This window comes from uncultured Mucilaginibacter sp., assembly GCF_903913935.1.
GTDB lineage: Bacteria > Bacteroidota > Bacteroidia > Sphingobacteriales > Sphingobacteriaceae > Mucilaginibacter.
This window is the reverse complement of the sequence record NZ_CAIWNH010000217.1, coordinates 1-43608: the sequence shown is the minus strand read 5'-3', so window position 1 is coordinate 43608 and position 43608 is coordinate 1. Positions and strand designations below refer to the sequence as shown.

Below are 43608 nucleotides of genomic sequence, written 5' to 3'. Positions count from 1 at the left end.
TTGCCTTGGCATATTTACGCCAACGCTCAACATCAACGCGTAGGTTAGCCCCTGTCACAAGTACAAATCACTTCACTTCTAACTGAATTTCTCCTAAAAGATAAAAACGCATAGTGAATCTTATGCTTTGTTCTGACATGACTTAACAAGTCTTTCGTCCATATCTCTAAAGCATCCATTACACCGTTAGGACATGGGTAATGCTCAGACTCCCAATTACACTTTGGGCAGGTGATGAAATACTTGTGTATGTGTTCCAAGTTAGTACGCAAGTTCCTCTAGCGCATCTGCTATGCGTTCTAGGACAGATAGGAAGTTTTCATCCTGCAAGAGTCTAACCACGCGTTCTAGCTCGTAATTATCTTATACTCACTACTGATAATTGTATTGGTTTCAGGTACGGTATTGCTTTACAGGACGCACCCCGAAGCGCAATTGGTGTTCATACTTCCGGGGATTTTAATCCTCGCTTTTTCCCGCATGAGCGACGATCTCAACTTCCGCACCTTCCTTCCCCGCTTTACTAAAGAAAAATAATTTCTTCAACCAGTATTGAGTTAGCCTCTTCATTTATTTTTTGAATGATCTGCGTACGCATGTTCATCAATTCATTTTTTACTACTGATGACTCCAGCCGGAGGAATAGTTTTTTATCGTGGATAAACAACTCCTTGGTGCGGTTGGCTACCGGTTTGCCCACCAGCTCGGGCCAATGCGCGATGATGCCCGTTTCATCAAACTTGCGTTTGATCTTGTAAACCTGCATCATTTGCTCAATCGCTTCTTTCAGCGATTTGTCATTGGCTTTACGCATCTATTTCTCCTCCTTTTACTTTAAACAGGTTAATCTCCACCCCAATTTCCTTAAATACGTTTTTAACCCTTGCCACATTGGTATCGGTAATAAATACCTGCCCGAAATCATGATTGGATATCATTTGCATCAGCTTGGTTATCCGCAGGTCGTCAAGCTTATCAAAAATATCATCCAGTAACAGGATGGGCTTAAAGCCGTTTTGCTGGTATAAAAAGCTGTACTGTGCCAGTTTGAGGGCGATGAGAAAAGACTTTTGCTGCCCCTGGGACCCAAACTTTTTCATCGGCATGCCATGGATGGTAAACAAAAGGTCGTCCTTATGGATGCCATAAGTGGTGCGCTCCAATACCCTGTCCCTTTCAATGCCTTTTTTTAATAAGGCGCCAAAGTCATCAGCCAGCAACTGTGATTCGTAGCTCAGTTCAACCAATTCGGCGTCTTCGCTCAAAAACGTATAATGCCTGTTAAATATTTCCGTAAAACTTTCCATAAAAGCCTTACGTTTTTCAAAGATCCTGTTGCCCGATTGGGTTAACTGCTCGTCCAGTACTTCCATTAAATGAGGATCGTACCGGCCGGTGTCAGCAATTTGTTTTAATAAGGCGTTCCTGTTAACCAGCACCCTGTTATAAGCAATCAGCTCATCCAGGTAAGAGTTATCCGTTTGCGAGATCACATTATCAATAAACTTGCGCCGCTCTTCGCTGCCTTCAATAATGATACTGATATCATAAGGCGATACCATTACCAGCGGGAACAAACCGATATGGTCTGCTAAACGCTGGTAGTCTTTTTTGTTGCGCTTAAATTGTTTTTTCTGGTTCCGCTTTACCGAACAGGCCACGGCTTCGGGATTACCGTTTTTATTAAAGTTGCCGGTGATAATAAAGAATTCTTCCCCCTGTTTGATCTGCTGGCTGTCAATCGGGTTAAAATAACTTTTACAAAGCGACAGGTAATGTATTGCATCCAGCAGGTTGGTTTTGCCGGCGCCATTGTTGCCGGTGAATACGTTAACCCCCTCACTGAATTTCAGTTCGGCCTCCGCGTAATTCTTAAAATTGATGACTGTCAGCTGCTGCAAATACATTGGTCAAATGTAGTGAATAGAATTAGTCCGGAAGTCCGGGAAGTCAGAAAGTCTGCAAGAAAAAAGCGATCGGTGGATAGTTTGCTGTTTGAAAAATGTTTTTCGGAAGTAATTTATTAAACAAAAAAAGCAGGTCAGGCCCGGCAAATACTTGCAATAAAAGCCATTACAGGCAAATTTTGCATCATTCGGACTTTATGACTTCCCGGAGTTTCGGGCTAAAATATTTAATTACAATAACCTATTGCTAAAAATTTTGAAAAACGTATTTTTGCAAACTTAATTTTACAATAGAAATGTCAAAAACCCAAACGGACACCAAGGTTGCAGGCGGCCACAACGATATTGGACAGACTGGTAAGTTTGTACGCGAGAACCAAAAAAGTTTGATATTTATTGTCGGGGCTGTTTTAGCCATGGTAATTATTTATATAGCGTACCAGCGTTTTTATATTGCACCGCGCGAAGTTACCGCGGCTAACCAGATGCATGTTGCGCAGGATTTTTGGGAGAAAAAGCAATGGGACAAAGCCATTAGCGGCGATGCAGGTTACCCTGGGTTTGCGAAAATTGCCGATGAATACAGCAATACCAAATCAGCAGACCTTGCTTATTTTTATTTAGGCATTGCTTATCTAAATAAAGGAAACTACCAAAAAGCGATTGATAACCTTACCAACTATAGCGGTAACGATTATATGGTTGCAGCAGAAGCACTTGGCGGAACCGCTGATGCCTATGTTGAACTGAAGGATTATGACAAAGCAGTAACCTATTATAAAAAAGCAGCTGATAAAGCAAATAATAAATTTTTAACCCCTATGTATCTCAAAAAACTGGGTTTAGTTTATGAAGCGCAAAACGATTATAAATCAGCTGACGATGTTTACAAAAAGATAAAAGCCGATTATTCAGACAGCCCGCAGGGCCAGAATATTGACGAATATATCGCACGGGCTGAAGCAAAAGGATAATTGAATTTCGGAATTTCTATTTCGGATTTAGGATTCGAGAAAAATAATTCCGAAATCGAAATTCCGAATTCCGAAATAAAGATATGTCGACTCAACTCAAAAATCTATCTGATTTTAGTAACACCAACGTACCTTCAGCGGTTTTGTATCGTTTTGGGATTGTGGTTGCCGAGTGGAATTCCGAAATCACCAATGCCCTTTACCAGGGAGCCTACGAAAGCCTGGTTGAACACGGGGCAATACCCGATCATATTTTCACTTATTCAGTTCCCGGCAGTTTTGAATTAACTACCGGTGCAGACTTGTTATTAAAAAATAGTAAATTAGATGCGGTTATTTGTTTGGGCTGTGTGATACAGGGCGAAACAAGGCATTTTGATTTTATTTGCAATGCTGTAGCAATCGGAATAAGCAATGTTGCTATAAAATATTCAAAACCTGTTATATTTGGCGTATTAACAACAGACAACCAGCAACAGGCTATTGACAGGGCAGGCGGAAAACACGGAAATAAAGGTGTTGAAGCTGCTGTAACTGCGATAAAAATGGCGTACCTTGCTGAAACTTTGAATAGCTAATTTTCGTTTAATATCATTAAGACCATACTCTGATGAAAAAAGTAATTTATATAGCGGTAATCGCCCTGGTATTAGGCAGCATCTCTTCATGCTCAAACAAGCTATGCGCTGCTTACGGTACTTATCCCAAAACCGGGCGCTAACAGTTTAATGTCATATTTTTTCTTTTGCTTAAAATAAGCTGGCTTTTTCCGTTGCTTTGCATTTTTTTAAGCAAATAATAAAATTTGATTTATGAAATGGATACCGCTGGAGTCAGCTGATCAAATTGACGCAATTAAACAAACTCAAGGTTATAGTTTAATATTTAAGCACAGTACCCGCTGTTCCATCAGTATGATGGTAAAAAAGCGTTTTGAATTCGACTGGGATAAACTACCTGACAACTTACCTTTATATTTTTTAGACCTGATCAAATACCGCGAGCTTTCCAATAAAATCGCTGCAGATTTCCAGGTTTACCATGAATCCCCCCAATTATTACTGATAAAAGACGGCGAGTGTATCCTCGATCTTTCGCATGGCGAAGTTTCGGTGGAGGAAGCGATGTTAGTGATTAGTTGATTAGTGATTTGAGATTAGTTAAACACAGGGCTAGTTTGTTGCGTTGATCTTTCCGTTATTTATTCCTTGTTTTAAGATAATCCCTGTATTCGTCCTCGATCATGCCTGGGTTTACAAATTTGTCTGGCTTTGCGTTGTAATTGGTCAAAGCGAATTGTAAAGCCTCTTCAACCGAGTCAAAATTGTTTAACAACTCAGGTTCGTCGGGGTGCAGATAGCTAAATGCGTACATATCGGTGAACTCTTCATGCCCATCGTCAAAATATTCAACATAGCTGGTGGTATACGTTGAGTCTCGCTCTTTACTGATCGTTAGCGTTCTGAGGGTTACATAATTGGGGAATATTGCCGAACCCAGCCACTGTTCAACAGTTCGGCCTATTGACAGGTTGGCTCTGAGTTGTTCTGGCAGTAAATATCTCATCCTTGTGACTATAAACGATAATGGGATACATCCCTTAATATCCAGGTAACCCCGCGTTTTGTGTTTTCAGCGATATGTTCTCTAATAAAATTTACCACCCCACGAGCCAATCAAAAATAGTGTGAGGCGTTTATCGTCTTATCTTGTACAATGGCTGTATGGTAGCTATCGCAAAACCTTTCGCCTTTTAATTTAAAAATTACGCTTCAACTTCCCATCCAAAAGTAACCGTTTTTTTCAAATCCTCGTTCAGGCTGAAAATAACAGGGCAGGTAAGCGCCGAGCGTTCTAAAAGCAATTGCTCCTTTTCGGTATATGCCTTCGGGAATTTAAAATTGATCACAATTTCACTTACGCGGCGCGGGTCGGCAGCCATTATTTTGGTGATGGATATGGTTGTTCCGTCGATATTAATATTGCTTGCGCGTGCTTTTATGCCCATAATAGTCAGCATACAGCTGCCCAAAGATGCGGCCAGCAGGTCGGTTGGCGAAAATGCTTCGCCTTTGCCCTGGTTATCCACAGGTGCATCGGTAATTATTTTTGTTCCTGACTGCAGGTGCGTAGCTTCTGTTCTTAAATCGCCCAGGTAGGTAGTTTCAATAGTTGCCATAATGTTTGTATATAAACACAAAGCTAACTGTAAATTTTAATTTCGATAGTATACGATCCTATTTTTGGGCCATGTTTTACATCTTTGCGATAGCAATAGTGATTAAAGCGTCCTGATAATGTGAGTCAGATCATTTTTGTCCGATTGCAACAAGAGTATCTTTGAACTATGAAACGCACCGCGCTGTTTTTGCTATCTGCCATTTATATGCTCTCTACTTTGGGTGTGGTGGCTGATAGCTATTATTGCCACGGTAAATTACGATCCACATCGGTAGTCATACAGCATAGCTCCTTTCCGGGTTGCAAAATGCATGATCAGATGAAAAATTGCTGTAAAACCAAAAAGCAATTTTATAAAGTTAGTGATCTGCATATTTATGCCGCTTCTTTGAGTTTGGGTACGAGGATGTTTCCTGCAATTCAGGTTCTGTTCCTGGTATCCCAAACCAAAGTTAACATTGCCGCCAGAGAGGTTTTTGATAGCAATGTCAATCCTCCGCCAAAGGGTATCATAACGCCCGCTTATATCCTCAACTGCAATTACCGTATCTGATCTTGTCTTTCCCGCCAGCCGCTAAATCCGGATAGAGGTGTATGGCTGCAATAATTAAAATTCTATTATTAATTCAATTCATATAGCGTTGGCTGTATGCAATTCATCACATATTTTAAATTAAAAGATCATGAAAAAGATATTTTTGTTGCTATTAATAGTAACCTTTACAACAGGCATCACTGATAATGCCTTTGCTCAAACCCATAAAGATTCAATCCCAAAACTCTATATCAATAAAAAAGGCGGCATTACCGACCACGCAGGCACTAAACTGGGCTATATCGATAAAGATAATATTGTCAGGAACTCACAGGGTGCAAAACTGTATTTTATTGATAAAGACGGAAACGTTATTGGTGCCGATGGAAAAAAACTTGGCATGGCGAAAAAGAACGGCGTGTATTACAATGTAAATGGAGAAACCATGCTTAATACAAAGGATCTGGACAAAGAGCGTTGCGAAGTTTTAGATCCGCAGGGGCACAACATTGGCATTATTCATAAAAATTACAAGCAACATGCCTGTGCAATTCATTGCTACTGGTTGGAACAGGCTAAACTGAAAAAGGCAAAAGCAGACAGTTTGAAAAAATAATAAGTTGCAGGCAGAATTCAATTTGCTTTGGTGATCCGTGCGGGGAAAATATAAACCGCATGGATCACTTGTTTTATTTCCTTGCAAAGCTAATCGGTATTTGTTGGTGGTACCGGGTATCCAAAATAAATGGCGGAAGTATGCAAATTGCCGGCCGCCATTTTAAACGGGATTACCAAACCTGGCTAATCCTATTTTTTTGACCAGTATCAATAGCGCATTGCTTTTGGGCGTTTAACGATTGAAATGATTAGGTTATATTTCCGTTCAATACTAAAACCTGTTAGCCCGGATTGGGTTATATTTACCATATGAAACACAAGCTTTTGGCATTTGTATTTGCTGCATTTCTTTTACCGTTGCAATCCTGGACTGCCCCGTCGGGCGAAAAAACAATTGCGGCAGGTAACCAGCCACAGATCAGCACTGACGAAAAGGGGATTATCAGGGTGGTTTACGGCCATGAAGACATGATATTTTGTGCTACCTCAACTGATAAAGGGGAAACCTTTTCGAACCCGGTACTGGTAGCAACGGTGCCCAAAATGCATTTAGGCATGTCGCGCGGACCGCAGTTGACAAGCTCGACCCAATATTCCATCATCACCGCTCAGGATGAAACCGGTAATATTCATTGGTATCAACTTAATAATTCATCCGGTCAATGGAAAAGCATGGGTATTGTAAATGACCTTAAAGGATCAGCTCCGGAAGGGTTGATGGGTATTTCTTCTGATAAAAAGGACCATTTTTATGCGGTTTGGCTGGATACAAGGGCAGGTGGCGGCAATAATATCTATTTCTCCTCGCTGTCAGCTAAAACAGCTCACTGGTCAAAAAACCGGTTGGTATATCGTTCGCCCGATAAGCTGGTATGCGGGTGTTGCAAACCAAATATAGCGGTACAGGGTTCGGAAGTTGCTATTATGTTCAGGAATTGGTTAAATGGATCAAGGGACCTTTATCTTTTAAAATCTTCAAATGGCGGTGCGTCATTCGCGGCGGCCCAAAAATTGGGTACAGATACCTGGAAATTGAATGGCTGCCCGATGGATGGAGGTGGCGTCACTATTGATGCTTCAAATGTTATCCGCACTACCTGGCAACGGAAAGGTATGGTATACTTTTGTCAACCGGGTGAAAAGGAAGTTAATATGGGTTACGGGAAAAACTGTGCTATTTCTGCAGGCGGACCTAACCCGGTATTGACCTTTGAGAATAGAGATACGGTTAAAGTACTCGACCTCAAAAATAAAAACGGGATTGCTGTTGGCAACGGTTCCTTCATAAAATCTGTTGTAATACCGGGCAACAAAATACTTTGTGTATGGGAGCAGGATAATAAAATTAAATTTAAAAAGGTTTGAGATGAACGTTGATTATGCTACCTGGGAAGTATGTTCTCTGATTCGCAGGAAACTACTAGTGTCATGTCATTAATAAATTGACGTTCAGGCCTGATCACAACAGCCTAAGAATACCGGGAGGAGGTTATGTAAAATAGTGTAACCCCCATTTTAATGCGTAAACGTATAAATAACTTATTACCAAGTATTTGCAAAATGCAAGCCCTGAAATATGTAAATCTTTTGTAAACCCTTTTTGTGCTTTTTGCGCTCAATAAACTTGTAGATTGACGATAGGTCAATTTATGGTTGACACGACATTAGTGAGTAGTTTTGTAACACCCGTCGGGTTTAAGATATCGGCAAATATTAAGAAAAGACCTATCGATGTAATTTAATGTATAGCACTGATGACGAACAACGTTGCCAGCTATCCGTATAAATTAAACGGTGATAAAAATCATTAAATAAAAAATATTAATACCTATATTTGAATTGTGAAACGTATTGCACTTATATTATTATCAGCCATTTACCTGCTCTCAAGCACGGGTGTCGCCGCTAATAGTTATTATTGCTGCGGTATTTTGCAGTCAACCTCATTTTCAGAAAGCCCAAAGGCCAGTTGCAAAATGAATATGCCGATGAAGAATTGCTGTAAATCAAAAAAGCAATACTTCAAAGTCAAAGACCAGCATGTTAACCCTTCGGCATTTGGTTTGTACACCAAACTGGCTCCTGCAATGGCTGTGCTCTATTTGCCTTTTATTGCTAATTTAAATATTCCTGCCAGGGGGATCGTTTATTTTAACAACCATGCCCCTCCTGATTGGCGGCACGCTACTCCCTGCTATATTCTTAACTGCACCTACAGGATCTGACCTGTACCTGTTTTTAGCCACACTTTCTGTTTCCGGCTTTTATAACATTTAATTCATCATCTTAATTTATAACCTGCGCAACTGGCTTACTACGCCGTTTGCCATTTATTCATTTTTAATTTAATATCCATGAAAAAAGTAACACTGATGGCAATAGCTATCCTGTTTTCAGCGGCATCCGTTTTTGCAGCTAACACCAGCACAACCGTATCCGATACTACAAAAACCAAGAAAGTAAAACCGGCAAAAGTGCTTTACACCTGCCCGATGGATGCTGAAGTATTGAGCGATAAACCCGGTAAATGCCCTAAATGCGGCATGACCTTAGTGAAAAAGGATACATCAAAAAAAATGCCGATGAAGCATAAAATGAGTATGTAAATCAAATACCCCGGGAGATTTGTTCTCCCGGGTAATTTAACTTTTTAAGATGATCAATCAACTTATTTCCCTGTCCTTAAAAAACAGGTACATCGTTCTGCTGATCGCAGCCATTTTATTTGCATGGGGCTTTTACTCCATCAATCAAAACCCGATTGATGCCATTCCTGATCTTTCCGAGAGCCAGGTGATCGTATTTACCGAATGGCAGGGCCGCAGTCCGCAAATTATGGAGGACCAGGTAACCTATCCACTGGTAAGCAACCTGCAGGGTATCCCCAAAGTAAAATCCATCCGCGCAACGTCCATGTTCGGGATGAGTTTTGTTTATATTGTTTTTGAAGATAAAATAGATATCTACTGGGCGCGCAGCCGTGTGCTCGAAAGGTTAAACTACGCCCAGCGCCTGTTGCCCGAAGGGATAACCCCAACCCTGGGACCGGATGGCACCGGCGTGGGCCATATCCTGTGGTATACCCTCGGCGCCAAAGGCATCGACCTGGGCGAACAACGCGCCCTGCAGGACTGGTATGTAAAATTCGGACTGCAAACGGTGCCTGGGGTAAGCGAAGTAGCTTCCTTTGGCGGCTTTGAAAAGCAATACCAGATCAGCGTCGACCCAAACAAACTTAATTATTACAATATCCCGCTGTCGCAGGTTTTGAAAGCCGTCAAAAGCAATAACAACGATGTGGGCGGCCGCAAGTTCGAGATGAACGGCACCGGCTATATTGTGCGCGGCCTGGGGTATATTAAAAGCATCCAGGATGTCGAAAACATCTCCATAGGTACCATCAATACCGTTCCTGTAAGGATAAAGGATATCGCAACCGTGCAAATGGGCGGGGACTTACGGCTGGGTATTTTTGACGAAAACGGCGAAGGCGAAGCCGTCGGTGGTATTGTAGTAATGCGTTATGGCGAAAATGCCGATAAGGTGATCCACGCGGTAAAAGATAAAATGGCCGCGATGCAAAGAGGCCTGCCGCCCGGGGTAAAGTTTAAAATAGCTTACGACAGAAGTGACCTGATTGAACGGGCCATTGGCTCCGTAAAACACACGCTGATCGAAGAAATGATCACCGTATCCATCATCGTCATTATCTTCCTGTTTAGCTGGCGTAGCGCCTTGAGCATTATTATCCAGATTCCCATTACGGTTGCCACCAGCTTTATATTGCTGAATGCCTTTGGTATTTCCTCAAATATCATGTCCTTAACTGGTATTGCCCTTGCAATCGGGGTAATTGTAGATAACGGGATTGTAATGGTAGAGAACTCACACCGCAATTTATCCATTGCACAAGAAAAAGAAAGATTATGACCACAGCAGAAAGAATAAAAATTATAGAGGCTTCCTGCAAGCAGGTGGGGCGTGGCGTGTTTTTCTCCACCCTCATTATCGTGGCTTCGTTCCTGCCGGTATTTTTACTGGAAGGACAGGAGGGCAAATTGTTCGGCCCGCTGGCATGGACAAAAACCTTTATCCTGGCCATTGATGCCATCCTGGCGGTAACCCTGGCGCCGGTGCTGATCTCCTTCTTCCTGAAAGGGAAATTAAGGACCGATGAACATAATCCGCTAAACAGTGGTTTACAAAAAATATATCACCCTATATTAAACTGGTGTACGCATTGGCGAAAAACAACACTGGCCATTAATATTATCGCGCTGTTGATCAGTATACCGCTTTTATTGAGCCTGGGCAGCGAATTTATGCCGCCGCTGGATGAAGGCACTATCCTGTTTATGCCGGTTACCCTGCCGGATATATCCAATGCTGAAGCAAAACAGCTATTGCAGTTACAGGATAAGATCATCAAAAGTATCCCCGAAGTAAAAAATGTTTTGGGCAAAGCAGGCAGGGCGAATACGGCTACGGATAATTCGCCCATCAGTATGGTGGAAACTATCATCCTGCTAAAACCTGCCGAAGAATGGCGCAAAGGCATTAAAAAGGAAGATATTATTAATGAGCTAAATGCCAAACTGCAGATCCCTGGCGTAGTAAACGGCTGGACGCAGCCCATCATTAACCGCATCAATATGCTGTCGACCGGCATCCGTACCGATGTGGGGCTGAAAGTTTACGGACAAAACCTGGATACTATTTATGCGCTATCCAACCAGATGAAACAGGCATTGCAGGGTATTAATGGGGTGAAAGATCTATATGTTGACCCGATAACCGGCGGCAAATACCTGGATATCGAGGTAAATAAGGATGCCATTGGCCGTTACGGTTTAAGCGTGGATGATGTGAACGAAGTGGTAGAAAGCGCCCTGGGCGGCATGAACCTTACGCCAACCATTGAAGGCCGGAGGCGCTTTAGCGTGAACCTTCGTTTCGCACAGGATTACCGCAATAACCTCGACCAGATCAAACGTACGCTGGTGCAGACCCCGGCAAGCGGCCCAATTCCTTTATCTGCAGTAGCGGACATTAAAATCAGCGATGGCCCGGCGATGATTCAGTCTGAAAATGCCTTGTTACGGGGGACGGTACTGTTTAACGTACGCGACAGGGATTTGGGCAGCACCGTTGCCGAAGCGCAAAACAAGCTGAACAGCATGGTAAAAACCCTGCCCAAAGGCTATTTTATTGAATGGAGCGGCCAGTATGAAAATATGGTACGGGCGCAGCATACTTTAATCATGATTTTACCGATTGTGTTGATCATCATTTTCGCCTGCCTTTATTTTGCTTTCCACTCCATCCGCGAAGCATTTTTTAGTTTGATCAGCATTCCTTTTGCTTTGATTGGCGGCGCTTATATGGTTTATTTTTTCGGGGTGCATTTATCGGTAGCTGTCGCGGTAGGTTTTATCGCCCTGTTTGGCATCGCGGTAGAAACAGGGATTGTAATGGTGATCTACCTGAATGACGCCATGCAGCAATTGGTCGCGTTAAAAGGAAATTCAAAAGAAACCATTACCCGGGAAGACTTGCGGATTTATGTAATGAACGGCGCGGTAAAGCGCCTGAGACCGAAATTAATGACTGTTTGTGTGGCCCTATTCGGCCTGGTGCCGGTGTTATGGTCGACAGGAACGGGCAGCGACGTAATGGTGCCGATTGTATTGCCGATGATTGGGGGTGTATTAACATCGTCTACCCACATTTTATTGGTTACCCCATTGATCTTCCTGATGGTAAAAGAATATGAATTAAAAAAATACGGAAAACTGGATGTGTTGGAGGTGAAAGAATAATGAAAACAAGAAATCGAATTATATATGTAGCAACCATTTGGCTGGCAGGATTTTCAGCAGCAAATGCACAGCAGCGATTGGCTTTGGATAGTGTGCTGGCACGCGTGGCGGGCAACCCGGCCCTGCTAGCCTATGATTCAAAGATCGGGGCGCAGGATGCTTATGCCACTGGTGCAAAAAACCTGGATGCGCCCAAAATAAGCGCCGGCCAATACCAGGTGCCTTACAGTTTCAACCCGTCCGCCGGTTCGTTTATGATCACCGCCGAACAGATGTTTACCAACGGCGCCAAACTCCGGGCAAAGGAAAATTACATGCAGGGCTTATCGAAAGTAACCGCTGCCGATAAAAACTATATGAAAAACCAGCTGGTCGCCCAGGCTAAACAGGCTTACTACGACCGGGTGGTTTTAGAAAAAAAGCTTAATATCCTGAAAAGCACACAAACCCTGCTGGAGTATATGCTGAAAGATGCCAATATCAGGTTAACCTACGGCAAGGAAAAGCTGAGCAATATCTACAAAGCAAAAGCTGATCTTTTTGAACTGGATAATACCAGGGAGCAGCTTAATAACGACATCCGCCAGAAAAATATACTGCTGAATACCCTGATGAACCGCGACCAGCAAACTGAATTTTTGGTGGATACGGCAATAGTGGTTAAAGATTACGAGTCGGCGCTGACTGATACCTCTGCATTGGCAGCTTCCCGCAGTGATATTAAAAGTATCAACCGGAATATTGAATTGCAGCAACTCAATGCGCAGGTAGAAAACAGTAAGCGTAAACCCGATTTTGGTATCCAGACGGGCCACATGTTCAGTTACGGCGGTATGGCTAATCAGTACATCTTGATGGGGTCAGTCACCATACCTATAGTTTCCTGGTCTTCCAAAGAATACAAAGCCAATTTGAAAGGGATAAAATATGAGGTAGCCGAATTGCAGCAAAATAAACTGGATATCCTGAACCAGGCTCGTGGCCAATTGGCTGGAATAAAAGCAGAGATGAGCAGCAAAAAAAGGCAATTGAATAATTACCGGTTAAACATTATCCCGGCTTTACAAAATAGTTATAAAACCGCCCTACAGGCTTATGAGCAAAATACGGGCGACCTGCAACCCGTATTGGATGGAATTAAAGACATGCAGCAAAATAAAATGGTTGCCCTTGATCGTTTGCAGGAGCTATTACAATTACAAGTTGCTTATGAAAAGGAAAATGAAGAGTATTAAAAGTATATTTGATATAAATAATATATCACTTGTCTTGTTGTTGTGCATTTTGCTGATCAGTGCCTGCTCTCAACCCAAAAAGACAAAAGATGGAGCGGAGGAAAAAAACGTTACGCTGTATACCTGTCCGATGCACCACCAGATTTTGGAAGAACATCCCGGCAGCTGCCCTATTTGCGGGATGACCCTGGTGAAAAAAACAGGACAAGCAAGCGAATTGGCAAGGATTAGTTTAAACACGGTATTAAAACCGGTTAATTCTTCTGTCATCTCGACCATTGGGGCCATCACGCCTGAAGAAAAGGCCATCCCTATCCAAATCAAAGGCCAGGGCTACCTCGATTTTGATTCGCGGACGTTTAATAATATAGCCGCCCGTTTTTTCGGGGAGGATTGAAAAATTGTATATCAAATCTGCCTTCGAAGAAATCCACCGGGGCGAGCGCATTCTGGATATTTATAGTCCGGATATGGTTAACGCCCAACAGGATCTGATCTTCCTCACCAAAAATTCCGCGCAGGAAGCAGGGTTGATCTATGCCGCACGGCAAAAACTACTATTGCTGGGGATGACCGAAACGCAGATAAACCAGGTGGTAAAAACCGGAAAGGCATTTTACAGCCTCGCTGTGTACAGCCCTTATGACGGGCATGTGCATGATGCTGCGCATAGCCTGATGTCCGGCCCTCCTGATCCTAAAGTAGCAACCGGGGTCACCGCTAATCTGCCGCTTTCCATCAAAGAAGGTATGTATGTGCAGCAGGGGCAAACCCTGTTTAATGTAGCCAACGCGCATATGTTATGGGCGCTGATTAAAATTGAAAATTCCTCAGTTGCCGGCTTAAAGTTAAATCAGCCTGTTGAGATCACTTTTCCTGATCTCCCCGGTAAAACCATTCAAGGCAAAGTGGATTTTATTGAGCCGACCTTGCAGAAGGGCGATAAAACCACCACTATCCGGGTTTATGTGCACAATATGGATCATGCCTTGAAAGTGAACAGCATCATCAATGCAACTATCCAAACCGGCGAAACAAATGGCCTTTGGATACCGCGTACATCAATATACAGTTTAGGCCAAACAAACATTGTTTGGCTGAAAAGCGGGCCAGTCTATTCGGCCCATAAAGTGATTACGGGAACAAGTACCGGCAACGAGGTTGAGATCAAAAGTGGTTTATCCCTAACCGATAGCCTGGCATCCAATGCCCAATATTTAACAGATAGTGAAAGTTTTATAAAAACAGAAGGAAAATGAATAGCAACGGTACAAAATCCCGGTTATACTTTATTACGGCGGGCCTATCAGCTTTAATACTTGCGGTTTTTGTTTCATCGTGCAAACAAAAACCGCAACCCATTGTCAAAGTGCAGGACAAAATTTACTATACCTGTTCTATGCACCCACAAGTACATGAAGAGCACCCCGGCAATTGCCCTATTTGCGGCATGAAGCTGATCAAAGTTGAATTTACCGGTGCGCCGGCAGGTCCCGACAAAAACAAGTTGGTGCTAACTGCCGCCCAAATTCAGCTGGCTGGTATTCAAACAGATACGGTTAAAGAAGAAAATACAGGCAGCGAAAAAACAATATCAGGCACGGTTACCACAGATGAAGACAAAGCCGAAGAATTAAGCGCCAAAATTGGCGGCCGGATACAGCAGTTGTTTGTTCGTGCCCCCGGCGAAAAGATCCGTGCCGGCCAGCCCATCTATGCTATTTATAGCGAAAACCTGCAGGAATCGGAAAAAGAATATCTTTTAGCCAAACAGCAGCAAAAACTATTGCATAACCCTGATGTGGACTACGCCCAACTCATCAGCGCGGCAGAAAATAAACTTTTATTATGGGGGATAACACCTGCGCAGATCAGGAACCTGGCGGCATCTGGTAAAGTATCGCCAACGGTAACGGTGTACAGCAAGGTCAACGGAACGGTGAGCGATATCGCTGTTCATGAGGGCGATTACATAACCGAGGGCATGACAATCTTAAAAACCCAGGCATTGAACAGCCTTTGGGTACAAGCCCAGGTTTATGCCAGCGAAACAGGCTATTTTAAAGTGAACGAGATGGTAAGTATTGCCTTCCCCGACCTGAACGGACAGGTAATTACGGGTAAGGTTGAATTTATGAACCCGGAACTGTCGGATGCATCCAAAGTGGACCTGGTAAGGATCAGCATCCCGAATAACCAGGGGCTCATCCGGCCGGGGATGCAAGCCTATATCGCTATGAATAAAGACGGAAAACGTTCGCTCGCTATCCCTGCATCAGCAGTCTTATCGGCAGGATCCGGCAATACGGTATGGATCAGGAATAACGACGGTAGTTTTTCCATGCGGGAAGTGAGCCTGGGAGAAGGGAACAACTCATTTGTCGCCATTGTTTCCGGCTTAAGTGCAGGCGAAGTAGTGGTAACCAATGGCGCTTATTTATTAAACAGCGAATATATTTTTAAAAACGGGGATGATAAAAAGGGGATGGCGGGGATGAAGATGTAAAATAATATTCAAACGGAGTATCCTTTTTAATCAAGCTGAATTATTATAATTCTAAAATCATTTTAACACCAGGAGGAATATCAATCGTTGCAAGCACATCCTCCTTTACAACATTTTTACCTATTTTTGTTCGATGATTGAATTGCCCGTAGTTCCGGTAAACCAGATGTCCCGCAAGCCTGATTGGCTGAGGGTGAGGCTGCCCGTTGGTAAGGAATATGCCCAGGTAAGGGGCCTTGTTGATGAACACAAGTTGCATACCATTTGCGAAAGCGGCAATTGCCCCAATATGGGCGAATGCTGGGGCGCAGGTACTGCCACCTTTATGATATTGGGGAATATTTGCACCCGTTCCTGTTCATTTTGTGCGGTAGCAACCGGCAGACCGTTGGCTGTTGATGTAGATGAGCCTAACCGCGTTGCCAATTCAGTTAAATTAATGGGCGTGAAACATTGTGTGATTACCTCTGTCGACCGCGATGATCTGAAAGATGGCGGCTCCATTATTTGGGCTGAAACCATCAATGCCCTCCGTAGGGAAAGCCCTGAAACTACGCTGGAAACCCTGCTCCCCGATTTTAGAGGCGTTTGGGAAAACCTGGAACGCGTGCTGGAAACCCGCCCCGAAGTAGTTTCGCATAATTTAGAAACCGTTAGGCGCTTAACCAAAGAAGTGCGCATACAGGCTAAATATGACCGCAGCCTTGAATGTTTAAAACATATCGCAGCAGCAGGTTTGCGCACCAAATCGGGCATCATGCTGGGCCTTGGCGAAACGGAGGAAGATGTATTAGAAGCCATGCAGGATTTGCTGGACGCAGGTGTTCAAATACTTACTTTAGGCCAATATTTGCAGCCAACACGCAACCATCACCCTGTGATCGACTGGATCCATCCGGATCAATTTGCAAAATACAAACAATTAGGGCTTGATATGGGTTTCAGATATGTGGAAAGCGGGCCGTTGGTGCGCTCATCGTACCATGCAGAAAAACACTTGTTTGAAATCTGATAATTCCTTTATATATTCAGCCCATTGAGCAAAAAACGAAAAATATCGCTGTCTGAGGAGGAATTGGTTCTGGCATTAAGGAACCATGAAAAGATCGCTATTGAGGCGCTTTATGATATGTATTCGGCTTCTTTATTTGGGGTGATTTCCAGGATTGTTGTCGATACCGCTACCGCTGAAGATCTTTTACAGGAAACTTTTGTAAAAATATGGCATTCTTTTTCGGGTTACAGTACCGAAAAAGGCCGCTTATTTACATGGATGGTAAACATTGCACGTAACCTGGCTATTGATAAGTTAAGATCAAAAGATTTTAAGAACCAGAATAAAAACCAGGAGCTCGAAAATAACGTAACTTTCATAGACGAACAAAGAAACACAGTTTACAAACCTGAGCTGTTGGGTATTAAGGAATTGGTGGAGACACTAAAACCCGAACAAAAGCTAATTCTTGACCTCGTGTATTTTAAGGGTTATACTCATGTGGAAGCTGCAGACGAACTGGGCATCCCCCTGGGCACCATAAAAACGCGGTTGAGAATGGCCATTCAGCAACTCAGAAAACATTTTAACTGAATTTGGAATTGGAAGATATTAAAGCTTATATAGAATCGGGGATATTGGAACTTTACGTTCTGGGGGATGTTACCCCCGACGAAAAGTTGCAGGTGGAGGCGATGGCTTTAAAACATCCGGCCATTAAAGCTGAACTGGATGAAATAGAGCGGTCGATGGAATTATATGCTGGAAAAAATGCCGTGGAACCCGCTGAACATTTGCGCGGCAGGATTTTAAACAGCCTGCTGACTAACTTCGCTGACGACAGCACTTTTGATGAAGTTATAGAAGAGCCTAAAAATAATGTGGTTGCTTTTACAGCACCCAAAGCAACTAATTTTTATAAATATGCTTTTGCGGCATGCCTGGCGTTACTGTTAGCCAGCGTGGTGGCGCTGGTATCAATGTACAACAAACTGCAGGATTCTAACAGCACCATTGCTGCATTGCAAACAGATAAACAGCATTTTGCCAATACCGTTAGTTTAAAAGAAGGTGAGCTGGAAGTATTACAGGATGCATCTTTTAAATTCCTGAAATTACAGGCAACCACCAAAGCGCCCACCGGGTCGCAGATCACGGTAGCATGGAGCCCTGCAAGGAAAAAAGTGTGGATCGATATGAAATCGTTGAAAATGCCTGAAAACGACAAGGAACACCAATACCAGCTTTGGGCGCTTGTTGCCGGAAAGCCAGTTGACCTGGGGGTATTTGATGCCAATGCAGACACTGCCGACATGAAGCCAATGAAATCTATAGCTTCGGCCGATGCTTTTGCTGTAACCCTGGAACCTAAAGGCGGCAGCCCAACGCCTACGATGGGCGAAATGATGGTTATCGGTAAGTTTTAATCCGGGATTGTTTTTCCGGGCAACATTTCTCCCTGCTAGTCCTGTAAAATTTCTTCGTAATTTAAAATTTACAAAACATTAATGTAAATCAGTTTGTTATTATCTATAGTTTTTAAAATAATAAAAACTATTTTTTACGTTTTAATTGTAACTATAAAGGCAGTTAAAATGTCTTATAGTTGTAGCAGGTTAAATAAAGAGTGATAGACCAGGAAAAAGTGAACAACCTGCGCAAATTAAATTTAGAGTATTTTGTTCTTATAAGAGCAGTTAATAGTTAATTAAAAAAGCCGCACCAATACATGCGGCTTTTTTTATGCCATTAACTTTGCCATGGTAAAAGGTATGCGGGCTGCAACCTGCGAAGGCGGTACCACATTCATTTTGTTGGGCAAGGCCAGTTCATCACCCGCCTTCCCGTGCAGAAAGGCGCCCAATATACATGCTTCTTCAGATGTATAATGTTGTGCCAGTAGGGCTGAAATGATTCCCGTCAGCACATCGCCCATGCCGCCTACAGCCATTGCCGGGTTACTGGTGGTGTTAAAAAACACTTTTCCGGCAGGGCTGATCACTATTGTATAATCATTTTTTAACAGGATATAGATAGCATGTTCCTTCGCTTTTACGATGCCGGTTTGAATGCGTTGCCACCAGTTGCCGTGGTCGCCAAAAAGCCTGTCAAACTCTTTCATATGCGGCGTTAAAATGGAGTTTTGCGGTACAGACCGCCACAATTCCCTGTGGATCGCTAACAAATTAAGCGCATCCGCATCAATAACCATAGGTTTTTTGTAATTGGTAAAAACATCTGTTATCAGTTCTACAGCAAGTTCGTCTTTCCCCAACCCGGGGCCAATACCAATGGCGCTGAATTTATCCCATTCTATTTCCGGCAATTCCATATCGTGCCTTACCACCGCCATAATTTCGGGCATATAACTATTTAAGGCGTGTAGCCCGCTTTGCGGCACACAGGCCGTAGTTAACCCTGATCCCGCATAAACGCAAGCAGAGGCACTGAGCAATGCCGCTCCCATGGTTTCCGCCTGCCCCGCGACGATTAGTGTATGCCCGTAAGTGCCTTTATTGCTGAACCGGTGGCGAGGTTTAAGCATTTTGCGGATATCCTTTTCCTCAACCGCCCGGTAGGGTGAATGGAGGGATTGTACAAAATTTTCGTCAATCCCGATATTAACCGCCTCCCAACATTTAATATAAGGGCCCGATTCGGGCAGTAAAAAGTTGATTTTTGGCTGCTGGAAAGCAATTACCAGGTCGGCTTTTAAAACCCCGCCGCCATGGGGCATTTCACCGTCGGCAAAAAAGCCGGTTGGTACATCAACCGCCACAACTGTTTTATCCAAACTGTTTAAATGATCGACCAGCCTTTTGTAATCGCCTTCAAGTGGCTTGGTTAAACCAGTACCCAGCAAGGCGTCGATAATTACATTACCTTCTTCAACAGGAAAACCGCTTCCGGGATGTATTTCCGATATGTTGAGAGATGTTTTATTTAGCCGTTCAAGATTGGTATTAAAATCGGGTGTCGACTTATCCGAAAACCGCGCCACCTTGACATTGATCTTTTTATACTGATGATCATGCAGCATCCGGGCGACAGCCAGTCCGTCGCCGCCATTATTGCCGGTGCCGCAATAAACAGAAATAGCGTGGTTTTTATCCGGAAAATGGTTAATAAACCACCCAACAAACGCTTTTGACGCCCGCTCCATCAAGTCAATGGATGCAATGGGTTCATGAGCGATAGTATAAGCGTCCGCTTCGCGGATCTGGGTGGCAATTAGTAAAGGCAGCATAATGCTTAAAGTTACGATTGCAAAATTTGTTTGCAAGTACTTTTACTTGATCTTCATCTCCTTTTTCAAAAACTGCCCGGTAAAGCTTTCTTTAACTTTACACAGCGCCTCCGGCGTTCCGGAAAACAATATTTTACCGCCGCCTGAGCCGCCTTCGGGGCCAAGATCGATGACATGGTCAACAACTTTAATTACATCCAGGTTGTGCTCAATTACCAGTACGGTATTGCCTTTATCAACCAGTTGGTTCAATACGCCAAGCAATACGTTAATGTCTTCAAAATGAAGGCCGGTAGTAGGTTCGTCAAGAATATAAAAAGTATTACCGGTATCTTTTTTAGATAGTTCTGTCGCCAGTTTAACACGCTGCGCTTCACCGCCTGATAGTGTAGTGGACGATTGCCCTAAAGTGATATAACCCAGACCAACGTCAAAAAGGGTTTTTACTTTGCGGTAGATAGCAGGGATATGCTCAAAAAATGTGGTAGCATCTTCAATACTCATATCCAGCACATCGCTGATGGATTTGCCGCGGTAACGCACTTCCAGGGTCTCGCGGTTGTAGCGCCTGCCGCCGCATTCTTCGCAGGGAACCTGTACGTCCGGCAAAAAGTTCATTTCAATTACCTTTAAACCGGCACCCTGGCAGGTTTCGCAGCGGCCGCCCTTTACGTTGAACGAAAAGCGGCCAGGCTTGTAACCCCTGATCCTTGATTCAGGTAATTGAACGTATAGGTTGCGGATATCTGAAAACACCCCGGTATAAGTAGCCGGGTTTGAACGTGGTGTACGGCCGATTGGTGTTTGATCGATCTCAATTACCTTGTCGATATGCTCCAAACCTTCAATTTTTTCATAGGGCAGCGGATGTTTTTTAGCCCTGAAAAAATGATGGTTCAGTATGGGGTATAATGTTTCAGTGATCAGGCTTGATTTGCCACTGCCGGATACACCGGTAATACCGATCAGCTTGCCTAAGGGAAAATCAACCGATACTTTCTTTAAATTATGGCCTGTTGCCTTTTTCAGGCTCAATATTTTCCCCGTCCCTTCACGTCTCTTTTCAGGGATGGCGATTTCGCGCTCGCCATTGATATAGGAGGTAGTGAGGGTATGCTGTTTCATTAATTCGGCAGGTGTGCCTTGCGCAACAATTTCACCGCCGTGTACGCCTGCTGCCGGGCCCATATCAATTACATGGTCGGCATGCAGGATCATGTCCTTATCATGTTCAACCACTAATACGGTATTACCCAGGTCGCGCAGATTTTTTAGTGCATTGATCAGCCGCTCATTGTCCCGCTGGTGGAGGCCGATGCTCGGTTCGTCCAAAATGTACATCACATTCATTAGCTGCGACCCGATCTGCGTAGCGAGCCTGATCCGCTGCGCTTCGCCGCCTGAAAGGGTTTTAGCGGTACGGTCGAGCGTCAGATAGCTTAAACCTACATCCAGTAAAAAAACTATCCTGGCGCGGATTTCTTTTAATATTTCTTTGGCGATGACATTCTGCCGATCTGTTAAACGGTCCTCCAGGTTGGCAAACCATTCCTGCAGGGTGCGGATGTCCATGCAAGCCAGCTCAAAAATGTTTTTATCATCAACCTTAAAATGCAGTGATTCTTTTTTTAGGCGGGCACCTTCACATACCGGGCAGGTTTTTAATACCCGGTAGTTTTCCATATCATCCATCCCTTCGTCGCCGCGGCGTTCCTGCTGTTCTTCCAGCATGCGCACAATGCCGTCAAATGTTACCTGGTAACTCTGCACGTTCCATTTGTTGTACTCAACGGCTACGGTTATCATTTCCGTTGATCCGTTCAGGATGATATCCAGGTGATCTCTTGAAAGTTTTTCAATCGGTGTTGATAACGAGAACTCGTATTTTTTGGCAAGCGCCTTCAATACCTGGAAGATCCAGGTTTCGCGGAATTCACCGATTGGGGCAAGGCCTCCATTAAGGATAGTCAATTTAGGATTGGGAATAACCGATGCCTCATCCACCTCAAAAATATAACCCAGCCCGTTGCATTTATCACATGCCCCATAGGGCGAGTTAAATGAAAATGTATTTGGCTGAGGCTCGTCGTAAGATATCCCCGAGATCGGGTCCATCAGGTATTTGCTAAAGTAGAAAACGTTACTATCCTTGTCGGCAATCCTGATGATCCCTTTAGCTACCTTCAGTGCGGTTTGGATAGAGGTATACAAGCGTTTGGCGTCTTTTTCCTCAATCACCAGCCGATCAACCACGATATCAATATCATGAATTTTATAGCGATCCACCTGCATTTTTGGCTCCACATCGGCCATCGCGCCATCTATGTAAACTTTTAAATAGCCTTGTTTACGGATCTGCTCAAACAATTCGCGGTAATGACCTTTACGGGCTTTAACCACAGGCGCAAGAATGTTTACCGGCTGCCCGCTGAATCTTTCGGAAATGGTTTTTAAAATCTGATCTTCAGACATGCGCTCCATTTTTTCGCCGCTTACATAGGAGTAGGCCTCGCCGGTACGGGCGAAAAGTAAACGCATAAAGTCGTAGATCTCGGTAATGGTACCCACAGTTGAGCGCGGGTTTTTACTGGTTGTTTTTTGTTCGATTGCGATAACCGGGCTCAACCCCGAAACTTTATCCACATCCGGCCGTTCCATCCCACCCATAAACTGGCGTGAGTAGGCCGAAAATGTTTCCATATACCGGCGCTGCCCCTCGGCATAAATGGTATCAAAGGCCAGCGAAGACTTACCGCTGCCGCTCAATCCGGTGATGACCACCAGCTGGTTACGCGGAAAAGAAACATCTATATTTTTTAAATTATGTACCCTGGCTCCGTACACTTCCACTTCGTTTTGCTCGCCAAGGTCGATAGTTTTGTTTACCATTTATTGAATTATTGAATTACTGAGTTATTGATTTAGGATATAGCACCCATACGGAATCGAAAGCTATTTCAATTCAATAATTCGCTAACTCACTAATTCAATAATTAGCCCCCGCAAAGATAAAAAAAAGGCCGGGCTCCCACCTGGAAGTCCGGCCTTTAAGTGCTCCGTAATATAAATTTTTACGTGCTAATGGTAAACTGATCAGTTATACGCAAATAGCTCGTTAGGTTTTAAATAGGTTTTATAGCCATACTTTCCGGGCTGGCTGATAATTTGTTTCATGGCGATAATGTTATAAACATAGGCAGCGGTTTCGCCATTCAAATGCATCAGGAAATAATTATCCTCGTTTTGCCTGTTTATAGCCCTTTCAATCTGGTTCTCACCATTGTTATACGCCGCAGCTGCTAAAGTCCAGCTATTAAACTCTACATAAAGTTCCTTAATGTACTTGCAAGCTGCGATGGTAGATTTGCGGGTATTCATACGCTCATCAACCCCGTCCCGAACTTTCAGGCCATAAGTGCGCGCCGTGCCTGGCATAAACTGCCATATTCCCTTTGCTCCCCTTGGAGATGTACCTTCGCAAAGGCCCGACTCAACCAGAGGGATATATTTAAAGTCTTCGGGAATGCCGTAAGCTTTTAAAATAGGTTCAATGATGGGGAATAATTGCAAGGCTTTTGTCTGGAGGATGTTTGTCCTGATATTTCTGAAATTATGCTTAACAAGCGAACGCTGTAATTTGCGTTTTACACTGGCATCATTAATAGGTAAAGCTTCGTTAGCGAAGCTAAAATCATTTTCGGCTGCAATGCTTTTTGGGACAAAATTTACAGCTTTTATAATGGGGGCGGCCACAGTATCCACCGGCTTTAATGCCGGTTCAACTGCTATTTTGCTTCCCATTGCGCTGTAAATATTAAGCGTTGAAATGATAACCAGCACAATTATTACGGAGCACGTAATCAAGTGTTTTTTAGTCATTTCTTTTTTTATCATAAGCTGTACATTTGGTAGAATGTGCTGCAAAGGTAATTTACATAAAGCACATTATCAAATACTTAGCTTTTTGTGACTTTTGAAAACATTGGTTTTTGGTTCAAAAACACGCTTTAAAAGCTCTAAAGCAAGATTTTGAGCGGTTGAAAAAAATTATAATTATCGCCCCAAAAACAGTAACTTTGACCCTTCACGCTGAGAAAGCGCTAAATTAAAAACTATGGTATTTAAGAAACCAGGGAGCAGTCGTAACGACCAATCCGGCAGATCATCAAACAGGGCTTCAAAGTCCGATGACAGGCCAAAAAGAGCATCCTCATCACGGGGAAATTCTGCAAAAAGCAGCGATCGCTCCGATAGCAGCAAACCACCCCGCAAAGATTACAGCGAGCGCCCGGCCGAGAAAAGATCTTTTTCGTCTTCAGGCAGCAAGCCTTATCAAAGCAGGCAAAGTGATGGCGACAAACCTGCGAGCAGCTTTAGCGGCGGCGAAAAGAAATCATTTACCCCAAAGGGCAGGCCATATACCGGGCGCCCTGCTGATAATGATGACCGGCCAAAAAGAAGTTTCGGCGGCGAATCATCGGGCGGAAAGAAACCATTTGCACCCAAGAGCAGGCCTTATACAGGTCGCGTAGCCGATAACGATGCCCGCCCGCCAAAGAGCTTCGGCAGTGAGTCATCAGGAGGCAAAAAAGCATTTACATCAAGAGAAAGATCGGCGCCATCAAAATTTAGTGGTGACGAAAAACCGAAAAGAAGTTTTGGCGGTGGTAAACCCGCAGATAAAAAGTTTTCTGCCAGGCCTGCATCAGGCGGCCCCGGAGGATTTAAAAAACGGGAAGCTGACAGGCCTGCACCAGGCGGCGCCGGAGGATTTAAAAAACGGGAAGCTGACAGGCCCTTTAGTGCTGATCGCCCGCAACGTTCAAAACCAAGCTACGATAAAATTACACCCGACCAGGACGCGCCGGCAAAAACTTTACGCGGCCGTAAAAAAGCTGTAGAAAGTAAGGATACAGGCCTGATCAGGCTGAATCGTTATATTTCAAACGCAGGCATCTGTTCGCGCCGTAAGGCTGATGAGTTGATTGCAGCCGGCGTTGTATCCGTAAATGGTGTAGTGATATCAGAATTGGGCCATAAAGTTGATCCGTTGAAAGATGAGGTGCGCTATAATGGCGAAATGCTGAAACGCGAGAAAATGGTTTATGTATTGTTAAATAAACCAAAAGATTATATTACTACAACAGAAGACCCGCATGAGCGCCGCACGGTAATGAACCTGGTTGAAAAAGCCAGCAAGGAGCGGATCTACCCTATCGGGCGTTTAGATAGGAATACTACCGGCCTGCTTTTAATGACCAACGACGGCGATCTTGCTGATAAACTATCGCATCCGCGTAACAATATTGTTAAATTATACCAGGTTGAATTAAGCAAAAGCCTTACCCAAGGCGACCTTAACAAGATCACCTACGGCCTTGAACTGGAGGATGGTTTAATAAAACCTGATTCGGTTTCGTATGTATCCGGGGGATCAAAAAGAGAAGTTGGCATCCAGATCCACAGCGGTAAAAACCGTATTGTACGCCGGATCTTCGAACATTTGGGGTACGAAGTAGTAAAACTCGACCGGGTGGTTTACGCCAACCTTACCAAAAAGGACCTTCCCCGCGGACGCTGGAGGTACCTTGACGAAAGCGAGATCATACAATTGAAACACCTTATTTAATTAGGTGAAAGGTAAAAGGCGAAAGGTAAAAGAATCATTAATGTTCTGCCTTTCGCCTTTAACCTTTTTCCTTTCACCTCAAAATACTATCTTGCGTGCAATAACCAATGTATTGTATGATGAGAAAGCTCCTGCTAATAATTTCGCTGATCTGCCCGGTATTTACTTATGCCCAGCATAAAAAAACTACCCCAACCACTTTCGACCTGCTTATAGGCACTTATACCAAGGGGAAAAGCAAAGGCATTTATGTATATCGTTTTTATGCTGAAAAAGGCAAGCTTGCATATTTAAATGAAATTGATGACGTAAGCAATCCTTCCTATCTCACCTTGTCAGGTGATAGCAAATTTGTTTATGCTGTAAATGAAGACGGGAAAGATGGCGCAGTGAGCTCATTTACTTTCGACCCGAAACTGGGTAAACTTGTTTTTATAAATAAGCAATCAACAAGAGGCGCCGACCCATGCTACGTTTCGGTGGATAAAGACCAAAAAAATATTTTTGTTGCCAACTACAGCAGCGGTAACCTGGCTGTTTTGCCGGTTAATAAAGATGGCTCGCTGGCGCCTGTTTCTCAATTGATCCAGGACAAGGGCCAGGGCGTTAACAAGGACAGGCAGGAAGGCCCGCATGTGCATATTGCCCAGTTATCGCCCGATGAAAAATATCTTTTGTACAGCGATCTGGGTACTGATAAATTGAATGTGATGCGTTATCACGCGTCGCACCCTGAGCCATTAACCCCCGCTGATGAACCGTTTGTAAGCGTACCCGGGGGTGAAGGACCGCGGCATATTGTTTTTTCGAATGATAAAAAACATGTTTACCTGGTAACTGAAATGGGTTCAAATGTTCATGTTTTCGATTATGATAACGGTAAATTGAAAGAAACCCAATCCATTACTTTGCTTCGCGATGGTTTTAAAGGGCAAACTGCGGGAGCTGCAATCCATATTTCGCCGGACGGAAGGTTTTTATACGCATCCAATCGTTTAGACACCAATGAGATATCTGTTTATGCAATTGACCCGGATAACGGCAAATTGATATTTAGCCAGCGCGTAACAACGGATGGTAAAAACCCGCGCGATTTTGCCATTGACCCTACGGGCAAATTCATGGTAGTCGCCAACCAGGGCAGCGATATGATCTTTGTTTACCTGATCGATAAAGCTTCAGGTAAATTATTCAGACTGGCAGGCGGCCTCGAAATAGGCAATCCCGTTTGTTTGAAGTTTGCACCGGCTGAATAAGTTTTAGGTGAGAGGCCAAAGGCGAAGGGTAAAAAGTGAATAACTTAAGACAAACCTTTCGCCTTTTACCTTTATCCTTTCACGTCCTTAAATAGCTTTTTCCCTGCATTTTTCAATCACCTCAACATAATAATTTTCGTAAAGCGGCAGTATATTGGCGAGGTCGAATTCTTTGGCACGGGCAAGGGCATTTTCTTTAAAAGTATTCAGGCGCTCTTCATCTTCCAGTACGTAAATGGCTTTTTCAGCCATGCCTTCAATATCACCCACATCTTTTAAGAAACCAGTTACGCCGTCAATATTTAGTTCGGGTAAGCCCCCCGCGTTTGAAGTAATCACCGGAACCTTACAGGCCATTGCCTCAAGAGCAGCTAAACCAAAGCTTTCCGATTCAGAAGGCATTAAAAAAAGGTCGGATACAGAAAGGATCTCCTCGATCGCATCCTGTTTTCCCAAAAACCGCACATTATCATTTACGCCCAGGTCGCGGCTCAATTGCTCGCAGTATGAGCGTTCCGGGCCATCGCCAACCATTAGTAATTTAGCCGGGATAGATTCAACCAGCCGCGCAAATATTTTGATTACGTCTTCTGTGCGTTTCACCTTGCGGAAGTTGGAAGTGTGAACTACTATTTTTTCACCGAAAGGCGCGATAGCCTTTTTAAAGTGATCCTTTGGCTTAAGATTGAATCGTTTAAGGTCGATAAAATTGGGGATTACTTTAATGTCATTTTCAATTTCAAAAAACTGGTAAGTATCGTTTCTCAAATGTTCCGAAACGGCCGTTACCCCGTCAGACTTATTAATGGAAAAGGTAACCACTGGTTTAAAGGTACGATCGCGCCCTACCAGCGTAATATCTGTACCATGCAGCGTAGTTACTACAGGGATATAGATGCCGTAGGTCATCAGGATCTGTTTGGCCATAAAAGCAGCAGAAGCATGGGGGATAGCATAATGTACATGCAGTACATCCAGTTTTTCAAACCTCACCACGTCAACCAGGCGGCTTGCCAGCGCCAATTCGTACGGTGGAAAGTCGAAAAGGGGATAGTTGGATACCGAAACCTCATGGTAAAACAGGTTTTCTGAAAACAGGTCGAGCCTGGCAGGTTGGTTATAGGTGACAAAATGCACCTGGTGGCCACGGTCTGCTAAGCCCTTGCCCAGTTCGGTGGCTACAACCCCGCTGCCGCCGAAGGTTGGGTAACAAACTATTCCGATTTTCATTTACTTGATATGCTATTATTAATTGGTTACTGCCGCGACTTTTTTTCTGAATTCGCGACTGCAAGTTTAACAGCAATTTACGGGAATAGTGTTACCCGGATGTAAAATGATTTACGGCAACGTAACATTCTTTAATACTTTAGATGTTAACTTATAACCCGGGCGTGTTTATCGGCTGTTTTTAACGGTGACGGAAAATCGAAAAAAGCATAATCTCCAATACCTAAAATTTCGCTGACTGCATCCTTAACGTGCCTGAATTCAAATTTAAAACCAGCATCCATTAACCTTTTTGGCAATACCCATCGGCTTTTCAGGATCAATTCGGTTTCTGTTCCGATAAAAACGGCGCCCGCTTCCAGTAGCCATTTTGGTGCAGGCAGCCCGATCAGGTTTCCATTAATATTCCGTATTACTTTCATTAACTCCGTATTTTTAACCGGGTAGGGTGCTGTGCAATTAAATATGCCCTGTAGTTCCGGGTGGTCGGCAAGCCATTCAATACTTCTCGCCGCATCGTGCTCATGTACCCAACTTACGTATTGTTTGCCGTCACCCTGTTTGCCACCCAGGCCCAGTTTTACCAGGTTAAGCAGCCTCGGGAAAACACTGTCGCTTCGGCCGAGCACTATACCCATCCGCAAGGCAACTTTACGTGTTTTTGGGGTATCATATTTGTTGGACGCCGCTTCCCATGCATTGCAAACGTCGACAGAAAAACCATTGCCGATTTCACCGGTTTCTTCATCCTGCGGGTGATCTTCGGCGTGCCGGTAAATGGTTGCTGAAGATAAGTTAATCCAAAGTTTGGGAGGTTCAACCAGGTCATGGATTGTTTTGCCCAATATTTCGGTTGGCAGCAATCTTGATGCAAATATTTCTTTCTTGTTTTTATCGGTGTATCGGCAATTCACATTTTTACCGCAAAGGTTAATGAGGATATCTGCATTTACCAGTTCTGCAGCCCATTTACCCCAGGTTTTACCATCCCAAACCACTGTGCGGATGTTTGCGTCAGTTTGTTTTTCGTGCCGGCTTAATATGATTATTTCGCTGGCTTTGTCTTTATAATAATTTGCAAATACCCTGCCCAGGTAACCGTTACCGCCTGCAAGGACTATCTTTTTGTATTTCATTTCATTTTTTTTTAAAAACTAATTCAATTTAAGCAGCTAATATTACAGCCAGCAATATTAGCCTGTACAAAATCCAGGTAATGGTTAATGTCCATCCAAGCCCAAGCAATTTTGTTCTGCGGAAGTGTTCCAAAAACATCACGCCGGCTACTGCCATAAAGTATAAGGGGAAGGCTATGGCAGGAAAGGCGATCCAGTGGTTCAGGATCATCACAATTGCAAGCAGCAAACTTCCTGCAAAGGAGATGGTCATCATATTGCCCAGGTATGCCCACAATTTGTCAGGTGCATAAATGCTGATAATGATCCCCTGGAAAATGAGCTGCCCGCCGCAGATGAAATATTCCCTTAACGGGCCACCCAATGGTACAACGCCGGTGAGCAGGTACGCATAGCCGGTTAGAATAAGCCCGGTACATAACCAGGTGAACAATAGGTAGGCGATGCGGTATTGCAATTTAAAAGTTGGCTGGTAGGGGTAACTATCGCCTGCAGTGCCTGCAGGAATGATGACCCTGCGGTTATAGGATATAAACGCATAAAACTTACTCATTAGGCAGGCGAATGGCTTAAAATTGAAAAATGGTTTTAATACCGGGCAGGTATTGCCAATCACTTTAAAAAGGCTTTGTATGCCATAGGTTACTTCACCATTGTTGAGGTTGATCAAAGCGATCTCGTTAACAGCTCTTTGTTTGTCAATTACCGGGCAAACACTATCCATATTGTTTTGATAAGCAGCGCGGCCATCTGCGGGAAGCATGCCGGTGCTGACGAAGGCCTGGGTGTACGCTTTGCACATTGGGCATTCACCGTCAAACAGGATGATGTGGTTTTCTAATGTTTTCATATTTTCAATAATTAATGAAACATAATCTTAAAAAATATACCGGGTTGCGCCGGTGTGATTGATTTTTTTTTGTAGTATACAAATGTAAATGTAATTATTTAAACTTTCAATAAATATTGAAAATAAAAATATTAATTGTCTAAACTAGGATTTATAAGATTTAAGATTATAGGATGCCCGGCAGAAGGTATAAAAAGTAGCCGGATTAATCCTGTCATCCTTTAATCCTACAAATCCTGGTTCCAACAAAAAAAGCCCCGCAACAAATTGTCGCGGGACTCAGCTTAGTTTATAGTTTATTTTAGTTTATTGCTTATTTGTTGATTACTTCATCAATTGCCACCTGTGGTGTTAATGATTTGTGTGTTTTTTCGGTAACAATTTCTTTGGCTAATTTAAAGCTCGCAGATTTTGCGATCTCCCTTGAAGATGTACCGATTTGTACTTTATATTCACCGGCATCCGCTACCCATGCTGATTTATCAGTATAGAATGAGGCCAGGTCGCCCGCATGCAGGGTTAATGTAACCATTTGCGATTGTCCTGGGGCCAGCAAACCGGTTTTGGCAAATGCTTTCAGCTCCTGTGCAGGTTTGTCAAGCGTTTGGTTTGGCGCAGTTAAGTAAAGCTGAACCACTTCCTTACCGGCAGCTTTTCCGGTATTTTTAACCGTAACACTAATGCTGATGCTGCCTTTAAACTCCGGTGTGCTCACTTTTACATCACTTAACTTAAATTTGGTGTATGATAAGCCGTAACCAAATTCATAAGCCGGTTTAATTTTAAACGAGTCGTAATAGCGGTATCCAACATAAACGCCTTCCTGGTAAACCACTTCTGAAGGAGCTCCAACCATTGGGTTAGGCGCCTGGCCAGCCGGCCGAGGGAACTCTTTACCCGGGAAATTTTTTGCTGACGATACATCCTGGTAAGCAACCGGGAATGTAGATGCCAGTTTACCTGAAGGATTTACTTTGCCGCTTAATACATCAGCTATCGCGTTGCCGCCTTCTAGGCCAGGCTGCCATGCTAATAATATGCCGTCAACACTATCGCGCCAGCTGGCAACTTCAATTACACCGCCGATGTTTAACACAACCACTACTTTTTTGCCTTTGGCATGAAAAGCATTGGAAACACTGTTGATCAATGCTTTTTCAGCATCAGTTAACGTAAAATCGTTTTCTACTTTACGGTCAGCGCCTTCGCCGGCATTTCTGCCTACGGTGATGATCGCTGCATCCGCGCCGTCAGCCTCTTTTTCAACCAGGTTGGTTGCATCCATTTCAGGGATCGGTGGCGGAGCCATAAAGAAATTAGGGTTTTTAGGTTGTTTGGCCTTTGCGTCAACCATGTAATCAGCATACGCTTTAGCTAACGCAGGTTGCACCTTAATGCCTGCATTGGCCAGTCCCTGTGGCAACATTACGGTATAAGCCTTATGCACATCGCCGCTGCCTGTGCCGCCTGCTATCAGGGCATAGGAAGTATTGCCGAATACAGCAACTTTTTTGCCTTTTGCCAGTGGTAGGGCGGCGCCTTCGTTTTTAAGCAGTACCATGCCCTGTGCGGCAGCCATACGCGAAACCGCTGCGTGGCCTTTCAGGTCGGGTTTGTCAGAATATTTATAGCCTTTAAAAGTAGGTGATTTAAGGATGATCTTCAGCATCCGGGTTACATTTGCATCCAGTTGTGCTATGCTTAAAGTACCGGTCTTTACAGCAGCAACGATAGCATCTGACTGGTCGGGATTACCCGGCATCAGCAAATCGTTCCCAGCGTTCATCTGGGCAACAGCATCACTGCCGCCGAACCAGTCGGTCATCACAAAGCCTTTAAAACCCCATTCTCTTTTCAAAATGTCAGTTTGCAGGTCGCGCCTTTCCGAAGTATAAGTGCCATTTACTCTGTTGTAGGAAGACATCACTGTCCAGGGCTGTGAAGCTTTAACAGCAATTTCGAAACCTTTCAGGTAGATCTCGCGCATCGCCCTTTCACTTACAATGGTATTAACGCTGTTTCTGTTAGTTTCCTGGTTATTGGCAGCAAAGTGTTTGATGGAGGTACCAACGCCCTGGCTTTGGATGCCGTTAACAATGGCGGCTGTCATGCTGCCTGCTACTAATGGGTCTTCAGAGTAATACTCAAAATTACGGCCACCAAGCGGGTTGCGGTGAATGTTAAGCGCCGGGCCCAATATTACGTCTACGCCGTACTCGCGGATCTCATTACCGAAAGCGACGCCCACTTTTTTTACCAAAGCGGTATCCCATGAAGAAGCCAGCAAAGTAGCTACCGGGAATGCAGTTGCATAATAGGTGTTTTTATCATTCGGGCGGGTGGGGTCTATCCTTAATCCGGCCGGGCCGTCAGAAACGGTGATGGACGGGATACCTAAACGAAGGATAGCATGAGTGCGGCCGGCAGTACCGGCAACTTTTTCAGGTACATCATAGGCTTCGGGGTCAGAAGGAGGGAGTGTAAAACCACCAATATTGATAGGTTTTGGCTTTTCGCCTTTTACAGGTGGCGGCATACCGGGCATCTTAAAGCCCATGCCTACTACCAGTTTTGCTTTTTCTTCGACGGTCATCGCGTCTACAACCTCTTTCAGGCTGCTTTTGCCCAGTTTGGGTAGTGGTTTTTTAACCTGCGCATGGGATGTCAGCACAAATGCACTGAGCAATACCAATAACGCAGTCATTGGTTTGTGAGTAATTCTCATTTTTATGATTTAAAAGTTTAATTGATAATTGGTTCTAAATACAATTGGTCATTGTGTCAATAATACACAATTGTAAATAATATTTTTTAAAAAAGAAAATAAACAGACAGATATCTCGAATATACCGACGAATATTGGTTTTTATACTATGGAGAGTTAGTTGATTGGGTTGATTAAGTGAGTAGTTGATTAGCTGACCTAATCAACTCAATCTAACCCAATCAACCATTCACTAAATAACCATCCTTATGTAATACTTCCTACTAATTTTAGCGTTGAAAATATAATAGCGGTAATTTAGGGGCATATTAAATTGTATCCAGTATAAATGACCTACAGATCAACCTACCAGGCTGCGGCAACTGTCGCTCCCGCCATTGAAAGCCATTTTGAACGTTTGCTGCAGGCCGCTTTGCTGCAAGGGGGCGATGAGCTTGCACCCGCGCCATCCATCGGGGTGATCAGCTCGGTAATTGACGTGGCTTTTTGGGCCAGTTTGCGAAAGGAAGAGAGCCGGTCGCCCAAAATATCACTGGCTTATTTGCCGCCGCAACTCGCGGGGCAGCCGCTCGTCTTTCAAGAACGCATATTATTAACCCCTTATGTACTTACCAAACTAGCGCCGGCGGTTGAGCGATCGGGCATTCACCTGGGCATCTGGGATGATGAAAATGGCGACCTTTATGTTTGGGGCACCACACGTTCCATACCCGATTGCTGCTTTGTGCTGGAGGTTATTGAACCCGGTTTGTTAGTTGTAAAGCACCGCCGCATTAAAGGTTTTGGAAAATTCATCAACGTTGCTGTGTTAAAAGGAGATGAAATAAAGATCATTGATGAAGACAGTAAGAGCCTGCCCGACTGCCCCGCCATGCTAACGTCGCTAATTGATTATAATTCCCCAACCGGGTGGAACGATTCGGTAAATATGCTGGTGCAATTGGCTGCTTCCATGCGGGCACACGGGCATGGCGGCATATTGTTAGTAGTGCCGAAAGATAATGATACCTGGCGCGATTCCATTATTCACCCCATCACCTATCCTGTTACCCCTGCCTTTGATGAGCTCAGGAAATTGATGGAACAAAAAGTAAGCGGCCACGACCTGGTACACTGGCAGGAGGAAGTTAACCGTACCGTTGAAAATGTTGCAGGCCTTACCGCGGTGGACGGCGCTACGATCATTAACGACGAAATGGAATTGCTTGCCTTCGGCGCTAAAATAGGGCTGTCGTCAAACGGCGGCTCAGTTGAACAAATGCTGGTGACCGAACCTGTAATAGGTAATATCGGCATGGTTATCCATCCTTCACAAAATGGAGGTACCAGGCACCTCTCGGCGGCGCAATTTGTGTTTAACCAACGTGATGCCGTCGCCCTGGTTTCATCCCAGGACGGCAGGTTTACCGTGTTTTCATGGTCGCCATGCGAGGGGATCGTGCATGCGCATTACGTGGACGCTTTGCTGCTGTAGGGCAATGATCTATAGACCATGGTCGATGGTAAAAGTTCCTTCTATGAACTATCAACCATGAACTATGAACCGATCATATCCCTGCAAACATACCCTGTGCCATTTTACCTATTAGGGGGATAGGTTTTTCCTCGGCGTTTATAGCGCCGATAAGGCCGATGATCCATAGCACAAAAAGGGCAAGTTCAAGTAACCTGTAAAGGTAATACAACGCCCAAAAGCCACCGACAAAAAACATGGCGCCAAAGACAAAAGTCATTAAAATCCATAATCCTGTTGAGATAATGTGCAGCAGCAGCGTTTGCCTCAGTTGATAACTGCCTAAACTTGTTTTGTTGCTTTGATGCATGCCGAAATAGGCGATGAGCCATCCAATGAAAGTGAGATAGCTAACAATACCAACGGTTTTACCGTTGTCCTGGTTTACTAATGGTTCCATAAATTTAAGATTTACTGGTTGAGAAATTAAATTTAAGGTAATTTATTGAAAACAAGTAAATTGTGCCAAAATATTTAATAAATAAGCTATTTATATTATATGCCCCAAAATAAGCTCATCAGCAGCGACATAGATGCATTTTACGCCGGCGCTGCCGAAGATAAACGATTAACTTATGGCCTCGGCCCTTTGGAGTTGGAGCGGAACCAGGAGCTGATTGCCCGCCATTTGCCGGCAAAAAGCGGGGTCATTATGGATGTTGGCGGCGGCCCGGGCGTTTATGCCGAATGGCTGGCCGGCTTGGGGCATACCGTTCACCTCATCGATCCGGTACATAAACATATCCAGCAGGCCCAAAAGCGCGCAGCAAAACTTAAAAAGCCATTTAAGTCCATGCTGGGTGAAGCAAGGCAGCTGGACTTTCCAGACCGCGCTGCCGATGTGGTGATCTTACACGGCCCATTATATCACTTACAAAAAAAGGAGGACCGGCTTAAAGCAATGCAGGAAGCTTACCGCGTACTTAAACCCAATGGCGTTTTGCTGGGCTTTGCCATTAACCATACCGTATCCACATTAACCGGCCTGTTGAACGGCATGATCCACGATCCGCAGTTTTATGCCATGTGCCTGAGCGAACTGCAAACCGGCATCCATAACCCGCCTGCCAGCTGGCCCGGTATTTTGCCCGAGGCCTTTTTTCATAAACCAAATGAGCTGCTGGAGGAAGTAAAGGAGGCGGGCTTCTCCAGCCTGGAATTGTTTGCCGTGGAAGGGATGATCTGGCTCGATAGTAAATACTTTGAAAGCCGGTCGAACCCCGAAAAGAAGGCCGCCATGATGAACCTGCTTAAAACCAACGAACAGAACCGCGAACTGCTGGCATTTAGCCCCCACATGATGGTTTGCGGGCGAAAAAATTGAGTGGATGCGACCCCACCGGCCGGCGGACTATCGCTGCGCCAGCTGCTAAAGCGCTTAGGCCGCATGAACCACCCGGCACGGATGAATACACCCGGGACACCCGGCACAGTAATTTTTTCTGTGATTTACTTGGATTTATAAAGAAAAATCCTTATAAATATATTGCTTAATTTATTTGTAAGGCCACGCTATTCGTTTTTTATACCGGTGTGCTTCCAATACAGCACCTTCTTTTTATCTTAGTGAAAAATCTCCGGGATGAAAAAACTTTGCCTGCTCCTCTTTTGTACTTTATCAATTCCTGCTTTTGCGCAAACCACTCTGCTTAAAAAGGAAGTGATACGAAAGGCTGATTCCCTGGAAAACCAGGTGATCAGCTGGCGCAGGGATTTTCATGAACACCCCGAACTGGGCAACAATGAAGTACGTACAGCGGAGATCATCGCCAAACATTTGCGGGCACTTGGACTCGAAGTGAAAACGGGCATAGCTACAACTGGCGTAGTTGGTATCCTGCGCGGCGGCAAGCCCGGTCCGGTGGTTGCTCTCCGCTCCGAAATGGATGCCTTGCCGGTTACCGAACGTACACCCGTTGCATTCGCTTCAACAGCTAAGACGACCTATATGGGCCAAACCGTGGGGGTGATGCATGCCTGCGGGCATGACTCGCACATGGCGATGCTGATGGCCGTTGCTGAAATACTCGCCTCAATGAAAAGCCAGCTGCACGGCACTGTAAAATTTATTTTTCAGCCTGCCGAGGAAGGTTTGGCGCCGGGAGAAGTTGGCGGCGCCGAAGAAATGGTTAAGGAAGGCGTGCTTGAAAATCCAAAGGTGGATGTGATCTTCGGACAGCACATTATTTCTTATATCCCAACGGGCACTATTGTTTACCGGCCCGGTGGCGAGATGGCGGGGGTAAATGGCTTCCATATGGTGGTAAAGGGTAAATCGTCGCACGGCGCTATGCCCTGGATGGGTACCGACCCGATAGTGATCTCGGCACAGATCATTAATAACCTGCAAACCATCGTAAGCCGCAATATAAACCTTACTGAAAACCCGGCTGTTGTTACCGTCGGGGCCATCAAAGGCGGCAACCGCGGCAATATCATCCCTGATTCCGTGGAAATGGACGGCACCTTGCGGTCGTTCACCGATGCGGATAAAAAACTGCTTTGGGATAAGGTAAATGAAATTGCCACTAAAACAGCCGAAATGCAGGGCGCAACTGCAAAAGTAACCATGGGCAATAATTACCCGGTTACCTATAACGACCCTGCGCTAACCGCTAAAATGGCTGCTACTTTGCAGCAAACCGCAGGCGCCGCAAATGTAAGTACAGGCCCGCCGGTAACCGGCGCTGAAGACTTTAGTTTTTACCAGCAAAAAGTACCGGGTTTGTTTTTCTTTTTAGGCGGCATGCCCAAAGGCGGTGACCCAAAAACTACACCCGCAAACCATTCGCCCGATTTTTTTATTGATGAAAGCGGATTTGCATTGGGGGTAAAGGCATTGTGTAATTTAACTTTGGATTATATGGATATGCATAGTAAGTAATAAATTGCAAAAAAAATAACCGCAGAGGTCACGAAGGAGACACTGAGGGCGCGGAGAGAAATAAAATCCTCTGTGTACACCGCGAATTCTTTGCGTTCTCTCTGTGTTAAAAATAAACCGAACGTCAGATACGCTTCTATTCCCCTGCATTTCACTAAATTTGCACCCTGATTGTTAAATCATTTACTTAATGAAACAAAAATTTTATGATACTGCTGTGAAGCAGGAACGTGCTGTTTTGGTTGGGGTGATCACCCAGGGTGAAACAGATGAACAAGCGAAAGAATATTTGGAGGAGCTGGAGTTTTTAGTGGCCACCGCCGGCGCGGAAACAGTAAAAAGTTTTACGCAGAAATTGACGCGACCTGACAGGGCCACCTTTGTCGGCTCGGGCAGGCTGGAAGATATCAAAGCATTTGTTACGGCTGAAGAGATAGATATGGTGGTTTTTGATGACGAACTCACCCCCTCGCAGTTGCGTAACATTGAAAATGAATTACAGGTAAAGATCCTGGACCGGAATAACCTCATCCTGGACATTTTTGCGGGCCGGGCACAAACTGCCCAGGCAAAATCGCAGGTGGAGCTGGCGCAGTTACAATATTTACTGCCCCGTTTGACCCGCTTATGGACCCACCTTGAACGCCAGAAAGGCGGTATCGGGATGCGCGGCCCGGGTGAATCACAGATCGAGACTGACCGTCGTTTGATCTTAAACAAGATAGATCTGCTGAAGGATAAGCTGAAGCTGATAGATAAACAAAACGCCACACAGCGTAAAAACCGGAGCCAGCAGATCCGCGTGGCTTTGGTGGGTTATACCAACGTGGGGAAATCAACCATTATGAATATGATCTCCAAATCGGAGGTCTTTGCCGAGAATAAACTGTTTGCTACGCTGGATACAACCGTAAGGAAAGTAGTGATCGAAAACGTGCCTTTCTTGTTGTCAGATACTGTAGGGTTTATCCGCAAATTGCCACACGACTTGGTGGAGTGTTTTAAATCGACGCTGGACGAGGTACGCGAAGCGGACATCCTGGTTCATGTGGTGGATATTTCGCACCCTAATTTTGAGGACCAGATCCGCACGGTAAGCGAAACCCTGAAAGATATTGGCGCTATCGATAAAAAGACCATTACGGTATTCAATAAAATAGATGCTTTTAAGCCGCTTCAGCATGACATGGAAGCGCAGGCGGAGCCACTAACCCTGCACGATTTTAAAAACAGCTGGATGGCTAAAAACAACAGTCCCGCCATTTTTATATCAGCCACTAAAAAGGAAAATATAGAAGAATTCAGGTCGCTTTTATATGAAGAAGTGAAGGCTATTCATATTGAAAGATACCCTTACGACCGGTTGTTATATTGAAATTGGTAGAGCCGCCCCGAATATTCGGCGCAGCTCTACGGTTTGATTAACCGTTATGTAGCGCAGTAGTTGCAAAATATAAGATGATAATCACTATTCCGGCAAGGATCCGGTAATATCCGAAAAGCTTAAAGCCTTTCTTTTCCAAAAACGTTATAAAACTTTTAATAGCTAATAAGGCTACAAAAAATGCAATTACGCTGCCAATAACCAGGTATTTAATATCATCATGCATCTGGTCGGCAGTTAAGGTATTGGCTTTATGAAAATCCCAAAGGTCTTTTACCGTTGCACCAAACATGGTGGGTACCGCCAGGAAGAATGAAAATTCGGCAGCGGCCTTGCGGCTCAACTTTTGTGTCATCCCGCCCACAATGGATGCCGCAGACCGTGATACCCCCGGAATCATTGCCAAACATTGAAAAATACCGATCTTAAAAGCAGTCATGTGTTTGATTTCTCTTTCATCATCGATGGTTGGTTTATTAAACCATTCATCCACAAAAAGCAGGATGAAGCCACCGATAACAAATGCAAAAGCAACCACGAGCGGGCTCTCAAGTAATTTATCGATATACTTTTTAAGCAAAAGGCCTAAAATAACCGCAGGGATTACCCCAATTACCAGCTTTACATAAAAATCAACCGAACGAAAGAAGCGTTTAAAGTAAAGCACCACTACAGCCAATATAGCACCCAGTTGGATAACAATCTCAAAAAGTTTAACAAACTCGTCTTTGCTTATGCCCATTAGTGAGCTGGTAATAACCATGTGCCCGGTTGAAGAAACCGGCAAAAATTCAGTTAATCCTTCAATAATTGCAAGGACGATAACCTGGATGATGTTCATGTGAATTGGTTGAATAAGTTGTAAAGGTTGCAGATGTTGTAAGTGTTGCACAAGTTAAAAAAAGTCGCATTGCAACCTTTCTAACCCTTACAACGCTTATAACTTTTATTAACTATTAACCGACGGTTTCTTAAATATCGCGAAAAAACCGATTGCAAAACCGCCAAGTACCACTAAAGGGGCGATCACAATTTTGGTGGTGCTGTAAATATCGGTATTGCCTGACATCAGGATAAAACCGAAAGCCACCACCGCGATACTAATGATCAGCAGGCGGTAATTGCCTTTATCAAATATAAAATGCAATGAATTAGTATCAGGTGCTTTTACTACGGGCTTTGCCGGAGCAGTTATTTTAACCGGCGTTACCGGTTTAGCAGGTTGTTGTGCCATATCTTATTAATAATTGAATTGTTAAATTAGTGAATTAGCGATTTAAAGCTCAAACAAAACCTTTCAGCTTTTACCTTTCGCCCCTGCCTGCCGGCAGGTTTTACCTATAAAGATTATATATTTTTAAACGTAAAAACTTATTAACTGCCAAAAACGTGCTGAAGCCCGAAATAAAGATTCCAAGGCCAATGAGCACGAAAAAGATAAGGCCAAATTCGGTGTAATTGCGCAATATCACCAGATCTGGTATTTCTTTATAAGCCAGGCTGAGGGTACCCACCAAAATGAGGATAGCGATCAGCGCACCTAATATCCCATGCCAGATACCATAAAGCAAAAACGGTTTCCGGATAAAACCCTTCGTAGCGCCTACCAACTGCATCGATTTAATGAGGAAGCGCTGGGAGTAAATGGCCAGGCGGATAGTATTGTTGATCAACGCCACCGACAGCACCACAAAGATCCCTGCAAAAACCAAAATCACCAGGCTGATAGTGGTGATATTCTCGTTCATCTGGTCGACCAGTGATTTTTGATACTTCACTTCTTTGATCACAGGGTTTTTCAACAGTTCAGCCTTAAACTTTCCAATATCAGTGTTGTTGGCGTATTCGGCCTTTAAATAAACGTCTATTGATTGGGAAAGGGGGTTATAGCCTAAAAACTTTACAAAATCTTCGCCCAGGTCTTTTTGCAGGTTGCGGGCCGCAAGCTCTTTGCTTACATATTGCGCCTGTTTTACCACGGGGTTGGTTTCAATCTGTTTCTGCAACTGCATTACATCTGATTCATGCGCGGCATCATCCACGTACACATTCAATACGATGTTTTCCTTCACATAGTTCGACAGGTTGTTGGCTTCAACCAAAATAAGGCCCAGTAAGCCAACCATTGATAATACCATGGCAATGCCAAAAACGGTAGATATATATATCGTTTTTGTTTTTTTTGCCGATGCACTTTCTTCGAACTCTTCCATGTTGTTTTGTCATTGGTTATTAGTTAGTTATAATTAGTGAATGCCTTTCAGCTCACCATTCAAACTCACATTTTACCATGTTATGTTGCGAAAATAAGAAACCTTGGCCTAAAGGTAAAAGTTTATCTGTTATTATTATTGCAGAGGGGTGATAAACCTGCCGGGTTTAACAAAATTTAACGAAGATAACAGGAGAATCACTTTGAAAGACACGCCATAAAATCTATCGGCTGAAATTTTTATTGAGCAAGATCACGGCCAACCCATTAATTTTTATAGCTTTAAATAAAGTATTATTTATCTATGCGAAAACTAATCATCTCCAATACCATTTCTGTCGACGGTTTTTTTGAAGGGCCAAACAGGGATCTTTCAGGCTTCACTTTCGATAGCCAGCTATTCGAGCCGATGGAATCTATCTTTGACAGGTCGGACACCGTTTTAATGGGACGGGTTACGTACGAATTTTTTTCGGCCTACTGGCCCGGCAAAACCATTGCCGATGACCCGGCGGCGGATTTTATGAATAAATCAACCAAAATAGTTTTCTCAAAAACATTGACCGAAGTACCCTGGGGAAAATGGGATAATATCTCGCTGGCGAAGGATGACATGGTAACAACGGTGGCTAAATTAAAGGAAGAATCAGGAAAAAACATCGTCATATTCGCCAGCAGCGGCATCGTAAGCGCTTTATCGCAAGCCGACCTGGTTGATGAATATCGGTTTATTGTTAACCCGGTAATTTTCGGCCAGGGAAAACCATTGTTTAATGGCATCACCACCCGGCACCCTTTAAAACTTAAATCCGCCAACGCGCTACGGTCGGGGATTGTTATCCTGGATTATGAACGTGCCAGGTAATACCGGGGAGTATTTACAGCCCCCCATAAAAAAGCTTTAAACTAATCGTTTTTAATTTTGTCTAAAAAATAGATTGACAAAAAATTACGGCTATGAAAAAGATCAGGAATTATTGGGATTATTATTTTGCCAACCTTGATAATTTATTTTTAAAGGTATGTGAGGCAGGTGTTTTTTAAAGTCTTAAGTCCGGAGTCTTAAGTCGATATCGCCAATAAAATCAGGCTTTAGACTCAAGACTTAGGACTTTAGACTTAGAACTACTCAATAATCGCCACCTTAAGCATATTGGTTTTTCCCTGTTTCCTGATAGGGATAGCGGCGGTATTGATCACCACATCACCTTCCTGTACCAGGTTAGCTTGCTTAAGGATATTGTTTACGTCGCTTATGGTTTGATCGGTGCTTTCTAACTTATCGTAATAAAATGTTTTTACGCCCCAAAGCAGGCTTAAGGCATTTAACAGGTGTTTGTTTGAAGTAAAAATATAAGTGCCGGCTTTAGGCCTGTAGCTTGATATTTCAAAGGCTGTATAACCCGACGATGTCATGGAAACTATACCGGCGGCATTGGTGTGTTCAGCTAAATAAACTGCCGAACCGCAAACGGCGTCGATAAGGTAATCAGGTGAAGACGGATCTTTTTTGCTTGATTTATCCATATTAAACGGATAGCCAAGCTCTTCCACATTTCGCACAATTTTGGCCATTGTTTCAATAACGATCACCGGGAACTCGCCAACAGATGTTTCACCGCTCAGCATCACGGCGTCAGCGCCATCAAGTACTGAATTGGCAACGTCGTTTACTTCGGCACGGGTTGGGCGCGGGGTAGTGATCATTGATTCCAGCATCTGGGTGGCAACAATTACCGGTTTTGAGGCCTCGCGGCATTTGCGGGCGATCATCTTTTGCAGTAGCGGAACTTCTTCCAAAGGCATTTCAACGCCCAGGTCGCCACGGGCAACCATTACACCGTCGGTAGCGGCTATAATAGCATCGATATTATCAATCGCTTCGGGCTTTTCAACCTTGGCGATCACTTTAGCCGCTTTTCCACTTTCGCTGATAATGCGTTTCAGGTCTAAAATATCCTGACCGGTACGTACAAATGAAAGGCCGATCCAGTCCACATCCCATTCAAGGGCATATTTTAAATTTTCAAGATCTTCTTCGGTTAAGCTTGGGATAGATACTTTGGTATTGGGAAGGTTTACACCTTTACGGCTGGTTAAAATCCCGCCATGCACCACTTCACAAACTACTGTATCCTGCCTGTTGGTTTCAATCACCCGCATCTGGATTTTTCCGTCATCCAGCAAAATAATTTCATCCGGCTGCACATCCTGCGGAAAGGTTTCATAAGTGATATATATACCATTTTCACTCCCTATGCATTCGTGCGTTGTAATATTAATACGTGTACCATTAACCAGGTGTATACCGCCATCTTTTACCAACCCGATACGGATTTTCGGGCCCTGCAGGTCAGCAAGGATACCTACATTGGTTTTATACTGGTCATTAATTTCGCGAATGGTATCGATTACTGCCTTATGGTCCTGGGCTTTTCCGTGTGAAAAATTAAGGCGGCAAATATTAACACCGGCCCTTATCATGGCTAATAAAACATCTTTTTTTGCCGATGCGGGCCCCATTGTGGCGACAATCTTAGTTCGGTTATGTTGTAATTTCATATTTATCTGGTTAAAACAGGCTTAATCGGCTGTAAATAGTGTAACGATGACACCTCAAAAATTTGCGCTAAAATAAGAGATTTTCGCGTGATTTTATTTTTTTCGGATCAATCTTTACTGCGGCAACAATTTCTTGTATCTTATTAAGGCTTGTTAACAGGTTATCAAGGTCATTTTCATCAATATAATTTTTTATCATTAAAAAATAATC

At 44.0% G+C, this 43608-nt stretch carries 41 protein-coding genes; 24 read left to right on the top strand and 17 right to left on the bottom strand.

Features of this window, described 5'->3' with window-relative positions; all coding sequences use genetic code 11:
- Positions 1-523: 523 nt before the first annotated feature.
- Together QZY09_RS08430 and QZY09_RS08425 are read right to left on the bottom strand one after the other, a co-directional pair.
- Entirely contained in the window at positions 524-814 is a 291-nt protein-coding gene (locus QZY09_RS08430; RefSeq protein ID WP_096349420.1) for a DUF721 domain-containing protein, read from the bottom strand.
- Complete coding sequence (locus QZY09_RS08425) at positions 807-1907, bottom strand: DNA replication/repair protein RecF (protein ID WP_295670968.1); 1101 nt, start codon at positions 1905-1907, stop codon at positions 807-809. Before QZY09_RS08425 ends, QZY09_RS08430 begins: the two co-directional genes overlap by 8 nt.
- Positions 1908-2203: 296 nt before the next feature.
- On the opposite strand from QZY09_RS08425, the gene QZY09_RS08420 reads away from it, so the two are divergent.
- The 3 genes from QZY09_RS08420 (at position 2204) to ytxJ (ending at position 4023) form a co-directional block, all read left to right on the top strand.
- On the top strand, positions 2204-2881 hold the full coding sequence (locus QZY09_RS08420; RefSeq protein WP_295670966.1) for a tetratricopeptide repeat protein: 678 nt from the start codon (positions 2204-2206) through the stop codon (positions 2879-2881).
- 83 nt (positions 2882-2964) lie between these two features.
- Entirely contained in the window at positions 2965-3459 is a 495-nt protein-coding gene (gene ribH / locus QZY09_RS08415; RefSeq protein ID WP_295670963.1) for a 6,7-dimethyl-8-ribityllumazine synthase, read from the top strand.
- Between the two features lie 234 nt (positions 3460-3693).
- The gene (gene ytxJ / locus QZY09_RS08410) at positions 3694-4023 is read left to right on the top strand and encodes a bacillithiol system redox-active protein YtxJ (protein WP_295670960.1); all 330 of its coding nucleotides are present in this window, start codon (positions 3694-3696) and stop codon (positions 4021-4023) included.
- Between the two features lie 55 nt (positions 4024-4078).
- On the opposite strand, the gene QZY09_RS08405 is transcribed toward ytxJ, so the two are convergent.
- Positions 4079-4447, bottom strand: coding sequence for a hypothetical protein (locus QZY09_RS08405; RefSeq protein ID WP_295670957.1), 369 nt, complete (start codon positions 4445-4447; stop codon positions 4079-4081).
- A 199-nt stretch (positions 4448-4646) separates the two neighbouring features.
- Positions 4647-5060 carry an OsmC family protein gene (locus QZY09_RS08400; protein WP_295670955.1) on the bottom strand — a complete coding sequence of 138 codons (414 nt, stop codon included), beginning with the start codon at positions 5058-5060 and terminating at the stop codon, positions 4647-4649.
- 168 nt (positions 5061-5228) lie between these two features.
- Here QZY09_RS08400 and QZY09_RS08395 point away from each other — a divergent pair, with 168 nt between their 5' ends.
- The 14 genes from QZY09_RS08395 to QZY09_RS08330 all read left to right on the top strand — a co-directional run bounded on the left by QZY09_RS08395 (position 5229) and on the right by QZY09_RS08330 (position 18196).
- Positions 5229-5615 (top strand): hypothetical protein, encoded by a 387-nt coding sequence (locus QZY09_RS08395; protein WP_295670952.1) that lies wholly within the window; start codon positions 5229-5231, stop codon positions 5613-5615.
- 130 nt (positions 5616-5745) lie between these two features.
- Positions 5746-6213: a DUF3659 domain-containing protein gene (locus QZY09_RS08390; protein ID WP_295670949.1), complete on the top strand. Its 468-nt coding sequence runs from the start codon at positions 5746-5748 to the stop codon at positions 6211-6213.
- A 311-nt stretch (positions 6214-6524) separates the two neighbouring features.
- Complete coding sequence (locus QZY09_RS08385) at positions 6525-7580, top strand: hypothetical protein (RefSeq protein ID WP_295670946.1); 1056 nt, start codon at positions 6525-6527, stop codon at positions 7578-7580.
- Positions 7581-8056: 476 nt separating this feature from the next.
- Positions 8057-8440 (top strand): hypothetical protein, encoded by a 384-nt coding sequence (locus QZY09_RS08380; RefSeq protein ID WP_295670944.1) that lies wholly within the window; start codon positions 8057-8059, stop codon positions 8438-8440.
- A gap of 129 nt (positions 8441-8569) precedes the next feature.
- Positions 8570-8821 carry a heavy metal-binding domain-containing protein gene (locus tag QZY09_RS08375; protein WP_295670941.1) on the top strand — a complete coding sequence of 84 codons (252 nt, stop codon included), beginning with the start codon at positions 8570-8572 and terminating at the stop codon, positions 8819-8821.
- Between the two features lie 49 nt (positions 8822-8870).
- Positions 8871-10145 (top strand): efflux RND transporter permease subunit, encoded by a 1275-nt coding sequence (locus QZY09_RS08370; RefSeq protein ID WP_295670938.1) that lies wholly within the window; start codon positions 8871-8873, stop codon positions 10143-10145.
- Positions 10142-12034 (top strand): efflux RND transporter permease subunit, encoded by a 1893-nt coding sequence (locus tag QZY09_RS08365; RefSeq protein ID WP_295670935.1) that lies wholly within the window; start codon positions 10142-10144, stop codon positions 12032-12034. The genes QZY09_RS08370 and QZY09_RS08365 overlap by 4 nt, the downstream gene beginning before the upstream one ends.
- Positions 12034-13269 carry a TolC family protein gene (locus QZY09_RS08360; RefSeq protein ID WP_295670932.1) on the top strand — a complete coding sequence of 412 codons (1236 nt, stop codon included), beginning with the start codon at positions 12034-12036 and terminating at the stop codon, positions 13267-13269. The genes QZY09_RS08365 and QZY09_RS08360 overlap by 1 nt, the downstream gene beginning before the upstream one ends.
- Positions 13256-13666, top strand: coding sequence for a heavy metal-binding domain-containing protein (locus QZY09_RS08355; protein WP_295670929.1), 411 nt, complete (start codon positions 13256-13258; stop codon positions 13664-13666). Before QZY09_RS08360 ends, QZY09_RS08355 begins: the two co-directional genes overlap by 14 nt.
- 4 nt (positions 13667-13670) lie before the next feature.
- Positions 13671-14528, top strand: a complete 858-nt coding sequence (locus QZY09_RS08350) for an HlyD family efflux transporter periplasmic adaptor subunit (RefSeq protein WP_295670927.1) — start codon at positions 13671-13673, stop codon at positions 14526-14528.
- Positions 14525-15775, top strand: coding sequence for an efflux RND transporter periplasmic adaptor subunit (locus QZY09_RS08345; RefSeq protein ID WP_295670924.1), 1251 nt, complete (start codon positions 14525-14527; stop codon positions 15773-15775). Before QZY09_RS08350 ends, QZY09_RS08345 begins: the two co-directional genes overlap by 4 nt.
- Positions 15776-15908: 133 nt before the next feature.
- Entirely contained in the window at positions 15909-16787 is an 879-nt protein-coding gene (lipA, locus tag QZY09_RS08340; protein WP_295670921.1) for a lipoyl synthase, read from the top strand.
- A 24-nt stretch (positions 16788-16811) separates the two neighbouring features.
- Entirely contained in the window at positions 16812-17363 is a 552-nt protein-coding gene (locus tag QZY09_RS08335) for a sigma-70 family RNA polymerase sigma factor (protein WP_295670918.1), read from the top strand.
- An 8-nt stretch (positions 17364-17371) separates the two neighbouring features.
- A complete protein-coding gene (locus tag QZY09_RS08330; protein WP_295670916.1) occupies positions 17372-18196 on the top strand; it encodes an anti-sigma factor in 825 nt (274 codons plus the stop codon).
- A 314-nt stretch (positions 18197-18510) separates the two neighbouring features.
- On the opposite strand, the gene QZY09_RS08325 is transcribed toward QZY09_RS08330, so the two are convergent.
- The 3 genes from QZY09_RS08325 to QZY09_RS08315 form a co-directional block, all read right to left on the bottom strand.
- Positions 18511-20016 (bottom strand): NAD(P)H-hydrate dehydratase, encoded by a 1506-nt coding sequence (locus tag QZY09_RS08325; RefSeq protein ID WP_295670913.1) that lies wholly within the window; start codon positions 20014-20016, stop codon positions 18511-18513.
- A gap of 42 nt (positions 20017-20058) precedes the next feature.
- Positions 20059-22905, bottom strand: a complete 2847-nt coding sequence (uvrA, locus tag QZY09_RS08320) for an excinuclease ABC subunit UvrA (RefSeq protein ID WP_295670910.1) — start codon at positions 22903-22905, stop codon at positions 20059-20061.
- Positions 22906-23109: 204 nt separating this feature from the next.
- Positions 23110-23895 carry a lytic transglycosylase domain-containing protein gene (locus QZY09_RS08315; protein WP_295670906.1) on the bottom strand — a complete coding sequence of 262 codons (786 nt, stop codon included), beginning with the start codon at positions 23893-23895 and terminating at the stop codon, positions 23110-23112.
- A 235-nt stretch (positions 23896-24130) separates the two neighbouring features.
- Here QZY09_RS08315 and QZY09_RS08310 point away from each other — a divergent pair, with 235 nt between their 5' ends.
- Together QZY09_RS08310 and QZY09_RS08305 are read left to right on the top strand one after the other, a co-directional pair.
- Entirely contained in the window at positions 24131-25645 is a 1515-nt protein-coding gene (locus tag QZY09_RS08310) for a pseudouridine synthase (protein WP_295670903.1), read from the top strand.
- 116 nt (positions 25646-25761) lie between these two features.
- Positions 25762-26901: a lactonase family protein gene (locus QZY09_RS08305; protein ID WP_295670900.1), complete on the top strand. Its 1140-nt coding sequence runs from the start codon at positions 25762-25764 to the stop codon at positions 26899-26901.
- 87 nt (positions 26902-26988) lie between these two features.
- Here QZY09_RS08305 and bshA read toward each other — a convergent pair whose 3' ends face one another.
- From bshA to QZY09_RS08285, 4 genes are all read right to left on the bottom strand, one after another.
- A complete protein-coding gene (gene bshA / locus QZY09_RS08300; RefSeq protein WP_295670896.1) occupies positions 26989-28131 on the bottom strand; it encodes an N-acetyl-alpha-D-glucosaminyl L-malate synthase BshA in 1143 nt (380 codons plus the stop codon).
- A gap of 146 nt (positions 28132-28277) precedes the next feature.
- Positions 28278-29267 carry a TIGR01777 family oxidoreductase gene (locus QZY09_RS08295; RefSeq protein ID WP_295670892.1) on the bottom strand — a complete coding sequence of 330 codons (990 nt, stop codon included), beginning with the start codon at positions 29265-29267 and terminating at the stop codon, positions 28278-28280.
- A 28-nt stretch (positions 29268-29295) separates the two neighbouring features.
- Complete coding sequence (locus tag QZY09_RS08290) at positions 29296-30117, bottom strand: DUF393 domain-containing protein (RefSeq protein ID WP_295670890.1); 822 nt, start codon at positions 30115-30117, stop codon at positions 29296-29298.
- A 313-nt stretch (positions 30118-30430) separates the two neighbouring features.
- Positions 30431-32842, bottom strand: coding sequence for a glycoside hydrolase family 3 C-terminal domain-containing protein (locus QZY09_RS08285; protein WP_295670888.1), 2412 nt, complete (start codon positions 32840-32842; stop codon positions 30431-30433).
- A 328-nt stretch (positions 32843-33170) separates the two neighbouring features.
- On the opposite strand from QZY09_RS08285, the gene QZY09_RS08280 reads away from it, so the two are divergent.
- Positions 33171-34316 (top strand): putative sensor domain DACNV-containing protein, encoded by a 1146-nt coding sequence (locus QZY09_RS08280; RefSeq protein ID WP_295670886.1) that lies wholly within the window; start codon positions 33171-33173, stop codon positions 34314-34316.
- Positions 34317-34389: 73 nt separating this feature from the next.
- Here QZY09_RS08280 and QZY09_RS08275 read toward each other — a convergent pair whose 3' ends face one another.
- Positions 34390-34755, bottom strand: a complete 366-nt coding sequence (locus QZY09_RS08275; protein ID WP_295670883.1) for a hypothetical protein — start codon at positions 34753-34755, stop codon at positions 34390-34392.
- A gap of 99 nt (positions 34756-34854) precedes the next feature.
- Between QZY09_RS08275 and QZY09_RS08270 the strand changes: the two genes are divergently transcribed.
- The 3 genes from QZY09_RS08270 to hflX all read left to right on the top strand — a co-directional run bounded on the left by QZY09_RS08270 (position 34855) and on the right by hflX (position 38614).
- Positions 34855-35679: a class I SAM-dependent methyltransferase gene (locus QZY09_RS08270; protein ID WP_295670880.1), complete on the top strand. Its 825-nt coding sequence runs from the start codon at positions 34855-34857 to the stop codon at positions 35677-35679.
- A 258-nt stretch (positions 35680-35937) separates the two neighbouring features.
- Entirely contained in the window at positions 35938-37239 is a 1302-nt protein-coding gene (locus QZY09_RS08265; RefSeq protein ID WP_295670877.1) for an amidohydrolase, read from the top strand.
- A 190-nt stretch (positions 37240-37429) separates the two neighbouring features.
- The gene (gene hflX, locus QZY09_RS08260) at positions 37430-38614 is read left to right on the top strand and encodes a GTPase HflX (protein WP_295670874.1); all 1185 of its coding nucleotides are present in this window, start codon (positions 37430-37432) and stop codon (positions 38612-38614) included.
- A gap of 46 nt (positions 38615-38660) precedes the next feature.
- Here the strand turns inward: hflX and QZY09_RS08255 are convergent, their stop codons facing one another.
- From QZY09_RS08255 to QZY09_RS08245, 3 genes are all read right to left on the bottom strand, one after another.
- Positions 38661-39464 (bottom strand): undecaprenyl-diphosphate phosphatase, encoded by an 804-nt coding sequence (locus QZY09_RS08255; protein WP_295670869.1) that lies wholly within the window; start codon positions 39462-39464, stop codon positions 38661-38663.
- Positions 39465-39572: 108 nt separating this feature from the next.
- On the bottom strand, positions 39573-39857 hold the full coding sequence (locus tag QZY09_RS08250) for a DUF3098 domain-containing protein (protein ID WP_295670865.1): 285 nt from the start codon (positions 39855-39857) through the stop codon (positions 39573-39575).
- Between the two features lie 100 nt (positions 39858-39957).
- Positions 39958-40836 carry a permease-like cell division protein FtsX gene (locus tag QZY09_RS08245; protein ID WP_295670861.1) on the bottom strand — a complete coding sequence of 293 codons (879 nt, stop codon included), beginning with the start codon at positions 40834-40836 and terminating at the stop codon, positions 39958-39960.
- Between the two features lie 303 nt (positions 40837-41139).
- Here QZY09_RS08245 and QZY09_RS08240 point away from each other — a divergent pair, with 303 nt between their 5' ends.
- The gene (locus QZY09_RS08240) at positions 41140-41700 is read left to right on the top strand and encodes a dihydrofolate reductase family protein (protein ID WP_295670858.1); all 561 of its coding nucleotides are present in this window, start codon (positions 41140-41142) and stop codon (positions 41698-41700) included.
- Positions 41701-41960: 260 nt separating this feature from the next.
- Here QZY09_RS08240 and pyk read toward each other — a convergent pair whose 3' ends face one another.
- Both pyk and QZY09_RS08230 read right to left on the bottom strand, forming a co-directional pair.
- On the bottom strand, positions 41961-43397 hold the full coding sequence (gene pyk / locus QZY09_RS08235) for a pyruvate kinase (RefSeq protein ID WP_295670855.1): 1437 nt from the start codon (positions 43395-43397) through the stop codon (positions 41961-41963).
- 67 nt (positions 43398-43464) lie between these two features.
- On the bottom strand, positions 43465-43596 hold the full coding sequence (locus tag QZY09_RS08230) for a hypothetical protein (protein ID WP_295670974.1): 132 nt from the start codon (positions 43594-43596) through the stop codon (positions 43465-43467).
- Positions 43597-43608: the final 12 nt, after the last annotated feature.

Excerpts from the sequence above, each read along its gene's own strand:
- QZY09_RS08360 (WP_295670932.1), top strand. The coding sequence starts at position 12,034 with ATGAAAACAAGAAATCGAATTATATATGTAGCAACCATTTGGCTGGCA.
- QZY09_RS08305 (WP_295670900.1), top strand. The coding sequence starts at position 25,762 with ATGATGAGAAAGCTCCTGCTAATAATTTCGCTGATCTGCCCGGTATTT.
- QZY09_RS08365 (WP_295670935.1), top strand. The coding sequence starts at position 10,142 with ATGACCACAGCAGAAAGAATAAAAATTATAGAGGCTTCCTGCAAGCAG.
- QZY09_RS08420 (WP_295670966.1), top strand. The coding sequence starts at position 2,204 with ATGTCAAAAACCCAAACGGACACCAAGGTTGCAGGCGGCCACAACGAT.
- QZY09_RS08315 (WP_295670906.1), bottom strand. The coding sequence starts at position 23,895 with ATGACTAAAAAACACTTGATTACGTGCTCCGTAATAATTGTGCTGGTT.
- QZY09_RS08285 (WP_295670888.1), bottom strand. The coding sequence starts at position 32,842 with ATGAGAATTACTCACAAACCAATGACTGCGTTATTGGTATTGCTCAGT.
- QZY09_RS08425 (WP_295670968.1), bottom strand. The coding sequence starts at position 1,907 with ATGTATTTGCAGCAGCTGACAGTCATCAATTTTAAGAATTACGCGGAG.
- QZY09_RS08355 (WP_295670929.1), top strand. The coding sequence starts at position 13,256 with ATGAAGAGTATTAAAAGTATATTTGATATAAATAATATATCACTTGTC.
- QZY09_RS08390 (WP_295670949.1), top strand. The coding sequence starts at position 5,746 with ATGAAAAAGATATTTTTGTTGCTATTAATAGTAACCTTTACAACAGGC.
- QZY09_RS08325 (WP_295670913.1), bottom strand. The coding sequence starts at position 20,016 with ATGCTGCCTTTACTAATTGCCACCCAGATCCGCGAAGCGGACGCTTAT.
- ribH (WP_295670963.1), top strand. The coding sequence starts at position 2,965 with ATGTCGACTCAACTCAAAAATCTATCTGATTTTAGTAACACCAACGTA.
- lipA (WP_295670921.1), top strand. The coding sequence starts at position 15,909 with ATGATTGAATTGCCCGTAGTTCCGGTAAACCAGATGTCCCGCAAGCCT.
- QZY09_RS08280 (WP_295670886.1), top strand. The coding sequence starts at position 33,171 with ATGACCTACAGATCAACCTACCAGGCTGCGGCAACTGTCGCTCCCGCC.
- QZY09_RS08250 (WP_295670865.1), bottom strand. The coding sequence starts at position 39,857 with ATGGCACAACAACCTGCTAAACCGGTAACGCCGGTTAAAATAACTGCT.
- QZY09_RS08275 (WP_295670883.1), bottom strand. The coding sequence starts at position 34,755 with ATGGAACCATTAGTAAACCAGGACAACGGTAAAACCGTTGGTATTGTT.
- QZY09_RS08395 (WP_295670952.1), top strand. The coding sequence starts at position 5,229 with ATGAAACGCACCGCGCTGTTTTTGCTATCTGCCATTTATATGCTCTCT.
- QZY09_RS08400 (WP_295670955.1), bottom strand. The coding sequence starts at position 5,060 with ATGGCAACTATTGAAACTACCTACCTGGGCGATTTAAGAACAGAAGCT.
- QZY09_RS08370 (WP_295670938.1), top strand. The coding sequence starts at position 8,871 with ATGATCAATCAACTTATTTCCCTGTCCTTAAAAAACAGGTACATCGTT.
- ytxJ (WP_295670960.1), top strand. The coding sequence starts at position 3,694 with ATGAAATGGATACCGCTGGAGTCAGCTGATCAAATTGACGCAATTAAA.
- QZY09_RS08265 (WP_295670877.1), top strand. The coding sequence starts at position 35,938 with ATGAAAAAACTTTGCCTGCTCCTCTTTTGTACTTTATCAATTCCTGCT.
- uvrA (WP_295670910.1), bottom strand. The coding sequence starts at position 22,905 with ATGGTAAACAAAACTATCGACCTTGGCGAGCAAAACGAAGTGGAAGTG.
- QZY09_RS08270 (WP_295670880.1), top strand. The coding sequence starts at position 34,855 with ATGCCCCAAAATAAGCTCATCAGCAGCGACATAGATGCATTTTACGCC.
- QZY09_RS08430 (WP_096349420.1), bottom strand. The coding sequence starts at position 814 with ATGCGTAAAGCCAATGACAAATCGCTGAAAGAAGCGATTGAGCAAATG.
- QZY09_RS08240 (WP_295670858.1), top strand. The coding sequence starts at position 41,140 with ATGCGAAAACTAATCATCTCCAATACCATTTCTGTCGACGGTTTTTTT.
- QZY09_RS08290 (WP_295670890.1), bottom strand. The coding sequence starts at position 30,117 with ATGAAAACATTAGAAAACCACATCATCCTGTTTGACGGTGAATGCCCA.
- QZY09_RS08310 (WP_295670903.1), top strand. The coding sequence starts at position 24,131 with ATGGTATTTAAGAAACCAGGGAGCAGTCGTAACGACCAATCCGGCAGA.
- bshA (WP_295670896.1), bottom strand. The coding sequence starts at position 28,131 with ATGAAAATCGGAATAGTTTGTTACCCAACCTTCGGCGGCAGCGGGGTT.
- QZY09_RS08255 (WP_295670869.1), bottom strand. The coding sequence starts at position 39,464 with ATGAACATCATCCAGGTTATCGTCCTTGCAATTATTGAAGGATTAACT.
- QZY09_RS08405 (WP_295670957.1), bottom strand. The coding sequence starts at position 4,447 with ATGAGATATTTACTGCCAGAACAACTCAGAGCCAACCTGTCAATAGGC.
- QZY09_RS08385 (WP_295670946.1), top strand. The coding sequence starts at position 6,525 with ATGAAACACAAGCTTTTGGCATTTGTATTTGCTGCATTTCTTTTACCG.
- QZY09_RS08345 (WP_295670924.1), top strand. The coding sequence starts at position 14,525 with ATGAATAGCAACGGTACAAAATCCCGGTTATACTTTATTACGGCGGGC.
- hflX (WP_295670874.1), top strand. The coding sequence starts at position 37,430 with ATGAAACAAAAATTTTATGATACTGCTGTGAAGCAGGAACGTGCTGTT.
- pyk (WP_295670855.1), bottom strand. The coding sequence starts at position 43,397 with ATGAAATTACAACATAACCGAACTAAGATTGTCGCCACAATGGGGCCC.
- QZY09_RS08375 (WP_295670941.1), top strand. The coding sequence starts at position 8,570 with ATGAAAAAAGTAACACTGATGGCAATAGCTATCCTGTTTTCAGCGGCA.
- QZY09_RS08245 (WP_295670861.1), bottom strand. The coding sequence starts at position 40,836 with ATGGAAGAGTTCGAAGAAAGTGCATCGGCAAAAAAAACAAAAACGATA.
- QZY09_RS08295 (WP_295670892.1), bottom strand. The coding sequence starts at position 29,267 with ATGAAATACAAAAAGATAGTCCTTGCAGGCGGTAACGGTTACCTGGGC.
- QZY09_RS08230 (WP_295670974.1), bottom strand. The coding sequence starts at position 43,596 with ATGATAAAAAATTATATTGATGAAAATGACCTTGATAACCTGTTAACA.